Raw genomic sequence first — 57,170 nt, 5'->3', positions numbered from 1 at the left:
GGGCGATGCTCTGGTCGCAGCTTTCGAAAACCTTGCCGATGCGGTGGCTGGAGGTTTTGCTGGTCGGGTGCTTTTCGGCACCGACGCAGATACGCGCCATTGCCTGCACGGCTTCCAGCGGGTAAGGGCCTGCGGCACTTTCAGCCGAGAGCATCACGGCGTCGGTGTAGTCGAGCACGGCGTTGGCCACGTCGGACACTTCGGCGCGGGTCGGCATCGGATTCTGGATCATCGACTCCATCATCTGGGTCGCCACGATCACCGCTTTATTGTGACGACGGGCGTGCAGGATGATTTTTTTCTGGATGCCGATCAGTTCGGCGTCACCGATTTCCACACCCAGGTCGCCACGGGCAACCATCACGGCGTCGGATGCCTTGATCAGGCCATCGAGGGTGTCGTCATCGGCCACGGCTTCGGCGCGTTCGATCTTTGCCACCAGCCAGGCAGTACCGCCGGCTTCGTCGCGCAGTTGACGGGCATACTCCATGTCGGCGGCGTCGCGCGGGAAGGACACGGCGAGGTAGTCGACCTGCATTTCGGCGGCGAGCTTGATGTCGGCCTTGTCTTTTTCAGTCAGGGCTGGCGCGGTCAGGCCACCGCCGCGACGGTTGATGCCTTTGTGATCCGACAGCGGGCCGCCGATGATCACGGTGCAGTTCAGCTCAGTCACGGTGGCGGTGTCGACGCGCATGACCACGCGGCCGTCGTCCAGCAGCAATTCGTCACCCACACCGCAGTCCTTGACCAGATCCGGGTAGTCGATACCCACGACTTGCTGGTTGCCTTCGGTCAGCGGGTGGCTGGTGGAGAACGTGAACTTGTCACCAATCTTCAGTTCGATCCGTTTGTTGGCGAACTTGGCAATACGAATCTTCGGGCCTTGCAGGTCACCCAGCAGGGCAACGAAGCGACCATGCTTGGCGGCGAGGTCACGCACCAGCTTGGCGCGAGCCTTGTGCTCGTCCGGGGTGCCATGGGAGAAGTTCAGACGGGCAACGTCCAGACCAGCCAGAATCAGCTGTTCGAGGACTTCCGGCGAGTTACTGGCCGGGCCAAGGGTGGCGACGATTTTGGTACGACGGACGGACATGCACGGACTCCTGAGTTCTAGCGCTGAGGAAGGCTACTATGCTCTTTGGCTGTAGTCATTGTTCGTGTGCACTACTTATCGTCGATTCGCTTGTTTTCACTCTATTGAGCAGATGAACAACCTTGAAGATTTTCGCGCCGGGGTCGATACACTGCTCAAGACAGGAGAACCCTCATGAGAATTGTGATCATCGCGGCTCTGGCCGTGAGTGTTGTTGGCTGTACCCGCTGGTCGATGGACCATCATTTGAATAATGCCTACCGTGCCTACAATGTAGGCGACTGCGCACGGGTCACCCTTGAACTGTCGCAGGTCGACCGGCAAAGCCGTTCCCGTCGTTACGTGCAGCCGGAAGTCTCGATGTTGCGCGGGCAATGCCTGGAGCGACAGAAACTGTTTGTCGACGCCGTGCAAACCTATCAATTCATCATCAGCCAATACCCGGCCAGTGAATACGCGTTCCGCGCCCGCGCCCGCCTGGATACGCTAGCGCAACTGGGGCATTACCCTGCTGGCAGAGCCGCCCAGGCCAAGCCGACGGCCTTATGAGGTTATTTGTCGATTAAGTGCTGGCCTCTTGCCGCAGTAGGGCTATTCTTTGGGTGTGGATTTGTACAAGTATTCACTCAAGCGAATGCAGAACCCGGATTCGGCGGATGTAAAGTGACAAGGCACTTTTGTTGTCGCACCGAGATCCAAGGACGAGAGGGCTGTTGGCGACAACGGCCTGTTCCGAACCACTGGAACGGCCAGGTTCATGGCCATTGGATGGCGATCTCAGCATGTTTAATCACCGACGGATTGAACGACACCAGTTGTCGTGTTTCTTGCAAGTTTTCAACCGCCTCACGGACAAGCCCATAGGCTATTTGGGGAATGTCTCGGAGGATGGGCTGATGTTGATCAGCGAATTGCCGATGATGGTCGAAGTGGATTTTGAGTTGCGCCTGAAAATCCCGGGGCCCCAGGCAGATGTGCAAGCCATTGATCTCACCGCCAAATGTCTGTGGAGCCACGAAGATATCCACCCCCGCCATTTTGATTCGGGATTCCGTGTGTTGCAGGCCGGCCCTGAGTATCGGCAGTTGATCAAGGCGCTGTCGTACTACTTCAGTTTTGACCCCTTGCAGGCGTCGGCCTAGCAGCAGAGGTGCAATACAATACCTCTCGTCTAGAGGGCGCCGGCTTTTTTCCAGTCCATGTAACGTGTCACCAGGGCGGCGCCCAACTCCGCGGGGTGGACATCCAGCAGCGCCAGGCGCTGGGCTTTCAAACGCTCGTGGAGTTCTTCCCGGGCATTGAGGTAGTCGACGGCGCCACAGTAGGCCAAGGCTTCTGTCAGGGTCTGCACCGGGCCCTGGCGCAGTTGGTCAAGTACTTCTTCCCGCAGACTGGCGACCAGCACCCGGTGCTGACGGTTGATTTGCTTGACGGCGGTCAGTAATGCTTCATCGTCCTCATCGCGCAAATTGGTCACGATGATCACCAGGGCACGCCGCTTCTGGCGTGCCAACAACTGGCTGGCGGCTGTTTGATAGTCCGCGGTGCGGCGCGTGGTATCGAGGTCATACACGGCGTTGAGCAACTGGTTCAGTTGGCCGCTGCCCTTGACCGGCGCCAGGTAGCGCGGCTGCTCACTGGCAAAGGTGCACAGGCCCACCGCGTCGCCCTGGCGCAAGGCCACATAACTGAGCAGCAGGCAGGCGTTGAGGGCGTGATCGAAATGCGATAACTCGCCATCCTGGCTACGCATACGACGACCGCAATCGAGCATTAATACAATCTGTTGATCACGCTCGTCCTGGTATTCCCGGGCAATCGGCGTGCGTTGGCGAGCCGTGGCTTTCCAGTCAATCTGTCGCAAACTGTCGCCCTCGCGAAACTCGCGCAACTGATGAAACTCCAGGCCTTGTCCACGCCGTTGGCGCTGGCGCACGCCAAGCTGGCTGAGCCAGTTGTCCACCGCCAATAATTGCGCCCCATACAGGCGAGCGAAATCCGGGTAGACCCGCGTGACATCGCTGACCGGGATATGACGGCGCGCCGACCACAAGCCCAGGGGGCTGGGCAGGTGGATTTCGCAGCGTTCAAAATTGAAGTGGCCGCGTCGCAGGGGGCGCAGGCGATAACCCAGTTCACTGTGCTCACCGGGTCGCAGCAGGATGGCCTGAGGCAGGTTTTCCACGCTCAGGCCATCCGGCACATGGTCGAACACGTTGAGGGTCAACGCATCTGGGTAGTCATGTTTCAGAATGATCCGCACGTCGCCCCAACGGCCCAGTGCCAGGCTGCCGGGTATGTGCCGTTGAATGTGGGGTGAAGGGCAGCGTTTCAGGCGGCCGGCGTCCAGCAGCGCCAATAATAACAGGGCCAGGAGCAGGCCCCAGGCGAATGAGTGCAAGGCCGCCGGCAGTTGGAACTGCAGGGCGGCACAGGTGCCGAGTACGATGCCCAGGCCTAGCAGCATCGCGAGCCAGGTCAATAGCAGACGAGTGGGTCTCATGGGCGTGTCATTGTCGTGGCGCCGGTACTTGGTCCAGCAGCTGTTTGAGCACCTGATCCACGTCCAGTCCGTCGATGTCCAGCTCAGGGGCGATACGCACTCGATGGCGTAGCACCGCCAGGGCGCCGTCCTTGACGTCGTCCGGGGTCACGAACTCGCTGCCGCGCAGCAACGCGCGTGCGCGCGCACCCTGAACCAGGGCGATGGAGGCCCTGGGGCCGGCCCCGATGCTCAGGCCGGGCCAACTGCGAGTGGTGCGGGCCAGACGCACGGCGTAGTCGAGCACTTGCTCGTCCAGTGCCAGCTCACTGGCGACGTGTTGCAACAGCAGCACGTCTTCGGCCTGCAGCACGGTGCGCAGTGGCTGCACATCGAGCATGTCGGCGCGGGATGAGCGTGTCACCTCACGGACCATGTCGAGTTCTTGCTGTGCCTCGGGGTAATCCATTCGCACCTTGAGCATGAAACGATCGAGTTCGGCCTCCGGCAACGGATAGGTGCCTTCCTGTTCAATAGGATTCTGGGTGGCCAGCACCATGAAAGGCTGCCCGATGGGCAAGGCTTCCCCCTCCAGGGTGACCTGGCGTTCCTGCATGGCCTCCAGCAATGCGGCCTGGGTTTTCGCGGGTGCCCGGTTGATTTCGTCTGCCAGTAGCAGATGGGTGAACAGCGGCCCTTTGCGCAGTTTGAACTGCTCGCTGTGCAAGTCGTACACCGCATGCCCGGTGACGTCGCTGGGCATCAGGTCCGGAGTGAACTGGATGCGTGCGAAATCGCCATCAAAGCAGCGGGCCAGGGCGCGGACCAGCAGGGTCTTGCCCAGGCCGGGCACTCCTTCGAGCAGTACGTGACCGCCGGCAATCAACGCCACCAAAACGTCGTCAATCACCTGGTCCTGACCGATCACCGCTTTGCGCAACTCGGTGCGCAGAGCCTGGGCCAAGTGGCTGGCGCGCTGTCTTGTCGACGCGTCGTCGGCTGTCCGGGATGGGTCAATTGGATGTTCGCTCATAAGGCATTCCTGAGGGTTTGCAGGTAGGCCACCTGACGGCTGAAGTCGACGCTGGAGAGCCGTTTTGCCGGGAGTGGGCCCAAGGCCTGGCTGATGACGGAGGCTGGTTGGTGGGTCAGGCGTTCAAGGGCTTGTGACTGCTCGTCAATACTGAGGTGTTCGAATCCAGGGTGACGGCGTCGGGCGCTGCGCAAAATGTCGCGCTGCAGGGCCAGCAACAAGCTGTTCTGCCCGCTGCGGCGTAGCAGGAAGTCGGCACTGGCTTTCAAATGCTCCTGCAATTGCCGCCGTGCCTTGGGCGCGGGCGCCCGGATTGGCCCCAGGCGCATGCCCGTCTTCCACAGGCCCAGAAGGACCAAGGCCGCGAGCGCGACCAGTGCCTGGGGGAAATAGCGCAGCAACAGGCTGAACAAATCCTCGCTGGCGTTGTGGGATAGCAGGGTGACGCCGGTGCCCTGAGTCAGGTACCAGAGCAGCCAGGCGTTGTCATGCAAGGCAATGGCCGGGTTTTTCCACAGCTCACTATCGGTGATGACGGTGACCTTGCCTTGCCCGAGGTTGAGTTGCATCAGGTGGCTGGCCTTGGCGCTGTTGGCCGAGAACCGGGCAAGGTGCTTGGGGTCGACGAGATGGAAATCGGTGTCGAAACTGAAAAAGGCCGGCGCGGTTTCGTTGTCGATGTAGAGTCGGGTCAGGTCTGGCTTGCTGCGTTCAGGTGGCGGGGCTGGCTGATTGAGGTTTTCGCTGAACCGCTGGCGTAACTGCAGGCGATCCAGCAACAAGTCACCGCTAGCTTGGGTTTCTTCATCCCAGATGGCCTCGGCCACCAGCAACAGGTGGCCGCCGGCCTTGGTCCACGCCAGCAACTGCTCGACCTTGCGTGGGGGCATGTTGCTGCGTTCACTGAGTAACAGCAGGCTGTTGCCCTTGGAAGGAAGGCTGGCCAGGTGTTCAAGGCTGTTGAGGTGTTCGACGCTCTGGCCGTGCTTGCGCAGGAAGTGTTCCGCAGCCAGATAGGGGTTGGCCTGGGCTTGCGGCGATGGTCCGCGATCCACCACTTCGTCATACGGGATTGCCTTGCTCCAGGCGTAAAATCCACCCGCCGCCAGCAGGCAACCCAGCAACAGGCCGAGCCACAGCACGGGCCGATTCATTGTGCAGCCTCGGGGCCGAACAAGGCTCGCCAATGGTTGCACAGCTGTTGCCGGGCCTGGGGTGGCGGCAGGTGATGACCATAAGCGAGGTTTTGCCAATGCCGGGTCAAATCATCGCTGAACGCCAGGAGTTGTGGTTGTTGCAGGCGCCGTATGTGCTCCAGGACCTGGGCTTCGGTATCGGCGTTTTTCAATGGCAGATTGAAGTCATGCAGGAGCCGACTGAGCAAGCCGCGATAGAGCAGGCCGAGGGCTTCCCGGGGATTTATCGACCAGAGCTGTTCGGCGCTGCCGGCAATATCCTCGGGCAGTGTCTCGACCCCAAGATCCAGGCCGAACAGTTGCGCGGGCGTCCGTGGAGTGGCCTTGGGGCGGCGCCCGCGTCGGCTGACAAAAGTGCCTAGCCAATCGCGATAGCGCCAGATCAGCAGGGCGACAGCGCCTGCCAATACACCCCATAACACCACTTCAAGTGCTTGGGCCAAGGGCTTCAGCGTGTTGCTGTCGAGATTGTCCAAGAGCGCTTTCAGCCAGCCGGGCAGGGGCGCTTCGCCATCCTCCTTGGGTTTGTCGCCAGGTTTTTCTTCGCCGAAGCGGTAGCGCGTCACGGTTTCCGGGTGCTTGAACGGTGGCTGCTCCAGCAGTGCCTTGATCGACTGGCGGGCGGCTTGGGTGCTCAAGTTTTTTGTGGCCTCGGGTTGCTCGGCCATGGCCCGTGGCGTCGGCGGAATCAATACCAGGCCGATCGCCAGCAATATGACGGTGGCCGCTGAAACCAGGCGCTGGCGCAGCCGGCGGAACACCAGTTCCAGATCCCAGGCTTCCAGCACGGTGCGCCGGTTCAGGTAGAGACTGAAGCCACACGCCACATAAATCGGTTCCCAGAACACCAGGACCAGGGCGTAGAGGGCGTTGCTCAGGTGTTCCAGTCCTATCCAGTCCTGCTCGTCAGCGAGTGCCAGTTTTTGCCAATCCCAGTCCAACTCAATCTGATGGGGCAAAAACAGGTAGAACAGTACGCTCAAACCGATCCACAGCGCTATTTCCAGATGCACCCCTATGAGTGTCAGCCAACGGGCCGCACCGGCATTGCGTTGTTGCAGTACGCCCAGGCGTTGTTGACGCGCCTGGCCCTCCAGGCCTTCCAGTTGCTCCACGGGCATCAAGAAGCTGCGACTGAGGCTGAAGCGTCGCCAGGTCAGGCTGGCCAGCAGTTGGCCCTTGAGTAGCCGCGGCCATTGACGAACGGCCTGCTGGAGTGTCGGGGTTTCGCCAAACAGCGCCTTGGACAGGATGTACAGCGGCAGTCGATCAAACGCCGGTTTCAGCCACCAGAACAGCAGGACGGCGAGGGAAGGGTAGTCCCACAACACAAGGCAGAGCAGGGCGAAAACCGGCAGGCTCACCAGGGCCCAACTGCCCATCAACAGTATGCGGTGCTCGCGGGCCAGCAACACGCCCAGGTCCATGGCTTCCCAGGATGTGCGAGGACGGATCACTACGCTGGCATCACTCAGGCGCATGCTGACTCCGACCGGCGCAAAGCAGATAGGCGGCCACTAACAGCCAGAGTGCGCTGCCCACCAGGTATTTGACCCATGGCTCCACGGACGTCGTGGAGGACCAATAGGCCTCTATAAAGGCCGCGATCAGCAGAAATACAATCACCCCGCAGATCATCTGTATGCTTTTACGGGCCTCCAGGCGCAGGGCTTCACCTCGAGGCAAAGCCCCCGGCGCAATCAGCGCCCAGCCCAGTTGCAGGCCTGCCGCGCCGGCCAGGGCAATGGCTGTCAGTTCAAAGGCTCCATGGCCGATGACAAATGACCAGAAGGTCTGCCCGTAGCCGATTTCCGTGAGGTGGCCCGCGACAGCCCCGATCATCAGCCCATTGAAAAGCAGGAAGAACATGCTGCCCAGGCCAAACAGCAAGCCACCGGCGAAGGTCTGGAACGCGATACCGATGTTATGCATGACGTAATAACCGAACATCATCCAGTCTTCACTCGAGGCCCGCTCGGCAGCGAGCCCCAGGCGGCTGGCGGCAGGGTCATACATGTTCTGCATGGCGGTGACTTGTTGCGGGTTGATGACGCTGTAGATCAGGTCGGGGAACAGGTAAACCAGCAACGCAATGCCAATCAGGCTGCCGAAAAACAGCAGGCCGGCCACCAGGACGAAGCGCCATTGTTCGCGAACCAGGCGGGGGAAACCGGCCAGCAGGAAACTCAGGATATTGGCACCGAGTTGGCTGCGGTGGCGATACAACTGTTGATGGCCGCGCAGCGCCAATTGTTGTAGCGGGTCTACCAGGTAACTGCTGTAGCCCCGCTGCTGGGCCAGGGCCAGATGCTGGCACAGGCGTCGATAGTCGCGGGGAAAACCTGCCAGGTCCTGTGCGCTGGACTTGCCTTGTTCAAGCTGTTGCAACTGAGCGGCAAAAGCTTGCCATTGTGGCTGGTGGCGGCTTTCGAAAAGACTCTGTTTCATGTCGGCCCCAGCAAACCACGGGCCACGCCGTTGAGCTGTTCGGCTGCACGGGCGGGTGGAACCTGCAGGGGCGTGGCGAGAATGCCGGCCAGTTCATGGACGCGTTCGGCAGACAGCTCGCCCTGGCGCTCGGCGAACCCGAGAATTGCCCGCTGTTCGTTCAGGTCAAGCGCAAAGGGCAGGCGTAAAGCCGCTGCCTGAGGCAGTTGGGGGCGGGTCAGAGGTTGCTGGCGATAGATCACCAACGTCCCCCCGGCGATGTCGCCCAGGCGTTTGAAATGGGGATGCTGCAGGCAACTGATCGCGCCCAGGAAGTAGCCGAACGGCAGCATGTCGACAAATCGCAGCAGGTTGCGGATCAGCGACGCAGACCAGCCAATGGGCGTGCCGTCGTCCTGTATCACCTGCAAGCCCATGATCTGTTTACCTGGCGAGCAACCCTGGTTGAGCACTTCAAACAGCACCATGTACCACCAACTGACGAGGAACAGCAGGAGCGAACCGAGGCCGATACCCAGGTTGCCGAGAAAGGCCAGGGCGAAATACAGGATGCCGAGTATCAGACCGCGCAAGCCGAGGTCGAACCCAAACGCCAGCGCTCGAGGCGCCAGGCCGGCCGGGCGTAGCGGCAGGTCGATCCCTTCCGGCGTCTCGATCTGATAACGGGTGTCCAATGGCGCGGCTGGCATTGCGTTCCCTGGCAGTACTAAGCGGTTGGACATGGCGACCGTGGCAGGTGGCCGGCTGATTCAGAGAGACCGATGCTAGCAGTGTCGTCGGGGAAAGTGACACCTGAAAATACATCAAGGTTTCACTGAATGTTTATCCAGTGCACACGGCGCTGGCCCCGGGCGTGGTTCAACGCCTAGACTTTGCCTGTCTTCAGCACAGGAATAGCCCGTGACCTCGATCTTCTGGTACGACTATGAAACCACCGGCATCAATCCGCGTAACGACCGCCCGCTGCAGGTAGCCGGGATTCGCACCGACCTTGAACTCAACGAGGTCGGACCGCCGGTCAACCTCTACTGCCAACCCAGTGACGATATCCTGCCGCACCCGGCGGCGTGCATGATCACCGGAATCACCCCAGGGCAACTGGCGGATAAAGGCCTGGCAGAGGCTGATTTCATGACGCGGGTGCACGCCGAGCTGGCGACGCCCGGCACCTGTGGCGCGGGTTACAACACCCTGCGCTTCGATGATGAGATGACGCGCTACAGCTTGTACCGTAACTTTTTCGATCCTTATGCACGGGAATGGCAGAGCGGCAACAGTCGTTGGGACTTGATTGACGTGGTGCGTACGGCCTACGCATTGCGGCCGGAGGGGATTGTCTGGCCGCAGCAGGACGGACGCGTGACCCTCAAGCTCGAGCGCCTGACGGCGGCCAACGGTATCGACCATGGCCAGGCTCACGATGCCTTGTCTGATGTGCGCGCCACGATTGCACTGGCTCGCTTGATTCGTGATAAACAGCCCAAACTGTATGACTGGTTGTTTCAACAGCGCAGCAAACAGCGGGTGATGGACCAGATCCGCTTGCTGCAACCGATGGTGCATATCTCCGGGCGCTTTTCCGCCGAGCGCCATTACCTTGGGGTGGTCCTGCCCTTGGCTTGGCACCCGCGCAATCGCAACGCGTTGATTGTCTGTGACTTGGGGCTTGATCCTCAGGGGGTGTTGGACCTCGACGCCACTACCTTGCGCCAGCGCCTGTATACCCGGCGGGATGAGCTGGCTGCAGGCGAATGGCCGGTGCCGCTGAAGTTGCTGCATATCAATCGTTGCCCGGTGGTCGCCCCGTTGAATGTGCTGCGCGCCGAAGACCGACAGCGCTTGAGTCTGGATATGGATGCCTGTCAGGCCAGGGCGCTGCGACTAACTGACGCACAGGCACTTTGGCGCGATAAATTGCCGGAGATTTATGCCGAAGATGATTTTGCTGCGAGCGCCGATCCCGAGCAGCAGCTGTATGACGGTTTTATCGGTGATCGTGACCGGCGTTTATGTGAGCAAGTACGGACTGCGGAACCTGCACAACTGGCGGATCAGCAATGGCCTTTTGATGATGATCGGTTGCCGGAATTATTGTTTCGCTATCGTGCGCGTAACTTTGCTGAAACCTTGAATAGCGAAGAGCTACAGCGCTGGACAGTTTTCTGCCGGAAACGTTTGTCAGAGGTTGAATACGGAGCACCCAATACCCTGGAGAGTTTCTATCACGCCAGGCGTGAGTTGTATGTTAGTGCTACACCGTTTCAGCGTCAGGTGCTGGATGAATGGCAGGCTTACGCGGACTCTTTGCGTCAACGTGTGAACCTGTAATCGAGTTTGGAGAAAAGCCGGACAATAAAAAAAACGCCAGCAAGCTGGCGTTTTTTTGCGTCGAGAATCAGCGAGTCGCCGAGCGGGTCTTAACCCAGCAGGGTCGCCCAGCCTTCAACCACATCGCCGCCCCACTTGGCTTTCCACTCTTTCAGGGTTTTGTGATTGCCACCTTTGGTTTCAATCACTTCGCCGTTATGTGGGTTTTTGTACTGTTTAACCTTGCGCGCGCGCTTGGTACCGGTAGTTTTCACGGCGCCGCGTGGGGCTTTAACTTTCGATTCCGGATCCAGCAGCGCGATGATGTCACGCAGGGATTTGGAGTATTCGCCCATCAGTGCGCGCAATTTGCCTTCGAATTCCAGTTCGGTTTGCAGTTTGTCGTCTTGCGACAGATTCTTCAAACGGGCTTGCAGCTCTTTGATAGCTTCTTCGGTGGCGCGGTATTCGTTGATCAGAGACATGGGGGCTACCTTGTGTAGGGCGCGGGGTGACAGAAACAGTGGGCTAATAATAGTCAGGCGGTTTGCCTAAGTAAACATTTAAGCGCGGTTTTATGTAATTTACATTTTTTGTTTGTGAAGGATACGTGTGAATGAGTTACTTAATGCAGGCCGGTGCTGCTAAAGATACTCTCTTTAAATATCCATTAACTGTGCTGACCGCTACAGCTGTCACGCTGTTCGCAAGGTAAAGCCGTACACGACTAAGGGATACCGGCGGCGGTTCGGCGGAATAAACGTTGAGGAGTACTGCAGTTTTTCTGCGTAATCGCTAGAATGGCGGCCTTTGCGAAGTTCTGGAGTTTCCCCCTAATGCGCACTTTTCGTCTGGTGATTGCTTGCCCGGACCGGGTCGGTATCGTTGCTAAAGTCAGTAACTTCCTGGCCTCCCACAACGGCTGGATCACCGAAGCGAGTCACCACTCGGACAATCTCAGTGGTTGGTTTTTCATGCGTCATGAAATTCGTGCCGACACGCTGCCCTTTGGTCTTGAGGCTTTTCGCGAGGCATTTGCGCCGATCGCCGAAGAGTTTTCGATGACCTGGCGCATCACCGACACCGAGCAGAAGAAACGCGTGGTACTGATGGCCAGCCGCGAGTCCCACTGCCTGGCGGACTTGCTGCACCGCTGGCACAGCGATGAGCTGGACTGCGAAATCGCCTGCGTGATCTCTAATCATGACGACCTGCGCAGCATGGTCGAGTGGCACGGCATTCCGTACTACCACGTTCCGGTCGACTCGCAGAATAAAGAGCCGGCCTTTGCCGAGGTCTCGCGCCTGGTCAAGCAACATGACGCGGATGTGGTAGTGCTGGCGCGCTACATGCAGATCCTGCCGCCAGAACTGTGCCGCGAGTACGCGGGCCAGGTGATCAACATTCACCACAGCTTCCTGCCTTCGTTTGTCGGTGCCAAACCCTATCACCAGGCTTCCCTGCGAGGCGTGAAGCTGATTGGCGCAACGTGCCACTATGTCACCGAAGAATTGGACGCGGGGCCGATCATCGAGCAGGACGTGGTACGTGTCAGCCACAGCGACAGCATTGAAGACATGGTGCGTTTCGGCCGTGATGTAGAAAAGATGGTCTTGGCCCGTGGCTTGCGCTATCACTTGGAAGACCGGGTCCTGGTGCATGGCAACAAGACTGTGGTGTTCTGATTGACCGGTGGTGATTGAAGAACAAAGGGCCTCGGCGTTTAATCGTCGCAGGCCCTTTTTATTGGGGGCTTATGCGAGGATCGAACGATGAGTGATCCCTTGGATAAAGCCACGTCCAGAGCGCCCGCAACGTTGGGGGAGGGGTGTTTGAGCCGGTATGACCCGGATGCCCTCGATGCCGAAAATGGCACGGACTTCCCCGGCGCGGCGCAGTTGTGGGAGCAATTGCAGGACGCGTCGAAGCCCGGTTCGTCAGGGCTGCGAGGCGAGCCCGACCCTGACAAGACGGTGTGACGGCTTCAGATGCGGAAACTGCCCACCAACTGTTTCAAGCGTGAAGCTTGTTGCTCCAGGTCGGAGCAGGCACGCAAGGTGGATTGCAGGTTTTCCACGCCCTCCTGATTGAGGGTGTTGATTTCGGTGATGTCCATGTTGATCGACTCCACGACCGAGGTTTGCTCCTCGGTGGCGGTGGCGACAGATTGGTTCATGCCGTCAATCTCGCTGATGCGCTGGGTGACGCTGGTCAGGCGCTCGCCCGCAAGGTTGGCGATTTCCACACTCTCCAGGCTATGACGTTGACTTTCGCTCATGGTGCTGACCGAGTCCCGAGCGCCGACTTGCAGTTCCTCGATCATCTTTTGCACCTGTTGTGCCGACTCTTGCGTGCGGTGCGCCAGGTTGCGCACCTCGTCGGCCACCACTGCAAACCCGCGTCCGGCTTCCCCGGCACGCGCCGCCTCGATGGCCGCGTTGAGCGCCAGCAGGTTGGTTTGCTGGGAAATACTGGTGATCACTTCGAGAATCTGCCCGATGTTCACAGTCTTGCTGTTGAGCGCCTCGATGTTGCTGCTGGAGGTGCTGATCATCGCTGACAGCTGGTTCATCGCCTGGATATTGCGTTCCACCACGTTCTGGCCATCTTCGGCCAGTTGGCGGGCATCGCTGGCCTGGTGAGACGCCTGGGCGGCATTGCGGGCGATTTCCTGGGCTGCGGCCCCGAGCTGGTTGATCGCGGCGGCGACGCTGTTGGTGCGATTGGCCTGCTCGTCGGAGTTGAGCATCGACGAGTTGGAGGCGCTGACCACGCGCAGCGCCACTTCATTGACTTGCCCGGTGGCCGAGGACACTTCGCGAATCGACGTGTGAATCCGCTCTACAAAGCGATTGAAGGCCAGGCCGAGAATGCCGAATTCGTCGTGATTATTGATGCTCAGGCGGCGTGTCAGGTCGCCTTCGCCATTGGCGATGTCTTCCATGGCTCGCGTCATGACATGCAGCGGTTGCAGCAGCACACGGATCAGCATGCCCAGCAGGGCGATGATGATCGCCACGGCAATCAGCGTGGCGACAATGGCTGAAGTGCGAAACTCGCTGAGCATGCTGAAGGATTTGTCTTTATCCACCGACAGGCCGATATACCAGTTTACCGACGGCAGTCCTTTGATCGGGGCGAAGGTGACGATGCGGGTTTTGCCGTCAACCTCGACTTCGCTGAAGTCAGCGCTGATTTTCGGCGTATCGGTCGGATAGACGTCACTCAGGGATTTCATCACCAGGTCTTTATTCGGGTGTACCAGCACTTTGCCGTCGGCGCTGACCAGGAATGCGTAGCCCATGCCATCGAAATCCAGCGCGCCGATGTTGTCCACCAGGGTTTGCAGGCTCAGGTCGCCACCGACCACGCCAACGCTTTGTCCCGCCTTGATGCTCGGGGTGGCGATGGAAATGATCAATTGGCCGGTGGCCGCATCGATGTAGGGTTCGGTCAGGGTTGAGCCGTTGCTGCTCAAGGCGCCTTTGTACCAGGGCCGGACACGCGGATCGAAGCCTTCGGGCATTTTGGTGTCGGGGCGTATGGTGAAGCCACCGTTGCTGTCGCCCAGATAGGTAGCCATGAACGATGACGTCAGGGATTTCTGTTCCAGCAGGCTGGCCACGGCTGCCGGCTGAGGATTGATCGCGATGTTTTGTGCGGCGTTTTCCACCAGGATAATGCGCCCGCTGAGCCAGGTCTGGATATTGCCGGCGGTTACATCGCCCATTTCATGCAGATAACTTTCGAGGTCGTCGCGAATCGCATTGCGTTGCAGGTAGTCGTTGTACAGGGTGAACAACGCAAAAGCGGCAATCACGATAAGGGCGGCGGCGAGCAGGATTTTGTGGCTGAAGCGCAGATTTTTATTCATGGCTTGTGGGGTCCGCTAAGGTCTTAATGTCCGAGCGCGCGCTCTGGTGCGAACGCGCAAAATGGCAGCGTTAAAAAAAGTGTGATATTTCCATCTGCTCCTGCAGGAATTATCCGGTCTAGCGGTTTTAGACTTTTTCGGTCTCTTGCTTCATTTGTATCGACCGTGTGGCGCTAAAGATTAACCATGGGTGACAAAATGCCTGACTCATCGCAACTCCTGATTGGTGCGGACCTCGACGTCCAGCCGATCGCCCAGGCCATGCGCCTGGCTAACCGTCATGGCTTGATCGCCGGTGCTACAGGAACCGGCAAGACCGTGACCTTGCAGCGTCTTGCCGAAGCATTCAGTGATGCCGGGGTCGCGGTATTCGCCGCGGACATCAAGGGTGACCTGTGTGGCCTGGGTGCCGCGGGCAACCCCCAGGGCAAAGTGGCCGAGCGGATCGCCGGCATGCCGTTCCTGAACTACACGCCCCAGGCGTATCCGGTGACGTTGTGGGATATCCACGGTCAGTCTGGTCATCCTCTTCGTACGACCTTGAGTGAAATGGGGCCGCTTCTGTTGGGTAGCCTGCTGGAACTGACTGACAGTCAGCAGTCGACCTTATATGCCGCCTTTAAAGTGGCGGATCGCGAAGGCCTGCTGCTGCTGGATCTCAAAGACCTCAAGGCGCTGCTCAATCACCTGAAGTTCCACCCGGAGCTGTTGGGCGACGACGCGGCGTTGATGACCACCGGTTCCAGCCAGGCGTTGCTGCGACGCCTGGCAGTGCTCGAACAGCAAGGCGCAGAAGCCTTGTTCGGCGAACCCGCGTTGCAACTGGAAGATATTCTGCAACCGGCCAGCGATGGTCGCGGGCGCATTCATCTGCTGGACGCCAGCCGACTGGTACACGAATCGCCGAAGGTCTATGCGACGTTCTTGCTGTGGTTGCTGGCGGAGCTGTTCGAGCAACTCCCCGAGCGCGGCGATGCTGAAAAGCCGCTGCTGGCGCTGTTTTTCGATGAGGCGCACTTGCTGTTTGCCGACACGCCCAAGGCGTTGCAGGAACGCCTGGAGCAAGTGGTGCGGTTGATTCGCTCCAAAGGGGTGGGGGTGTACTTTGTCACCCAGTCGCCTGGGGACTTGCCGGACAGCGTCCTGGCGCAATTGGGGTTGCGCGTCCAGCACGGTCTGCGGGCGTTCACCACCAAGGAACAGAAATCCCTGCGAGCCGTAGCCGATGGCTTCCGGCCGAACCCGGCGTTTGATGCCCTGGCGGTACTGACCGAGCTGGGGACGGGTGAGGCGCTGGTGGGGACGTTGCAGGAAAAAGGTACACCTGAGGTCGTCCAACGCGTGCTGGTGGCGCCGCCGCAATCGCGGATCGGGCCGTTGACCGAGGCCGAACGTGCCGCGTTGATTGCCAGTTCGTCGCTATTGGGGCGTTATGACAAGCCGGTTGACCGCGAGTCAGCCTATGAAGTGCTGATGGCGCGCAAGGACCTGGGCAAGCAAGCCGACGTCTCGCCTGAGGCGCAAGAGCCGAATTTCGTCGACAAGGCCGGGGCGTTTCTGGGAACCACCGCGGGCAAGGCCTTGAAATCGGCCATGCAACAGGCGGCCAATCAGATGGGCCGGCAGTTGGTGCGCGGGCTGCTGGGGTCTTTGCTTGGTGGCAGCAAGCGTAAATAGTCATCAAGTTTAGGTGATTAACTGTGGGAGCGGGCTTGCTCGCGATAGCGCTGTACCAGTCGATAAATTCGTTGACTGACACTCCGTAATCGCGAGCAAGCCCGCTCCCACATTGGATTGCGTGTAATCTTCAGGCCTTGGGTTTGGCGTGACTGGCCAGGCGTTCCAGCGCTGCCCGCAGCTTGGGATCGGTAATCCCGTCCGCCGTGGCCTGGATGGTCTCGGCGGCATTGACCGACAAATCCATCGTATGCCCCACCGCGCCTTGCTGCACGGTGGGTGGCTGGACCTTGAACTGGATGCGCGTCAGGCTGGCGAATACATCAAACGCCTGCAACTGGCGCTGCAAGCGTTTTTGCTGATAGCGCAGGCGGGTCGCCCAATGCCCGTCGGTGAGAATCAGCAGCAACGTGCCTTCACGCCAGGAGGCCACGTGACAATGTTCGCGGGCCGCAGGCTGCAGCTGGCTTTCCAGCAGGCGCTGCAAATGACCCAGGCGTTGCGCGTGACCAAAGATGGCTTTTAAAGGCTTGGCTTCGCGAAGCAACACGGCGGGAGCGCGGGCCGTCAGTGGGCGAAATGCCATATTCAGACACCTTGAGTAACAGAGCCGCCATGGTAGCAGAAAGCACCTGCGTCACCGTGGTCATTGCTTTGTCGGCGGTTTATCCATGAAATCAATAAGTAACTTCTCGCTCGTATGGGTTGAAGTTCAGCAAAAAGCCCTTATTTTAAACAAGCCCTCCTGGAGAGCCGAGCCTGCATCACTGAACAACGCCACTTTCTTCACCCTCGTTTCCGGGTAGAATGCGCGTTCGCATGCGGCCGTGAGGGCTGCTCGGGCCACTCACGGTGCGCCCTCCATCCCTAAGTGTGGAAGAACCTGCCGATATGTTTGCGCCTTTGTTAAAGAAACTTTTTGGAAGCAAGAATGAGCGCGAAGTCAAACGCATGCTCAAGACAGTGCAGTTGGTCAATGCCTTCGAAGAGCAGATGGTTGCCCTTTCGGACGAGCAATTGCGCGCCAAGACCGAAGAGTTCAAGGCCCGCATAGCCAAAGGTGAAACCCTCGACAAGCTGCTTCCCGAAGCCTTTGCGGTTGCCCGTGAAGCCGGCAAGCGCGTCATGGGCATGCGCCATTTCGACGTTCAGTTGATCGGCGGCATGACCCTGCACGAAGGCATGATTGCCGAAATGCGTACCGGTGAAGGCAAGACCCTGGTGGCCACGTTGGGTGTTTACCTCAACGCGCTGTCCGGCAAGGGCGTGCATGTGGTAACGGTGAACGACTACCTGGCCCGCCGGGACGCCAACTGGATGCGTCCGCTCTATGAGTTCCTCGGCTTGACCGTCGGCGTGGTAACGCCGTTCCAGCCGCCGGAAGAAAAGCGTGCCGCCTACGCCGCTGATATCACCTACGGCACCAACAACGAATTCGGTTTCGACTACCTGCGCGACAACATGGCGTTCAGCATGGAAGAAAAATTCCAGCGTGAACTCAACTTTGCCGTGATCGACGAAGTCGACTCCATCCTCATCGACGAAGCGCGTACCCCGTTGATCATTTCGGGCCAGGCCGAGGACAGCTCGCGCCTCTACACCGAAATCAACAAGCTTATCCCGCGTCTTGAGCAACACATCGAAGAAGTGGAAGGCGTGGTGACCAAAGAAGGTCATTACTCGATTGACGAGAAGACCCGTCAGGTCGAGCTCAACGAAGCCGGCCACCAGTTCGTCGAGGAGATGTTGACTCAGGTCGGCTTGCTGGCTGAAGGCGAGAGCCTGTATTCGGCGCATAACCTGGGCCTGCTGACCCACGTGTATGCCGGCCTGCGCGCTCACAAGCTGTTCAATCGCAATGTCGAGTACATCGTCCAGGACGGCCAGGTTGTACTGGTCGACGAACACACCGGTCGTACCATGCCCGGACGTCGTCTGTCGGAAGGCCTGCACCAGGCCATCGAAGCCAAGGAAATGCTCAACATCCAGGCCGAGAGCCAGACGTTGGCATCAACGACCTTCCAGAACTACTTCCGCCTGTACAACAAGCTGTCCGGCATGACCGGTACCGCTGACACCGAAGCGTTCGAATTCCACCAGATCTACGGTCTGTCGGTGATGGTTATCCCGCCGAACAAACCTCTGGCGCGTAAAGACTATAACGACCTGGTGTTCCTGACGGCCGAAGAGAAATACGCGGCCATTGTCGCCGACATCAAGGAATGCATGGCCCAGGGCCGTCCGGTACTGGTGGGTACCGCGACCATCGAAACCTCCGAGCACATGTCCGGCCTGCTGAATAAGGAAGGCATCGAGCACAAGGTCCTCAACGCCAAGTTCCACGAGAAAGAGGCCGAGATCATTGCCCAGGCCGGCCGCCCCGGTGCGCTGACCATCGCCACCAACATGGCCGGTCGTGGTACCGACATCCTGTTGGGCGGCAACTGGGAAGTGGAAGTGGCCTCCCTGGACAACCCGACTCCCGAGCAGATCGCCCAGATCAAGGCCGACTGGCAGAAGCGTCACCAGCAAGTGCTGGAGTCCGGTGGCTTGCAGGTCATTGCTTCCGAACGTCATGAATCGCGCCGTATCGACAACCAGTTGCGGGGTCGTGCCGGTCGTCAGGGTGACGCCGGTTCCAGCCGTTTCTACCTGTCCCTGGAAGACAGCCTGATGCGCATCTTCGCATCGGATCGCGTGAAGAACTTCATGAAGGCCCTGGGCATGCAGTCCGGTGAAGCGATTGAGCACCGCATGGTGACCAATGCCATCGAAAAGGCGCAACGCAAGGTCGAAGGCCGCAACTTCGATATCCGTAAGCAATTGCTGGAGTTCGATGACGTCAACAACGAACAGCGTAAAGTGATTTATCACATGCGTAACACGTTGCTGGCCGCCGACAACATTGGCGAAACCATTGCCGACTTCCGCCAGGACGTGCTGAACGCCACTGTTTCCGCGCATATCCCCCCGCAATCGCTGCCTGAGCAGTGGGACGTGGCTGGCCTGGAGGCCGCGTTGAAGAGCGACTTCGGTGTCGACTTGCCGGTCCAGCAATGGCTCGACGAAGACGATCATCTGTACGAAGAAACTCTGCGTGAAAAACTGATGGCCGAACTGTTGGCCGCGTACAACGAGAAAGAAGAACAGGCGAGCGCCGAAGCGCTGCGCACCTTCGAGAAACAAATTGTGCTGCGCGTGCTCGACGACCTGTGGAAAGACCACTTGTCGACCATGGATCACCTGCGTCACGGTATCCATTTGCGTGGCTACGCCCAGAAGAACCCGAAGCAGGAGTACAAGCGCGAGTCGTTCACGCTGTTCTCCGAGTTGCTGGATTCGATCAAGCGCGATTCGATTCGTGTGCTGTCCCACGTTCAGGTACGCCGCGAAGACCCGATCGAAGAAGAAGCGCGCCTGCGCCAGGAAGCCGAAGCCCTGGCCGCACGCATGCAGTTCCAGCACGACGAGGCCCCCGGCCTTGACGCGCCTCAGGTGCTGGGTGAGGAGGCCGATATGGCTGATGTCGCCCAGGCACCTGTGCGCAACGAGCAGAAGTTGGGCCGCAACGAGCCATGCTGGTGCGGTTCCGGCAAGAAGTTCAAGCACTGCCACGGCGAAATCAACTAAGATTTTCGCCTGACGCTGCAACACCCCGCGCCGCGACCGGCTTCAGCCGTCGCGGCGTTTTGCCATTATTTCTCCGTCGACGACGACGGCGCAGACATCACTTTTCTTGAGGAGCGCATTCATGGCTGTTGGTCTTGGTCCTTTGCCCACGCTGCACCCGGTGGCCGGTTTTGAACTCGGTATTGCTTCGGCCGGCATCAAGCGCCCGGGGCGCAAGGATGTGGTGGTGATGCGCTGTGCCGAAGGTTCGACTGTCGCCGGAGTGTTTACCCTCAATGCCTTCTGCGCGGCGCCGGTGATTCTCGCCAAGCAACGTGTCGAAGGCGAGGTGCGCTACCTGTTGACTAACACCGGCAATGCCAACGCCGGTACCGGCGAGCCTGGCCTGGCCGCCGCCGCCCGGACTTGTGCCAGGCTCGCGGCACTGGCGGGTGTCGAGGCCAACCAGATCCTGCCGTACTCCACCGGCGTGATCGGCGAACCGCTGCCGGTGGAAAAGATCGAAGGCGCGCTGCAGGCGGCGCTGGATGACCTGTCCGAGGATAACTGGGCGGCCGCGGCCACCGGGATCATGACCACCGACACCCTGCCCAAGGGTGCCAGTCGCCAGTTCGTGCATGACGGCGTCACCGTCACCGTCACCGGCATCAGCAAAGGCGCCGGCATGATCCGCCCGAACATGGCGACCATGCTTGGCTACATCGCCACCGACGCCAAAGTCTCGCGTGACGTGCTGCAAAACCTGATGCTGGACGGCGCCAACAAGTCGTTCAACCGCATCACTATCGACGGCGATACGTCGACCAACGACTGCTGCATGTTGATCGCGACCGGCAAAGCCGATGTGCCGCCCATCACCTCCTCCAACGGGCCGTTGTTTGCCGCGCTGAAGCAGGCGGTGTTCGAAGTGTGCATGGAAGTGGCCCAGGCCATCGTGCGCGACGGCGAAGGCGCGACCAAATTCGTCACCGTTGAAGTCAATGGCGGCGGCAATCATCAGGAATGCCTGGACGTCGGTTACACCGTGGCCCATTCGCCGCTGATCAAGACCGCGTTGTTTGCTTCCGACCCGAACTGGGGGCGCATTCTGGCGGCCGTCGGGCGTGCCGGTGTGCCGAACCTCGACGTCAGCCAGATCGACGTGTTCCTGGGCGACGTGTGTATCGCGAGCAAGGGCGCACGCGCTGAGACCTACACCGAAGCACAAGGCTCGGCAGTGATGCAGCAGGCAGAGATCACTATCCGCATCGAGTTGGGGCGCGGTGAATGCAGCGAGACCATCTGGACCACTGATCTGTCCCACGAGTATGTGAAGATCAACGCCGAATACCGCACCTGATACGGGAGTGGCGGGCGGGGCTGCCTGGCAGCCCTGACATTCAAGGCTGGGTGAGAGGGCGTAGTAGGGTGAAACGAGTTCATGTAGCAGCAGCGGTCATTCGGGGTGTCGACGGCAGGATTCTGCTGGCGCGTCGCGCGGATACCCAGCATCAGGGCGGCCTTTGGGAGTTTCCCGGTGGCAAGGTGGAGGCCGATGAAACGGTTGTCGCGGCGCTGGGTCGAGAGTTGCAGGAAGAGTTGGGTATCCAGGTCACCACGAGCCGGCCGTTGATCAAAATTCAGCATGACTATCCGGACAAGCAGGTGTTGCTGGATGTCTGGGAGGTCAGCGGGTTTACCGGCGAGCCCCACGGCGTGGAAGGGCAGCCCATTGAGTGGGTCGCCCAACGGGACTTGATCAACTACGCGTTTCCGGCGGCGAATGCACCTATCGTCGCGGCCGCCCGTTTGCCCGCCGAGTACCTGATCACGCCGGGCGAGCTGGAAACCCCGACCCTGTTGCGCGGGATACAGCGAGCCATTGCTGGCGGAATCAGGCTGGTGCAACTGCGCGCGCCCAACGGCTACGATCCGAAGTACCGGGATTTGGCGGTGGACGCTGTCGGTCTGTGTGCCGGCAAGGCGCAATTGATGCTCAAGGGGCCATTTGAATGGCTGGGTGATTTTCCTTCCGCGGGCTGGCACATGACGTCGGCGCAACTGCGCAAGTACGCCAGCAAGGGACGCCCGTTGCCCAAGGATCGCTGGCTGGCGGCGTCCTGCCATAACGCTGAGGAACTGGCGCTGGCCGAATTGATGGACGTGGATTTCGTCACGCTGTCACCCGTGCAACCGACCCAGACCCATCCCGATGCCCAGCCGCTGGGTTGGGAGCAGGCGAGGCAGTTGATCAGTGGGTTCAGCAAGCCCGTCTTTCTGTTGGGTGGCGTCGGGCCGGCGGAGCGGGAAAAAGCGTGGGACGCGGGGGCTCAAGGTGTCGCGGGGATTCGGGCGTTCTGGCCTGAGGTTTGAGGTGTCTTATCGGGCCTCATCACGAGCAAGCCCGCTCCCACATTGGACCGAGTTCCAACTTTGGAATGCAGTCGAATGTGGGAGCGGGCTTGCTCGCGATAAGGTCGATAACACACTACAAAACCCAGCAGAATGTCAGTGCGGCTTAGCCGCCGCCTGCCACAAAACCTCTGCAACCCCCTGCCGCCTGGCAATCACCCTCGCTGCCACAAACAGCAGATCCGATAGTCGATTGATATACGCCAAGCCCACCCCCTCCAACGGTTCCAGCGCATTCAACTGCTGGCACCTGCGTTCCGCGCTGCGGGCCAGGCTCCTGCAGATGTGCGCCTGGGCGATCAAGGCCGAACCACCTGGCATGATGAAGTTCTCCAGCGGGCCGACCTCGTCATTCCAGCGATCAATGGCTGCTTCCAGCCGATCAACCTCACCGGCATTCAGCGCCTTGTACACCGGCATCGCCAGCTCGCCACCGAGATCGAACAGACGGTGCTGGCACGGTGTGAGGACCTCGATCAGTTCCTCCAGCCCCGGATGCTCGCCACTCTGTTCTTCAAGGCCTGCCAGCAGCAGTCCCAGTTGACTGTTGAGCGTGTCGACTTCGCCAATCGCCTCTACCCGGGGATGATCCTTGGGCACGCGGCGGCCGTCACCCAGGCCGGTCTCGCCTTTATCGCCAGTTCGGGTGTAAATCTTCGACAGGCGAAAGCCCATGATCAATGCTCCTGCTGAATGAATGCTTGAGGGGGTAACTGGCTGCCCGCCAATGGCAGGCGCAAGGTGAAACACGTGCCTTGACCGAGGGTGGAGTGAACTTCCATCTGGCCTTTGTGATTGTTGGTGATGATGAAATAGGACACCGACAGCCCAAGGCCCGTGCCCTGGCCAATTTCCTTGGTGGTAAAGAAGGGTTCGAAGGTGCGTTTGCGTACGTTCTCGCTCATGCCGATGCCATTGTCTTCGACCTGAATCTCCGCCCACGGCGGGTTGAGGCGGGTCCGCAGGATGATGCGCCCCGGCTCGCCGTCATCTGCACGCTGGTGGATGGCCTGGGCGGCGTTTTTCAACAAGTTGAGCAACACTTGTTCCAACTCGTTGGCGGTGCCGGGCACCGGCCCCAACTGTGGATCGAACTGGCGGATGATCGCCTGCCCCTTGAAGTCAAAGCCAATCGCCAGGTCGAAGTCGTTGCCGGCAATCTCGACCGCCTGATCGATCAGCCCCGGCAAATCGCAGGGCGCCATCTGGCGGTTGCTGCGGCGGCTGAAGCTGAGCATATGCGTGACGATCTTTGCTGCGCGCGCGCCGGCTTGCTGGATCCCGTCAAGCAGTTGCGGGACTTCGCGGCTTTGCAGGTAGCGATTGACCGTGTCCAGCTCCACGCCTGCCTGTTCGGCGTGTTCAAGGTTTTTCGGCAGATCCGCTGACAAGCGCCGGCGAATGTTCTGTACGTTGTGCAGGATTGCTCCCAGCGGGTTATTGATCTCGTGGGCCATGCCGGCGGCAAGACCGCCGACCGAGAGCATTTTTTCCGACTGCACCATCATTTCTTCCAGCGACAGGCGCTGGGTGATGTCATCGATCCGAATCACTACCCCGCGTCCGGCGCCGCCCATCAGCGGATAAAAGGTCAGGGCATAGTGTTTGGGCTCATCGTCCTTGATCCAGGTGACGCGTTCGATGCGTTCCACGGTGTGTTCTTCCACCGCGGCCTTGAGTTGCGGCAGGTACGGCTTGAGCGGTTCGAAGGCAAGGAAGATCGGCTGGTTCAGCGCTTCGTCCAGGCGCGTGCCCGAAAGGGCGCTGGCTTCCTGGTTCCACTGGGTCACGTAGAGTTGTTCGTCCAGGGCGATCAGCGCCGATGGCATGGAGTCGATGATGCTGTTGAGGTAATTCTGAAACCCGGTGAGTTTTTTTTCGATCTTGCTGCGTACCTGGACTTCCAGCTCAAGTTTGCGATTGGTGTGGCGCGTTTCCTCGGCCAGGCCTTGAGCCTGGTCAAAGGCCGCCTGGGAATCATCGCGCGCGCGTTTGAGCTGCTGTTCGCGCGCTTCGATGCGCGACAACATGGTATTGAATGCTTCGGCCAGACTACCGATTTCGTCATGGTTGCCACGGCGCGCACGCAGGGCGTAGTTCTCTTCCCGGGTGACCTGGCGCGACAGTTCTTCCAGCTCATGGATGGGCCGTGTAATCAGCCGTTTGATTTGCCGCGCAATGATCAGCCACAGCAGCACGCTGAAGATCAGGATGCCCAGGCTGGCGGTCAAGGTGCCGGTATAGAACGCGACCGGCAGTTCGCTGCTGGCCACCAGGAGCAAATGCCCCGAGGGCTGGCCGGGTCGAGGCAAGGTAATGACCTGATTACTGCGAAACTCGGTGACCTGCCAGCCTTCGATGTGTCGGTAGTTTTCCGGCAGGTGCAACCGTTCACCCTGTTGCAGTTGAGCCAGCCGATCGCCATTGCTGTCGTACAGCGCCGCGGCGCGCAGCGGTGAATAGCTGGTCAGCTCGTTGAGCAAGGCTTCGGCCTTGGCAGGGGAGTCCAGGGCTTGAGAGGCGAGCGTCGGGTTGGACACCAGTCGACCGATAGCCTGCAAGGCCTGGGGCGCCATGCTTTCCTGGGAGATCCAGTAGGCCGCGCTGATAAAGCTCAGGTTGGCCATCAGTAGCACGGTGGTCAGCAGTGCCAGCAGGGCCGCCAGCAGTTTCTGTCCAACCGGTAGATTTTCGAGACGCTGGCGCAGTGGCATCGGTTTTTTCACAGGCAAGGAACAGGCAGGCAGGGTAGCGCGTGCGTCAGTCGCTGGGCAATCCGTGCGCATTCAGGTGGCTGACCAAGCGTACTTGCAGTTGTTGCAGGTGCGGCAGGTTCAACTGATGGCGTAAGGCCGCGCGACAGGCATAGCCAAGTAGATAACTGATTTCGGTACGCCGTCCATTGGCGACGTCCTGGTACATCGACGAATAATTGGCCGCGGTGGCCTGGATCACTCGTTCCACTTCGGTCTGCAGGTCTTGCGCCGCGGCGGGCTGGCCACAGCATTCCAACAATTGAGTCAACTCGGCGCATAAGGTCGCCACTTCGCACTGATGATCGCGCAGGTCGCCGTTGCGGCAGTGGTGCAGCACGGTCAGGGGATTGATCGCACAATTGAGTGCCAGTTTTCGCCAGAGGCGGGTGAGGATGTCGGTACTCCATTCATGGGGAATGCCGGCGGCGTGCAGCTCGTCCAGCCACAGTGGAGGCGAGGGCTGGTTCGCGTCACCCAGCCAGGTATAACCATGACCGGCAAACACCACGCGCCCATCGCTTTCGCGAAATGCGCCTTCGGTGCTGGAGGCGAAGATACAGCGCGCATGGGGCAATTGTGCGGCGACGGCGTCCTGGCTGCCCAGGCCGTTTTGCAGCAGGATCAGTTCAGCATCCGGTGTCAGGCGCTGAGCCAGTTGTGTGATCGCACCCTCTGCATCGTAGGCTTTGCACGCTACCAGCAGGCGACGAATCGGTTCGCGGCTGTCGGGTGTTTCAGCGATGACGGGATAGGTGTGGGCTTGGCCCTGTTCTACCAGGGTCAGGCCGGGGGCTGCACGGTAGCTTGCCAGGCGTATGTGATCGCGCAGTATCAGCCTGACCGGCAGGCCGGCGCGTGCCAGGCGCGTGGCCCATAGCGTGCCGAGACTGCCGGCGCCGAGGACGTGCCAGAGGGTTGACATGAGTTATTGCTCCACAAGCCGCTGGGCGAGCCGAGCAGCCCTGCGTAAAGAGTCGTTATAATGCCCGGGCATTTTACCCGCAAGCCAGGCGCGCTCCATCTCTATTGAGTCGCGCCCCTTTTTACTGGAGAAATTACATGCCGTCGTTCGACGTGGTATCTGAACTGGACAAGCACGAAGTCACCAACGCCGTCGAGAACGCCGTCAAGGAGCTGGACCGTCGTTATGATTTGAAAGGCAAGGGCAGTTTCGAGTTCAAGGAGAAGGACCTGACGGTCAATCTGACTGCGGAAGCTGATTTCCAGTTGGAAGCGATGATCGAAATTCTCAAGCTGGCCCTGGTCAAGCGCAAGATCGATGTGCAGTGCCTTGAGGTCAAGGACGCCTACGCCTCCGGCAAGCTGATGAAGCAGGAAGCTGTACTTAAAGAAGGCATCGACAAGGAGCTGGCGAAAAAGATCGTCGCTCACGTCAAGGATGCCAAGCTCAAGGTCCAGGCCGCGATTCAGGGCGAGCAGGTGCGTATCACCGGCAAAAAACGTGACGATCTGCAAGAGGCCATCGCGGCTCTGCGCGCCAAAACGTTCGACATGCCGCTGCAGTTCAATAACTTCCGCGACTGATTCGTTTGGAACCTGCGGGCGTTTTCGACGTCCGACGCCGCAGAGTCTGCAGAAACAATTGAGCCCTTCGGGGCTCAATTGCTGTGGCGATCTTTATTGCAGCCGCACATCCGGCAAACAGGAGAATATAGATGGATTTGAACGCTGAAGTGGAACACTTGGTCAAGGCCTCCCAGGCCTGGATCCCGATGCTCATGGAATACGGCAGCCGGGTATTGCTGGCTGTCATCACCCTGGCGATCGGTTGGTGGCTGATCAACAAGCTGACCCATAAAATGGGGCGCTTGCTGGCCATGCGCAATGCGGATCTGGCGTTGCAGGGCTTTGTCACCAAGCTGTCGAACATTGTGCTGAAGATCATGCTGATCATCAGCGTGGCCTCCATGATCGGGGTGGAAACCACCTCGTTTGTCGCCGCGATTGGTGGTGCGACCCTGGCCATTGGCCTTGCGCTGCAAGGCAGCCTGGCGAACTTTGCCGGTGGCGTGCTGATCCTGTTGTTCCGTCCGTTTCGCATCGGTGACTGGATCGAAGCCCAGGGCACGGCGGGTACCGTCGACAGCATCCAGATCTTCCACACGGTGATTCGTACCGGTGATAACAAGACGGTCATTGTGCCCAATGGCATTCTGTCTAACGGCATCATTACCAACACCAACCGCCAGCCAACCCGCAAGGTGATCTTTGACGTGGGCGTGGACTACGAGGCGGATCTGCAAAAGGCCCGTGAAGTCCTGCTTGAATTGGCCAAGGATCCACGCGTTCTGGCTGATCCCGAGCCGGTAGCGGTGATCTCGACCTTGGGTGACAGTTCGATCACAGTGTCCCTGCGGGCGTGGACCAAGACGTCGGATTATTGGGATGTGGTGTTCATGCTTAACGAACTGGCCCGTGACCGATTGAAAACAGTCGGGATTGATATTCCGTTTCCCCAGCGGGTTATTCGTGTCGTACAGGAAACTGCTGCCGAGTAGGAGCGAGTATTTGAATCAAGCCTGGTCGAATGGTCAGGTTTGATTCAGATTGGCAAACTAGATAGCTAGCTTGCTAGTTACAGGGTGCGGCAATCCTGAAATAAAATTGTAATAAAAAAGCCGCCCACTTGTTATCAAGTAGGCGGCTTTTTGTTAGAGCCGAAACTCTAGTTCATCGTTGTAATTAACGCGTTAATTACAGGATGTTCAGCGGGTATTGCGCGATCAGACGCAGTTCGTCGATCGATGGCGAACCGTAGTACACGCCATCGTTGGAGCGGTAGGTGGCTTGACGCAGGCGCAGGCTGAGGTCTTTGGCCGGACCTGCCTGGATCACGTACTTGGCCTCGATGTCGCGTTCCCACTCTTTACCATTCGAGGTGGTGGCGGTATTGGCGCCGCTACCGGTGATGTAACGGGTCATGAAGCTCAGGCCCGGTACGCCGAAGGTGGCCATGTTGATGTCGTAGCGCGCCTGGAAGGATTTCTCGCCTTCGGCGTTGAAGTCCGAACGGGCTACCGAGTTGGCCAGGAACACAGTACCGCCGCCGTCTACGCCGTAGCCGTAGTCGCCGTCACCGGTAACTTTCTGGGCTGCCAGGGTGAAGGTGTGCGCGCCGATGGTGTAGGCGCCCTGCAGGCTGAAGGCACGGTTGTCGAGCTTGGTGGTGCCATCGTTGTAAGCGCGTTGCAGGCCTTGGCCTTCGCTCTTGGTGTCGTAGATGTTGAAGTCTATGGCGAACGACTGGTCGTCGCTCAGGGCTTGGGTCCAGTTGAGGTTGCTGTAGTACTTGCGGAAGTAATCTTCGGTCTTCGCGTAGTACAGGCTACCGGTGAACTCTGGAGTGAACGAGTAGACACCGCCGACGAAGTCAGTCTTGGTCAGGCCCAGGCTGTCGTGGAAGGTCTGGTTTTGCGACCGGCTTGCGGTGAAGTGACCGCCTTCCAGTTTCAGGCCCTTGATCTCGTTGCTGGTGATCGAGATACCTTGTGGCAGCTCAGGCAGCAAGCGGCTGTCATCCGATGCGAATACCGGCGCGGTGGTGTACTGGTCGCCGACTTTCAAGACGGTATCGGAGATACGGAACTTGATGGCGCCGCCGCCTTTGGAGTAGTCATCCTGCGAACGACCGTCCGAGCCCTGCGGGAACAGGCCGGTACCGGCACGACCCTTACCGCTGTCGAGCTTGACGCCCAACAGGCCGATCACGTCCACACCGACACCAATGGTGCCTTGGGTGAAGCCCGACTCGTACAGGGCGTGGAAGCCCAGACCGGACTCTTCGACACGGCTCTGCGTGCCCGCCGGGTTGTTGCGGAAGTCGCGGCTAAAGTACAGGGCGCGGGTGTTGATGCTGAACGTGCTGTCTTCAACAAAGCCCTTGGACTCGTCCTGGGAGGACGCCATTGCGAACTGCGAGGTGCCTGCTGAAACAGCCAGGGCGATCATGCTCCACTTCATCACGCGCATCGTGATTTGCTCCTTTGGTTTAGGAAGAGTACTGCCGTCCCACCTGTATTTTTGTCTGGGCGGCTCTTTCTTTTTGTATCAGCGCAAATTTATAACACGCTGACAGTATTGGCGATACTTGCTCATCTGTCCTTTCAGCTTCTTTACGAAGCTGTCGTAAATTGCTCACTCCGTGTCGCAAATCCACAGTCGGTATGTAACCCGGACTGACAACTTCAACGCTGTGTTTACTAGTCTGAATGTAGGCGAAAAAAACACCCTGTTCAAAGTTTCAATATGTTCCTGATCTGCGTTGACTCACTCGTGTTCTATATAGCGTGAAACACCCGAGTCCCGTCGGATGTCGTTGTCGACGATGTGGGTGGTTATGCAACAAGCGTGCACAAAGCGGTAACTGAATGTCATTTTTTCGTGAAAAGTCTCTTTGGCCTAAAAAAACCGCATAAGCACTGGGTTTTTGCGCCGTTTGGTTTGGCCTTGACAGGGGAAGATCGCCGATTTTTGGCGCGGCGAAAAACCACTTTCGTGGAGAAACGTTACCGATTGACCCCGTGGCGTGAGTAGATGGCGAATGGGAAGTGCATGAATTGGTGCATAAATGACTCATTTTGGTGCGCGGGGCCAAGGCCTCGGAGGCGGATGTGGGAGGCAGGCGGATTGCCCGTGAAGCAGCGCTCATTCGCAGGTATGCTGGGCCTCTGAAAAATTGATTAGCCGAACGGAGTGACTGCGGTGTTCGCCCTGGATCCACGTCTGCAAAATGACACGCTGCCGATTGGGGATTACCCCTTGTGCCGGCTACTGCTGTGTAACGACTCTAACTACCTCTGGCTGATTCTGGTGCCACGCGTCGATGCTGTCAGTGAGGTGTTTCAACTCGATAGCGCCGATCAACAGCGGCTGTGGCAGGAAACCACGACCTTGGCGCAGTTGCTCGATCAGGGCTTTGCCGCTGATAAAATCAACATTGGCGCTTTGGGCAACGTCGTCAGCCAGTTACATGTGCATGTGATTGCGCGCAAGCGCGATGATGCAGCCTGGCCCGCCCCGGTCTGGGGCAAGCATCCTGCAGTGCCTTATGCCCCCGAGCAGGTGACTGCGATTCGTGCACGTCTGCGCGCGCTATTGCCCGCTGATTTCATCTTTACCCAGGATTGAGCCATGGACCTGCAAGATCGCGTGACGGACCTCGAAAGCCGCTTGGCTTTTCAGGACGACACCATAGAGACGTTGAACGACATTCTGGTCACCCAGCAGCGTGCGGTGGAGCGTTTGCAGTTGCAGATGACGGCTCTACTCAAGCGCCAGGAAGAAATGGGTGGGCAGTTCGAGGCGTCCGAAGAAGAAGCTCCGCCGCCTCATTATTGAGGGTTCGGATCAATTTCCAGGCAATAAAAAACCGCGAAGCAGCCTAGGCTGCAACGCGGTTTTTTTACGCCGCAATCAGCGCCGCGGCAAGGCCGCGATCACATCTTCAGCTTGCAGGCCTTTATCACGGTTCATCACCGAGAACTCCACGCGCTGGCCTTCCACCAGAACGCGATGACCTTCGCCACGAATAGCCCGGAAGTGGACGAAGATATCGTCCCCCGAGTCCCGGGAAATAAAGCCGAAGCCTTTAGAGGTGTTGAACCACTTGACGGTCCCGGTATCACGGTTGGTCATGTCGTAGTTTTGCGACGCGGCAGCCGGGGATGAGCGGTAGAAGCTGATGGCCAGATGAAGAATGATGGCCACCAGTGCAATCGCCAGGCTGAGCAGAACGGCCGGATGGCCGCCGACTTCAGGCATCGGCGCGAGCAACGTCAGGGTTTGTACGACAACGGCCAGCACCAGCAGGGCGCTGACCAGGTTCTGCAGTTGATGACGCGCGCCTTTGTTCCAGTAAGGAATGACTGGAGCCAGGGTCAGGTTGATAAGGCCAAAAAAGGCCAGGTAAACAGCATCGGGTTGTTGCAGGTAGGGTAGCGTCTCGGTTCTAAGGCTTGGGATAAAGGACAGCAGCAACGCTGCGGCGCCCGTTAGCAGGTGGACGATTTTCAACATTTTGATTAACTCACGTTTTAGACGGATCACAAGGAAGAGCTGATTGGCACGGTTCGCTTCTGAACAATGGGAGGCGTTGGGCACGTACGCGGGTATCAGCCTATGCCGCTGGCCGCAGAAAATAGCGGTAGCGACACGCTGCCTATTTAACAGCAAAGCCTGTGCCTACTCAAATCAAGCGTTTCAAGGCGTTGCAAGGAACAGGGCATTTGTGCGGCAAACGCTTGTCCTAGACAGTTGTAGGGCTTTTCCTTTGTCTGCGCGTGTCACGCTCGATGCGCGTGTGCTTCGCGCCGCAGGGGCGATTTGTCGCAGGTCAGCGCGGGAAGTCGGGCTGCGTAAGGCAAGTACTCTTGCTAGAGTGGGAAGGCACCTGATCAATGAAATTCCATCAATTGAAGGGGATAAACATGGCAATCGATATTGGTATCAGTGAAGAGGACCGTAAGTCCATTGTTGACGGACTTTCACGACTGCTTTCAGATACCTATGTACTTTATCTAAAGACCCATAACTTTCATTGGAACGTGACGGGGCCGCAGTTTCGTACCTTGCACTTGATGTTTGAAGAGCAATATAACGAGTTGGCGCTGGCGGTGGATTTGATTGCCGAGCGTATCCGCGCCCTGGGCTTTCCCGCGCCCGGGGCGTACTCGATCTATGCGCGTCTTTCTTCGATCAAGGAAGAAGAGGGTGTGCCCGCCGCTGAAGACATGATCAAGCAACTTGTCGAGGGGCAGGAAGCCGTTACCCGCACTGCGCGCGGGATCTTCCCGTTGCTCGATAAAGTCAGTGACGAGCCTACCGCCGACTTGTTGACCCAGCGTATGCAGGTACATGAAAAAACCGCATGGATGCTGCGTTCCCTGCTCGAAACCAAGTAAACCGCAAGGGTCAGTGGCGTCCACCCGGCGTCACTGGCTATCACCCTTCAAGCTGCCCTGCGGGCTTCCTGATTCGCCTGTTGGCTTGTCCTACGCGCATCAACTCCGTGTCTTCTGGCTGAACTTGTCTACTTGCTGTTTTATAGAACCAACGGCAAATAAAAGCAGTTTATCCAACAGCCGTTTGGCAAGGGAGTGTCAAGTGTATGTCGCGTGGAGTGGGTAATAGCGGGATGGAAATGTCCGGCATTCACAATATAAAGGTCGATCCGTTTGTCAAGGGATTCGATATGGCGCTGGCTCGACCGTTATCTCGTTCTGTCAGGCTCAATGGTTTCTCGACCTGCTTGAGGCTCGAAGAAGTGTACTGGAATATTCTCGCGGAAATAGCCAAGGTGAATACGTGTTCAATCAGTGCGCTGTTGTCCTACGTGGATCGGGAAGTACATTTGCGCCATGGCGGGGTAAAAAACTTCAGTGGCTTGGTCAGGGTGGTGTGCGTGGCTCATGTATTGAAAGGGCGGGCTTCGGTATCGCCAGTGACTCAGGCAGGCCTGGGATGAGTGTGGTGTCCGGCACTTGAGCGGTCGAGGGTCGCAACAGGTGCCGGGCCCCAACCCCCGGTCTGGCTGTCTATCTGTAAAACTGCGGGCCGCCACGGCTGCACGGCCCCGATTTACCAGATATAATCCCGCCCTTTGCTGCGCATGTCGGGCTTTTTCAAGGTCCCGGGCCAAGGCGCGGCGCAGCAGTGACGTGATCGCCGAGACATCCCAATGCCCATGTACGACTATCAATGTGCTTCCTGTGGTCATCAGTTGGAAGCCATTCAAAAGATCAGCGACGCGCCGTTGGTCGATTGCCCTGCTTGCCGGGCACCCGAGTTGAAGAAGATGTTGTCGATGCCGGGCTTTCGCTTGAGCGGTTCCGGCTGGTACGAGACCGACTTCAAGACCGGCACGAAGAAGAATCTGGCGGGCGGCGACAAAGCCGACTGAATTGAACACTACGCGTGAGCGCTTGCATTCTCCGCCGCCTGGCTTAAGGTGCGGTGATCGAGCAGGACCTCCACCGAATTTCGAATTACGAGAAGTGAAACCACTACCATGATGCGCAGCCACTATTGCGGCCAACTGAACGAGACCCTGGAAGGTCAGGAAATCACCCTTTGCGGATGGGTTCACCGTCGCCGCGACCACGGCGGGGTGATCTTCCTCGATATCCGTGATCGCGATGGGCTGGCCCAGGTGGTATTCGACCCGGATCGCGCCGAGAGCTTCGCCGCCGCCGATCGCGTGCGCAGCGAATACGTCGTGAAAATCACCGGTAAGGTCCGCCTGCGTCCGGCCGGTGCCGTCAACGCCAATATGGCCTCGGGCGCGATCGAAGTGCTGGGTTACGACCTTGAAGTACTGAACGAGTCGGAAACCCCGCCGTTCCCATTGAACGAATTTTCCGACGTCGGCGAAGAAACGCGCCTGCGTTACCGCTTCCTCGACCTGCGTCGTCCGGAAATGGCCGAGAAGCTGCGTCTGCGTTCGCGCATGACCACCAGCATCCGCCGCTTCCTCGACGAGAATGGTTTCCTCGACGTCGAGACACCGATCCTGACTCGCGCCACGCCGGAAGGCGCTCGCGACTACCTGGTGCCGAGCCGTACCCACGCCGGTAGTTTCTTCGCCTTGCCGCAATCGCCGCAGTTGTTCAAGCAGTTGTTGATGGTGGCCGGTTTCGACCGTTACTACCAGATCGCCAAGTGCTTCCGTGATGAAGACCTGCGTGCCGATCGTCAGCCGGAATTCACCCAGATCGACATCGAGACCAGCTTCCTCGATGAAACCGAGATCATGGGCCTTACCGAGCAGATGATTCGCAACCTGTTCAAGGAAGTGCTGGGCCTGGAGTTCGGTGATTTCCCGCACATGACGTTCGAAGAGGCCATGCGCCGCTACGGTTCCGACAAGCCGGACCTGCGTAACCCGCTGGAACTGGTGGACGTGGCCGATCAGCTGAAAGAAGTCGACTTCAAGGTGTTCAGCGGCCCGGCCAACGACCCGAAATGCCGTATCGCCGCCCTGCGCGTACCGGGTGGCGCCAGCATGCCGCGCAAGCAGATTGACGACTACACCAAGTTCGTCGGCATCTACGGCGCCAAGGGCCTGGCGTACATCAAGGTCAACGAGCGCGCCAATGGTGTTGAAGGTCTGCAATCGCCGATCGTCAAGAACATTCCGCTGGACAACCTGAACGCGATCCTCGATCGCGTTGGCGCGGTCGATGGCGACATCGTGTTCTTCGGCGCCGACAAGGCCAAGATCGTCAGCGAAGCCCTCGGCGCGCTGCGGATCAAGCTGGGTCACGACCTCAACCTGCTGACCTGCGAATGGGCACCGATGTGGGTCGTCGATTTCCCGATGTTCGAAGAGAACGACGACGGCAGCTTCTCTGCCTTGCACCACCCGTTCACCGCGCCGAAGTGCTCGCCGCAGGAACTGGAAGCCAACCCGGCGGGCGCGTTGTCCCGCGCCTACGACATGGTGCTGAACGGCACCGAGTTGGGTGGCGGTTCGATCCGTATTCACCGCAAGGAAATGCAGCAAGCGGTATTCCGTCTGCTGGGCATCAACGAGGCGGAACAGGAAGAGAAATTCGGCTTCCTGCTCGATGCGCTGAAATACGGCGCGCCACCCCACGGTGGTCTGGCCTTCGGCCTTGACCGTCTGGTGATGCTGATGACAGGCGCCCAGTCGATCCGTGAAGTGATTGCCTTCCCGAAAACCCAGAGTGCTGCCGACGTGATGACGCAGGCTCCGGGTGTGGTGGATGCCAAGGCCCTGCGCGAATTGCATATCCGTCTGCGCGAGGCGCCGAAGGCTGAGTAAGGCCGCCGTGTGAAAGCGCGATAAGGTTTTACGCAGTCAAAAAAGGCGCATCTTCGGATGCGCCTTTGCGTTAAAGAGCTAAATCCCGTCTGGGGCGGGATCGATCAAGGTTTCTAGAGAATTTCGGAGTTGTGTTATGGCTGGCCATTCCAAGTGGGCGAACATCAAGCACCGCAAAGAGCGTCAGGATGCCAAGAAAGGCAAGATATTCACCAAGTGGATTCGCGAGCTGACCGTTGCGGCCCGTCAAGGCGGCGCTGACCCGGGTTCCAACCCGCGTCTGCGGCTGGCGCTGGACAAGGCCCTTGGCGCAAACATGAGCCGGGACATTATCGACCGCGCGGTTGCGCGGGGGGCCGGCGCGGCCGACACCGATGATATGGTCGAGCTGAGCTATGAGGGTTACGGTCCGGGCGGCGTGGCGGTGATGGTCGAGTGCATGACCGACAACCGCAACCGTACCGCCGCTGCCGTTCGCCATGCGTTCAGCAAGTGTGGCGGTAATCTGGGGACTGATGGTTCGGTGGCTTATCTGTTCGAGCGCAAGGGGCAGATTTCCTTTGCGCCGGAGGTGGACGAGGATGCGCTGATGGAAGCTGCGATGGAGGCGGACGCCGACGACGTGGTGACCAACGAAGATGGCTCCATTGATGTGTTCACCTCGTTCGCCGGTTTCTATGCGGTGCGCAATGCCCTGGAAGCTGCGGGTTTCAAAGGCACTGACGCGGAAATCGTCATGCTGCCGACCACCAGTGCCGAGCTTGACCTGGAAGGCGCGCAGAAAGTGCTCAAGTTGCTGGATATGCTGGAAGACCTGGATGACGTGCAGAACGTGTATTCCAATGCTGATATCCCGGAAGACGTGGCTGCACAACTAGGCTGAACCCCCATCTCCACTGTAGGAGCGAGCTTGCTCGCGAAGAACTTGAGAGCGACGCTGGGTGTCAGAATTCCTGCGTTATCGAGGGCGATTTTCGCGAGCAAGCTCGCTCCTACAGTGGATTGGTGTCGCTGCTGACGCCTCATTTCTATAAAACCGCAGGCGTTATGACTTTAATCCTAGGTATCGACCCCGGCTCGCGCATCACCGGCTTTGGCGTAGTCCAGCAGACCCCGCGCGGCTGTATCTACGTGGCCTCGGGCTGTATCCGCACCGGTTCCGGCGAGTTGGCCGGGCGCTTGCAGATTGTCTATCGCGGGGTGCGTGAAGTGATTCAGACCTACGGCCCGGTGACCATGGGCATTGAAAAAGTGTTCATGGCTAAAAATGCCGACTCGGCGTTGAAGTTGGGTCAGGCCCGGGGCGCCGCCATCGTTGCTGGCGCAGAGGAGGGCATGGAAATCGCCGAATACACGGCGACCCAGGTCAAGCAAGCCGTGGTCGGCACCGGCGCGGCCAATAAGGAGCAGGTGCAGATGATGGTTATGCACATGCTCAAACTCACCGCCAAACCGCAAATCGATGCCTCCGATGCCCTGGCAATCGCGATTTGCCACGCGCATACCCGTTCCAGCCTCTTGCCGCACGGCTTGGGCACCGCACGCAGTCGTGGCGGTCGGCTGCGTCTCTGATAGCATCAGCGCAATTATTCTGCGCAGGTCGTATGAAAGGCCGCTGTGATCGGCTGTCATCCCGCGTAACTACCGGTCAGGCCTTGATCTGACCCGAGCTTTAAGGATCTGAACGTGATTGGACGCTTGCGCGGCACCTTGGCTGAAAAACAGCCGCCGCACCTGATTCTGGATGTAAATGGGCTGGGGTATGAGCTTGAAGTGCCCATGACCACCCTTTACCGCCTGCCGTCGGTCGGTGAACCGCTGACCTTGCACACCCATCTGGTAGTGCGCGAAGACGCGCAATTGCTCTATGGTTTCATTGGCAAGCGTGACCGGGACTTTTTTCGTGAGCTGATTCGCCTGAATGGCGTCGGACCGAAGCTGGCGCTGGCATTGATGTCGAGCCTGGAAGTCGATGAGCTGGTGCGCGCCGTGTCGGCCCAGGACACCTCCGCGTTGACCAAGGTGCCGGGAGTCGGCAAGAAAACCGCCGAGCGCCTGTTGGTGGAGCTCAAAGACCGTTTCAAGGCCTGGGAAGTCGTGCCGAGCATGTTCGCGCTGGTACCGAATCAACCGGACGGAGCACGCGAGCAAATTGCCAGCGCCGAAACCGACGCCGTCAGCGCATTGATCTCTCTGGGCTACAAGCCGCAGGAAGCAAGCAAGGCGGTGTCCGCCATCAAGGACAAGAACCTGAGCAGCGAAGACATGATCCGCCGCGCCCTGAAGGGAATGATTTAAGTGATTGAAGCCGATCGTCTGATTGCGGCCACTGGCCCGCGCGACCGTGAAGAGGTCCAGGACCGGGCCATTCGCCCCCTCAGCCTGGCCGAATACATCGGCCAGCCGACCGTGCGCGAGCAGATGGAGCTGTTTATCCAGGCGGCGCGCGGACGTAGCGAGTCCCTGGATCACACGCTGATCTTCGGCCCGCCGGGGCTGGGCAAGACCACGCTGGCCAACATCATCGCCCAGGAAATGGGCGTATCGATCAAGAGCACTTCAGGGCCGGTGCTGGAGCGGCCGGGAGACCTGGCTGCGCTGTTGACCAATCTTGAACCCCATGACGTGCTGTTCATCGACGAAATCCACCGCCTTTCACCCATCGTCGAAGAAGTCTTGTACCCGGCCATGGAAGATTTCCAGCTGGACATCATGATCGGCGAAGGGCCGGCTGCGCGCTCGATCAAACTCGATCTGCCGCCGTTCACCCTGGTTGGCGCCACCACCCGTGCCGGAATGCTGACCAATCCGTTGCGAGACCGTTTCGGCATTGTGCAACGTCTAGAGTTCTATAGCACCGCCGACCTGGCGACGATTGTCGGTCGTTCGGCGGGGATTCTCGGTTTGCCGCTGGACCCGGAGGGCGCCTTCGAGATTGCACGGCGAGCCCGGGGCACGCCACGGATCGCCAACCGCTTGCTGCGCCGCGTGCGCGATTTCGCCGAAGTGCGCGCCAAGGGGCATATCACCAAGGCCGTGGCGGACCTGGCGCTGAACCTGCTGGACGTCGACGAGCACGGTTTTGACCACCAGGACCGGCGCCTGCTGTTGACCATGATCGAGAAGTTCGACGGTGGTCCGGTGGGCGTGGACAGCCTGGCCGCGGCGATCAGCGAGGAACGCCATACCATCGAGGATGTGCTGGAACCCTACCTGATCCAGCAGGGCTACATCATGCGTACACCGCGAGGGCGTGTGGTCACCCGTCATGCGTACCTGCACTTCGGGTTAAACATTCCGTCACGATTGGGCGAGATGCCTGTGGTAGACGAATTCCTCGATGCAGTGGACGATTAAAAAGGCGTGGCGAGACGATTTATTCGACGTTTGTGCTGTCCTAGTGGCTGGCGTCGTCATTCTTTCGTTAAAAATGTTTTAGAGAATGAAAAAACAGTTGCCTGGCCGGATTGGCAACCTGAGGAGTAAGCACTAGAGTATGCGCGCGCAAAATGGGGATCAGTCGTTCGTACATCGCTGTCGCGTTTATTACGAAGACACCGATGCTGGCGGCATCGTTTATTACGTCAATTACCTGAAGTTCATGGAGCGGGCTCGAACCGAGCGGCTACGGGAGCTGGGCTTTGCCCAGTCCGCGCTGGCGGGTGAGGACCTGTTATTCGTCGTGCATTCCAGCGAGGCCCGTTATCACGCGCCGGCGCGGTTGGACGATGAATTGCTGGTCAGTGCAGAAGTAATCGAATTGAACCGTGTCAGCCTGCGCTTCAAACAGCAGGTCAGGCGGGCTACGGATGCAACGCTGCTCTGTGAGGGGCAGTTCCTGGTGGCTTGTGTGCGCACCAACAGTTTGAAACCCAGGGCCATTCCCGAAACTCTACGTGCGGCCTTTGCCAACGTGAGCGGCGCGGGTAAACAATCAGAGCAGGAGATTTAGCGTGGAACCTACCGTCGTCGACCATACCTCCATGTGGAGCCTGGTCAGCAATGCCAGTGTCGTGGTTCAACTGGTAATGCTGACCCTGGTAGCCGCATCGGTTACCTCATGGGTCATGATTTTTCAGCGCAGCAACCTGCTGCGCGCCGGTCGACGTGCCTTGGAGAGCTTCGAGGAGCGCTTCTGGTCAGGTATCGATCTGTCCAAGCTGTATCGTCAGGCCGGCAGTAACCCTGACCCGGATTCGGGCGTCGAGCAGATCTTCCGTGCTGGCTTCAAGGAGTTCTCCCGTCTGCGTCAGCAGCCGGGTGTCGATCCTGAAGCGGTCATGGAAGGTGTGGCTCGTGCGATGCGCGTTGCGATTTCCCGTGAAGAAGAAAAGCTGGAGCAGAGCCTGCCCTTTCTTGCCACTGTAGGTTCGGTCAGCCCGTATATCGGCCTGTTCGGCACCGTGTGGGGGATCATGAACTCCTTCCGTGGCCTGGCCCAGGCTCAGCAGGCAACGCTGGCGACCGTGGCTCCGGGCATTGCCGAAGCCTTGATCGCTACCGCCATCGGCTTGTTCGCTGCCATCCCCGCGGTAATCGCCTACAACCGTTTTGCCGCGCGCGGCGAAAACCTGATCGGCCGTTACTACACCTTCGCCGATGAGTTCCAGGCGATCCTGCACCGTAAAGTGCATACCAGCGAAGAATAAGCAGGTAATTCCCGATGGCTTTAATCACTCGAGCTCGAACCAAGCGCAAGCCGGTCGCCGAGATGAACGTCGTGCCCTACATCGACGTGATGCTGGTGCTGCTGGTCATCTTCATGGTGACCGCGCCCATGCTTAACCAAGGCGTGAAGGTTGATTTGCCCAAGGTTTCCAGTGAAGCCTTGCCGCAGGACAACAACACCCAGGTGCTGACCATTTCGATCAAGTCCGACAAGACCTATTACTGGAACCTTGGCAGCGAAGTCGATACGCAGAAGCAACAGGACAAGGCCATGACCTTGCCGCAAATGACCGATGCCGTGACGAAGATCATTCGCGCCGGCAACGAAGGCGGCAAACAGACTCAGGTCTTCATCCGCGGTGACAAGTCTGTCGACTATGGCTCTGTGATGGGCGCCATGGGCGGACTGCAGCAGGCCGGGGTCGGTAATGTTGGCTTGATTACCGAGGCGCCCTGATGCAGCAACAGCGAGAGCCGTCCGCCTCGGAAAGCTACTTCTGGCCTAGTGTCTGGGCAATTGCCCTGCACGTTCTGGTGTTCGGCATGCTGTTCGTCAGCTTTGCCATGACACCGGAGCTGCCGCCCTCCAAGCCGATTGTGCAGGCGACCCTGTATCAGCTGAAATCGAAAAGCCAGGCGACCACCCAGACCAATCAGAAGATTGCGGGTGAGGCCAAGAAGACGGCTGCGCGTCAGACTGAAGTCGAGCAGATGGAACAGAAAAAGGTCGAGCAGGAAGCTGTGAAGGCGGCTGCGGAACAAAAGAAAGAAGAGGCGGCTCAAAAGGCCGAGGAATCGAAAAAGGCTGACGAGGCAAAGAAAGCCGATGAGGCTAAAAAAGCTGATGAAGCCAAGAAATCCGAGAAAGCTGCCGAAGCCAAAAAGGCCGAAGAGAAAAAACTGGCTGATATAGCCAAGAAAAAATCCGAGGAAGAGGCCAAGAAGGCGGCTGAAGAAGAGGCCAAGAAAAAGGCCGCTGAAGAAGCCAAGAAAAAAATCGTCGAAGACGCGAAGAAGAAAGCCGCGCAGGACGCCAAGAAAAAAGCTGAAGCTGACGAGGCGAAGAAGAAAGTCGCCGATGCCGCGAAGAAGAAAGCTGCCGCCGATGCCTCCAAGAAGAAGGCTCAGGAAGCGGCACGTAAATCCGCCGAAGATAAAAAGGCCCAGGCCTTGGCTGATTTGCTATCCGACACGACGGAGCGTCAACAGGCCTTGGCCGATGAGCAGGGCGACGAGGTCGCGGGCAGTTTCGATGATCTGATTCGGGCTCGGGCGGCAGAAGGCTGGACACGTCCACCTTCGGCGCGCAAAGGCATGACAGTAGTGCTGCAGATCGGCATGTTGCCGGACGGCACGGTGACCACGGTCAACGTGTCCAAGTCCAGCGGTGATGGTTCGTTCGACAGTTCCGCGGTTGCAGCGGTCAAGAATATTGGCCGGTTGACCGAGATGCAGGGAATGAAACCGAGTGACTTCGCTCCCTATCGTTCATTCAAGATGACATTCACACCTGAGGATCTAGCCTTGTGAGAAACCTTCTTCGAGGAATGCTTGTCGTTATTTGCTGTATGGCAGGCATAGCGACGGCCGATGAAAAGAACATTCTGGTGACCAGTGGTAGTGATCGGGCGACTCCGATTGCGGTAGTACCGTTTGGTTGGCAGGGCGGCAGCGTGCTGCCGGAGGACATGGCGCAGATCATCGGTAACGACCTGCGCAACTCGGGTTATTACGCGCCAATCCCGAAACAGAACATGATCAGCCAACCGACCCAGGGCAGCGAAGTTATCTACCGTGACTGGAAAGCCCTGGGCGCCCAGTACTTGATGGTAGGCAGCATTGTTCCAGCCGGTGGACGCCTGCAGGTGCAATACGCTCTGTTCAACGTGGCCACCGAACAGCAAGTGCTGACGGGTAGTGTTTCGGGAAGTGTCGACCAACTCCGAGACATGGCGCACTACATTGCCGACCAATCGTTTGAAAAGCTGGTCGGTATCAAGGGCGCGTTCTCTACCCGTCTGCTGTATGTGACCGCCGAGCGTTTTTCGGTCAATAACACGCGCTACACCTTGCAGCGTTCGGACTACGACGGTGCCCGCGCCGTGACCCTGTTGCAATCGCGCGAGCCTATCCTGTCGCCGCGTTTTGCACCGGATGGCAAGCGTATTGCCTATGTGTCGTTTGAACAGAAGCGTCCGCGTATCTTCGTTCAACACATCGATACCGGCCGTCGCGAGCAGATCACCAACTTCGAAGGCCTGAACGGCGCGCCTGCCTGGTCGCCGGATGGCAATCGCCTGGCATTCGTGCTGTCCAAGGACGGTAACCCGGATATCTATGTGATGAACCTCGGTTCGCGCCAGATCACCCGTGTCACTTCCGGCCCCGGCATTAATACCGAACCGTTCTGGGGCAAGGATGGCTCGACCATCTATTTCACCTCCGACCGTGGCGGCAAGCCGCAGATCTATAAGAGCAGTGTCAGCGGTGGTGGTGCAGAGCGTGTGACCTTTATTGGTAACTACAACGCCAATCCGAAGCTTTCGGCCGATGAAAAGACCCTGGTCATGATCCATCGCCAGGAAGGGTTCACTAATTTCAAGGTGGCGGCCCAGGATTTGCAGCGTGGTAGTGTAAAGATCCTTACAGACAGCACTCTTGATGAGTCGCCTACTGTTGCGCCCAACGGCACCATGGTAATCTACGCCACCCGCCAGCAGGGCCGGGGAGTCTTGATGCTCGTGTCCATTAACGGACGCGTAAGGCTCCCGCTTCCTACCGCACAAGGCGAAGTCAGAGAACCGTCCTGGTCCCCTTACCTGAACTGACGCGGCGCTACACGATTTACTTAACACACTGGGGTTCATTAGGAGTTTCACGATGGAAATGCTGAAGTTTGGTAAGTTTGCTGCTCTGGCTCTGGCTCTGTCCGTAGCCGTTGGTTGCTCGTCTAAAGGCGGCGACAATGCCGGTGAAGGCGCAGCTGTTGATCCAAACGCTGGTTACGGCGCTAACACTGGTGCAGTTGACGGCTCCCTGAGCGAAGAAGCGGCTCTGCGCGCTATCACCACTTTTTACTTCGAATACGACAGTTCGGACCTGAAGCCAGAGGCCATGCGCGCTCTGGACGTTCACGCCAAGGACCTGAAAGCAAACGGCGCTCGCGTTGTTCTGGAAGGTAACACCGACGAACGTGGTACTCGTGAGTACAACATGGCACTGGGCGAGCGTCGTGCGAAAGCCGTTCAGCGCTACCTGGTACTGCAAGGCGTTTCCCCAGCTCAGCTGGAACTGGTTTCCTACGGTGAAGAGCGTCCAGTTGCTACCGGCAACGACGAGCAATCCTGGGCTCAAAACCGTCGCGTCGAACTGCGTAAGTAATTCGTCATGCGAACGTGCCGTCGTGTTGTAACCGTATTGGCTCTCAGCCTCATACCGTTTGCGGTGTGGGCTGAGGTACCCGTGGAAGATAGCAACTCTGGCTATAACAATAGTGGGAGCAGCTATCCGCCAGCAGGTTATGGCACGAACGGCGCCTATGCCGGGGGAGGGGTTTCGACCCCTGTCTCGGCACAGGGCGAGCTGTTCAACCAACTGCAGCGCATGCAGGATCAATTGGCGCAGCAGCAAGGTGCGATTGAAGTTCTGCAAAACGAAGTGAATCGCCTGAAGCAAGAAGGCCTGGAGCGTTACCAGGATCTTGATCGGCGTATAGGAACCGGCGTTACACCTGCCGCCACTCCTGAGAATTCCCCTGCCGATGGTGCCGCAAGCGGCGCCGTCGGTGGTGCTGCCGCAGGTGCCAGCCAGGCGCCTGCCGCCAGCAGTGAACCGGCTGATCCGGCCAAGGAAAAGCTGTATTACGACGCAGCCTTCGACTTGATCAAAGCCAAGGATTTTGACAAGGCCAGCAAGGCGTTCACCGCTTTCCTGGGCCGTTACCCGAACAGCCAGTACGCCGGCAACGCCCAGTACTGGTTGGGTGAAGTCAACCTGGCCAAGGGCGATCTGCAAGGCGCGGGCCAGGCGTTTGCCAAGGTCAGCCAGCTTTACCCCAAGCATTCCAAGGTGCCTGACTCGTTGTACAAGCTGGCTGATGTAGAGCGCCGCCTGGGTCATACCGACAAGGTCAAAGGCATTCTGCAGCAAGTGGTGGCCCAATACCCGGGCACATCCGCCGCCCAGTTGGCCCAGCGGGACCTGCAGCGCTTGTAAGCGTGGTTATCGCGTTTGGAAGAAACCCGCGCTTGTCGCGGGTTTTTTCGTTAGAATCCACGCCCTTTTATGAAATACGCTTTTTGGGGTTCACGCTTTGCCGGGATCCCTTGAAGTGCCTGACGGAGGCGGACAGCCTGTTTAGCTGTTACGCCCGTGGCGACTATGCAAGACACATTACGCATCACCGAAGTTTTTTACTCGTTACAGGGTGAAACGCGCACCGCCGGCTTGCCCACGGTATTTGTGCGCCTCACCGGTTGCCCATTGCGTTGCCAGTACTGTGACAGCGCCTACGCCTTCAGTGGTGGCTCTGTGCGCAGCCTTGACGACATTCTGCAGCAGGTTGCCAGTTATCGCCCGCGCTACGTCTGTGTGACAGGCGGCGAGCCCTTGGCCCAGCCGAATGCCATTGCGTTGCTCAAGCAATTGTGTGACGCCGGTTATGAGGTGTCCCTGGAGACCAGCGGCGCCCTGGACATTTCAGCGGTTGATCCGCGGGTCAGTCGGGTGGTCGACCTCAAGACGCCAGGCTCCAAGGAAGTCAATCGCAACCGCTACGAGAACATCGACCTGCTGACGGCCAACGACCAGGTCAAGTTCGTCATCTGCTCGCGTGAGGACTATGACTGGGCCAGCTCCAAGCTGATCCAGTACGGCCTGGACCGGCGCGCAGGTGAAGTATTGTTCTCCCCAAGCCATCATGACTTGAACGCTCGCGACCTTGCTGATTGGGTGGTTGCGGACAACCTGCCGGTGCGCCTGCAATTGCAGCTGCATAAATACCTTTGGAACGACGAGCCGGGACGCTGAAATGACTGAGCAAACGATCGAACAAAAACGCGCCGTGATCCTGTTGTCCGGCGGTCTCGACTCCGCAACCGTCGTCGCGATGGCGCGTGCGGAGGGCTACAGCTGTTACACCATGAGTTTCGATTATGGCCAGCGTTCTCGCGCCGAGCTGGATGCCGCCGCCCGCGTCGCCCGCGACCTGGGTGTGGTCGAGCACAAGGTCATTGGCCTGAACCTCAACGGTATCGGCGGCTCAGCCTTGACCGACAGTACCATCGACGTGCCTGAGTCGCCCACCGAGGGCATTCCGGTTACCTACGTACCGGCCCGCAACACCGTGTTCCTGTCCCTGGCGCTGGGTTGGGCAGAAGTTCTCAACGCCCGTGACATCTTCATCGGCGTCAACGCCGTGGATTACTCGGGTTATCCGGACTGCCGTCCCGAATTTGTCGAGTCCTTCGAGCGCATGGCTAACCTGGCGACTAGAGCCGGCGTGGAAGGAGAGGGTTTTCGCATCCTGGCGCCGCTTCAGAGTCTGAGCAAGGCCGATATCGTCAAGGCGGGTGTCGGGCTGGGTGTCGATTACTCGCTGACCGTGTCCTGCTACCAAGCCGACAAGGATGGCCGTGCTTGCGGGAAATGCGACAGCTGCCGACTGCGTGCGGAAGGCTTCCAGGCGGCCGGAATTGCGGACCCTACGCGTTATTTCTGATTTATTTAAAATAAGGTGTTGAATAATCCTTAGAAATCAGTATTATACGCGCCACCACACAGCGGGTCGTTAGCTCAGTTGGTAGAGCAGTTGGCTTTTAACCAATTGGTCGTAGGTTCGAATCCCACACGACCCACCATTTTTAGCGGTTTAGAAAATCCGGAAGGCCCACGCAAGTGAGGATTTCCGGGTTTTTTTTTGCCTTAAATTCCATGGGGCGAACCCGGCGGGTGGGTGAAGCAATCACCAATGCACAGACCTGCAGCTGTCTGGATCGAACATCGGTTTCGCGTCGACGTGATATCAGTATGAAGCGGCGGAATTGGATGGTAAGGGTCTAAAGCGTTTGTCAATTTGAGAGCCATCAACATTAAATGTTGTTATCGATGCCTTGGAAGGCTGTTGTTGACCTTGTGCATGCGGGTGGTATGGAGTATTCGGTGTAGTGGTCGGTGAGCGAGTCTGGGGCGCTAGCATTTCGGGTTTGCTTGGTGGCTGTAAGATGGATCTGATAGGTGGTGGAGTATTGTCTGGGTTGGTATATGGAAACGTGCAATTTTTTCCACGTGGCCACTTGGGTAAGCTATACCAGCGCTCCCGAAATCAAGCGCGGTTAATCTCCCGGCTAATTAGGCTTGTCTACGTCCCCAGTTTATTTTTCTAGGTGATTATTCGTCGGACCTTTATGGTCTCGTGGAGGGGTGGGATTTAAGTGCAGCATCCTCTGGCTTGAAGTACTAGAGCTTCGGATTGCGATTCAGGCAATTGCGAACAGCAAGCATCGATTTTTTAGGAAAAGCTGAACATGGGAAGCATTGTTATTGTTGATGATCATCCCCTGATCCGTTTGGCGGTCAGGATGATGCTGGAGAAAGAAGGTCATACGATCATGGCCGAGGTAGATAATGGCTCGGATGCATTGGAGATCGTGCGCAAGCGTCTGCCCGATTTGATCATTCTCGATCTCAGTATTCCCAACATGGATGGCTTCGCGGTAATTTCCCACCTCAAATCCATCGGTCTGGCGGTGAAAGTCCTGGTCCTGACTTCAGGAGACTCGCGTAATTTCGCCATGCGTTGCCTGCAGGCAGGAGCGGCCGGATTCATCTGCAAGGACGATAATCTGGATGAACTGGTGGGAGCGGTCAAGGCGGTGCTGTCGGGGTACTCCTATTTTCCTGAGGACACCATTTTCATGCTGCGGGAAAACGTTCAGGCGGCGAATCAGGAAAGCGTCCTGATTGCACTGCTTTCGGATCGTGAAATTACCGTTTTGAAGTTGCTTGCCCAAGGGTTGGGTAATCAGGAGATTGCCGATACTCTGGTAATAAGCCACAAAACCGTGAGTACTTATAAAGTTCGCTTGCAGAGAAAGCTCAACGCACCAAACCTAGTGGCCCTGGTTGAGCTGGCTAAGCGCAACGGCGTTGCGTGATCGTAGTCAAGTTCGACTCTCCTTCTTGATCGACAGCGATCAGATAATTGTGCGTGAGCTTTGCGATAAATCCCTGGGGGTGCGGATAAACTGCTGACATTCGGCGCGGTAACATTTGGATAAGCTGGGGCATCTCCTTTTCCATGGCTCGGTCTGATGTCGATCAACGTCACTACCCCTCCTAAATTCATCTTGTATAGCCAATCCCCTGGAATGTTGTTGCAGTACTGGGCTACGCTGAATGCCCTTGGAATTTACAGCGTAACGCCGTGTTCTTCCTGGGCAGTCCTTATGCAGTATTCACCTTCAGCCGATCGCCATGATTTGTTGTTGTACGACCATTTGGGCGTCGAGGAGTGTCTGAGCGAAGTGTTACTGCGCTTGTCTCAACGAAACTTGGCTCGGCGGATCATTGTGCTGACTGATATCGACTCCATCCCCTGTACCCGATTGTTGATCTGGGGAGTTTCCCAGGGAATTGCGCTGCTTGATGTCATTAATCCGCCGGTGAACAGCAGCACCTTGCTCGGTTCGCTGGAAAAATGGAACGCCGCTTGCACCGGTGAAGCAATGCCATCGGCGATTCGACTCAACTTACCGATGTCCCTGTGATACGAATTGTCTTGGGTTTTTTTTCGGGTTCTCGTGCGGTACAGCCTCGTGCGTTCGCCGAGTTCTGATTCAACTGCACAAAAGGCCGGAACAGACGAAACTGGTCGTCCTGAGAGATTCCGCTACCCTCGACGAGCAGCGTAAGTGCAACACTGAACGGCTCAACCAATTCGCCGCCCACTGTGATTTTTACGAAGCTATCGTGGGTGAGCTTGATAGTGTTGCTGATGACTGGACCCAGATGGACCTGTGAGATGCGGGGTGGGTGTTTTCAGGGAAAGATGTTCACGCGCTAACCCCGCTTGTTGCGCTTAGCGTCAAGGCAATACTGGAAAAAGTGCGTTCCAGACATTGGTCGCGCCAAGCCATAGCCTTGGCCAATGGAACAGCCCATTCTGAGCAATTGTTCCCGTTGTTCCGACGTCTCCACGCCTTCCACTACGAATGAAAGTCCTAGGGAGTCGGTCAGTCTGACCGCGCTTTCGATGATGGCGCGGCGATCAGGGCGTGTCTCAAGTTCGCGTACAAAGGAACTGTCCAGTTTGAGTTGACTGAAAGGAAGGTCGCACAGTCGTTGCAGTGATGAATAACCACTGCCGAAATCGTCCATTGCCAGGCCGCATCCCATCAATCGCAGGCGTATCAGGTTTTCCAGGCTGTTGGCCGTAGCATTGACCAAGCCTGTTTCGGTGATCTCGAAAAGTAAGCCGTGGGCGGGGAGTCTGAGTCTCTTCAAGGCTCTTTCAACCTGATCTACAAAGGTAGTGGAGCCCAGTTGTGTGGCGTGCAAGTTGAACGCTAACTCAACGGGCGGGAGGAACGGCGACAGGGTTCTCTGGAGCATCAGTCCCTTTTCCAGCAGTCGCGCGAGCAGTTTGTCAATGAGGTGATGGGTTTCGAGGGTAGGCAGAAAGTAGGTGGGTGAGAGAACCCCCAGTCGCGGATGGTTCCAGCGAGCCAAGACTTCCGCGCCGTTAAGCTCGCCGCCGTTCAGCATTATTTTGGGTTGATAGTAAGGTTCGAATTCATCGTCATCGAATGCCCGCTGAATATCCGCAATGGAAGGTGGAGTATTCAATTCAGGCGGCACGAACTTGTCACTGCCAACACGAAAAGTATCAAGGACAATTTTTATCTGCTCGCTATCGTTAATTTGTTCCAGAGTCCCGAGCACTTGCATGTCAAGGCAAGTGATCATCGAGTGCGCTGCGCTGCGCAATGAGGCGTCCATTTGACCAGAGATCAAAATGGCTTGAGCCAGGTGAGCTTTGCTGACCTCGCGCAGGAAGGTCAAGCCATCCCTGCCTGCCGTGCGTAGATTACAGATCGCGATATCGACCCCGCCGCGGCGATGAAGTATTTCGAGTGCTTCTTGGCCTGTTGAGGCTTGATGTACGGGGCCATGTTCGAGCGGTTGTAGAAGCGCGACGATACGCTGTCTTTCACAGGGCTGTGCGTCGAGTATAAGAAAGCTGAGGGGTTGCATGATGGATCAACCGGAAAATAAGCGATGGACGTACCTTGAAGGAAAAGTTCCTTAGTGACGATCAGTGCTTTCTATGAGGTCGCTAGGATTTATCCGATAGGCGCTTAGAATTTATCGCCAAGCCCGCTAATCTCCTTATGCTGGGCTACTTCAGGCTATAGACGACTGCCTGATGGGGAGAACACAGCACGCAGCTTGGCGGCGGACAGCCGTGCGGCTAGCCCGGTTACCTAGTCGTCACAGGTTTAGCTGATAATTTGAATTGGTCCGCCTATGAAATCCACTCGTTCCAATCTGAGCAAACTGTCCAGGTCATCGCTGCGTTTTAACTATATTTTGCTGTCTTTATTTCTTTTGACGGTTTTCTTTTTTGGTGCCAGTTATTGGGCCATCTACAAGGTGCTGGCAACGCAACGAATCAAGGCTAACTACCATTATTTCAGACTGATCGGTGCGATTCACGAGCACGAGCTTTTTCTGCTGCAGGTCGTCCGATCGACCTCCATGCCTTATCAGCCGGGTGTTGAGGCCATGCCGTCAACCATCACTAAAGAAGAATCCAATCAGATGACGCTCTACGACGTGGCAGGGTGGGGAGGGGCGTCAGCGTTTTCTTTGGTGCTACCCGACTCCATGTCTAAAGATGCCGATCACCTGCCCGCGACTGGGCAGTTGACATTGGGCATGATGCTGTCGAACTTTCATCATGGTTTCTGGGCCGACTCAATTTATTCTGCGCCAGAGATGTTCTTGCTGGATCTGGACAGTCAGTTTGGAATTGCTATCCCTGCCATCGAGCGACGGGCTGGACGCGGCGAAACGGCCCGTAACGGTCTTCTACAGGTTGTTGAAAAGGTCAGTCATGTCGTGCATGACAATCCGCCGGATCCCAACGCCCATCGCGTCTATTGGCGTCCAAGTGAAGCGTTTCTGGGAAGGCATAGCCAAGAAATGCTCGCTTATGTTTCAGATAGGGTGCCCGATCAATCCATGAGCACGACCAGCAGGCTTCCCCGAGTCGTTGCTGCCACACTTTTTGAGTTGAATAGCATCTACGATCACAGTCCGTCGCGGCAGATCCCGGTTTTCGATTCGCTGGATCTGATTTCTCCGAATGGGGTGGTCTTGCTGGGCTCTGGTAGTTTCAAATCTGACCATGAAGACGGTATCTATCTTACTTTGAAGGGCGTGTTGATCAAGCGCAGTTCCGGATTCGAGAACAGCTGGCATGTCATTTATCACGTGGGTTATCGGCAACTTTTTCAGGAAGCCAAGTGGCAGCTGTTCAACGTGGCGCTATTGCTCATTACCTGCTTGGGTTTGGGCTGGTTGTTGTTGCGGTGGCAGCGGAAAAATATCTCCCGACCCGCCGATCAATATTATGGTTCTCTGGTCAGTCGTGATGAGTTCAGTCAGGGCATTATCCAGGCAACTCCTGTGGCCCTGTGTGTGATCAAGGAAAGTGGTCGGCAACTGGTCATGCAAAATTCATTAGCTTTGGAATGGCTCGGCGAGCAGGACGATCTGGCGCAACTGACGCGCGACTGGCACATGTTCGAGGAGGGTAATCCGGTGTATGGGGAAACCTGCGCCGTTATTGGTTCGCTCTGTTTGCATGCGCGGTTTGCGCCGACGACCTATCAAGGCGCACCCGCATCGCTGTGTGCGTTCATTGATATAACAGCCCATAAAGAGGCCGAATTCGAGCTGCAGGTATCCCGAAACAGAGCGAACGCTGCTAATGATAAAAAAAGCCGCTTTCTAGCCATCATGAGCCATGAGATCAGAACGCCCTTGTATGGTGTCGTGGGGACCCTGGAGTTGCTGGAGTTGACGAACCTTAGTCAACAACAGCATAGCTACCTACGTACGATCAAGGGCTCCTCCAACATTCTGCTGCAACTGATCAGCGATATCCTTGATATCTCGAAGATAGAAGCCGGAGAAATGTCGCTGGATACTGGGCACTTTGCTCCGCTGGATGTGGTGGAGGAGGCGGTGCGCAACTATTCAGCAGTCGCCCATGGCAAGGGATTGCTCCTGTACAGCTGCGTCGATACGGATACGCCAGGGGGTGTCCTGGGCGATGGCATGCGGGTTCGCCAGATCATTAATAACCTGCTGAGCAACGCCATCAAGTTCACCAAGGCAGGCAGGGTAACGCTTTACTTGAACGTGCTTGGGCGCGAAGAAGGGCGCGTACGCCTGCAGTGGCAGATCGTAGATACGGGCGTCGGCGTTTCCAGAGAGCAGCAAGTCAATTTGTTCGAGCCGTTCTTTCAGGCCAATAACCAACAGCATGGTTCGAACGGTGCCGGACTCGGCTTGTCCATTTGTTCCCAGCTCAGCCAAATGATGCAGGGGACTCTGGAAGTGGTGAGTGCTCCGGGGTTGGGCAGCAGTTTCACTTTTGAAGTGGAGCTGCAGGAAGTGGAAAGCAGTGTGCGGCTTCCAGAGGTGGTCCAGGCCGGGAACGTAAAAATCCATGTCCGTTCTCCGGCTGCCGAACTCACCAACGATATTTGCCAATGGCTTGAGATGTCGATGGGCAACGTCGTCGCGTGGGACGAACGGGCACAAGAACCGTCGGACCGGGCAGCGCTGCTGCTGGAGTTATTGCCAGACTCGTTGCCTGCGGTGGTTTGGCGGGGCCCTCGAATCGTGGCCGGATACGATGCCAGTGTTCAACCACTGCTGAGCGAGCACCGGTGGCGGGTCAATGTGCATAGCCGCCTGGGTGTGACCCGTGCCGTGATGCTGGCGTTGGGTTGGCCGGTGGCATTGACCGCCGCCTCGGGTTCGGAGCGTCCCGAGGCGGCGCTCGGGTTGAGGGTATTGTTAGCGGAGGATCACCCGGTCAATCAGGTACTGCTCACCGAGCAACTGGAACAGCTCGGCTGTTCGGTTACGCTGGTCGGCAACGGGTTGGAGGCTTTGGAATGCCTGAAACATACCGAGTTCGATGTGGTGCTGACGGATGTGAACATGCCGGTAATGGACGGCTACGAATTTGCCGAGCGATTGAGACTGAACAACAGTCTACTGCCGATCATCGCTGTGTCTGCAAATGCATTACAGGAAGAGGGTGATCGCTGCATCGCGGCAGGAATGAATGCCTGGCTGACGAAACCCATCGTTCTGCACACTCTTCACAACTGCTTGAGGAAAGTGACAGGCGAAAAAGCGGTCAAGATAATCAGCACTCGGTTTCGGAGCAACCCCCTTCCACAAGGCTATGCGGAAGAATTTTCCAGGTTGCCGGAGCGGGTTCGTACACTGTTTTTCAGTTCCATGGCAGAAGACCTCGATGCTATTCACGCGGCCATGGAGTGTAAAGATATCGACGAAATCCGCCGTTTGCTGCATCGCATTCGCGGAGCGCTGTCTGTAGCTGGAATACCCAGCCTGATAGCAGCCAGTCGTGAGGTAGAAGTTGCTTTGGCACAAGAAGGGGTAACTGTTTCATCTGTATCTGGTTTGAAACCTTTACTCGAGCGCTTCCAAGCACTTCTGAACCAGCTTGTGGATAGCAATAGTTTTCGCGCCCCCTGAACACCCAATGCATCATGCAGATGCGCCAGCGCGCGCTGTTACATAAAGGGCAGCCGTTTGACGCGCAACACAAAACGTTGGGACGCATACCTTTCGTTTAACCTGGGTCGGTTTGAATATATAAGTGTACAAGGTTGTTTTGCGATACCTGGAACTTTAAATGCTGGAAATTTATAATATGGACACTGAAAAAAATTATGCTGAAGCCTGTAAGAAAACAGATTTTCAAATCTTTATTAGTCGCCCCATTTTTGTTCAACTTATTGCCCATGGCCCGCGCTGAAGGCTCCCTAGGCAAGCCGGTTATTACAGACTCTGCCTGGATGGTGCTGGCTAGCCCCTTTATCTGGGCTCCATCAATGAAAGGCCAAGCCTCGTTAGGAGGAGTGAATACAAAAGTCGATGTGCCGTTCTCAGAGATTTTAAATAACCTGAGCTCTGTCTTCATGGGCAATTTGGAGGTCACCAATCGCACTCTCGGCTTCTATGTGGATGGCGTCTATGCCAGTACGAGCCAGTCTGAGAGAGTGTTTGGCCAGAAAGTAGGACTGTCCATTACCCAGAGTACCCTTGCCGCTGGTATGTATTACCGTGTTTATGAGCAGACGCTGGGAGGCACTACGATTTTCGGTGAGCCTCGCAACTGGCACATCGAACCCACGATGGGGGCTCGCTGGACAAAGCTTTCGACAACATTGGATGTCAACTCCGTTGGCCTCAGAGTCAAGAAAAATACACAATGGACTGATCCATTCATAGGTGTGCGGATGCAATCCGACCTGACAGATCGTTGGACCCTTTCCGGCGAGGCGGACGTGGGTGGGTTCGATACGGCTTCTAAAAAAACGTTCAATGCCCAAGGTTATCTGGGTTATCGGATATACTTATTTGAACACCCGGCTATTTTACGCGCCGGTTACCGAGTGTTGTCCCAGGACTATCGAACCACCAGCTTCACTGGTAATAAGTTGAAGTACGATGTTACCCAACGAGGCCCTGTGCTGGGTCTTTCCATGCGTTTCTAATAGTTATTCTAAGGATCACCACAATGAAGATACGTAAACCAAAGCTGAGATCTCTCACGAACATTTTTGCGTTGACGATGACGGGGTTCATGTTGTCTCTGCCTGTCGCGCACGCTTGCACCCGATTAGTCTATCTTGGTGACAATCAAGATGTTATTACTGCGCGATCAATGGACTGGAAAATCGATGTGGCGACGAACCTGTGGGTTTTCCCTCGTGGTATGGAGCGCAGCGGAGAAGTAGGACCGAATTCGATCAAGTGGGTATCGAAGTATGGCAGTGTCATAGCCTCGGGTTATGACATAGCGACGACTGACGGTGTCAACGAAGCGGGGTTGGCGGCCAACCTCCTGTGGTTGGTTGAGTCAGAATATCCAGCGCCCAATAGTAATAAGCCTGGCTTAACTATTGCCGCGTGGGCTCAATATGTTCTGGATAATTACGGTACCGTGGCCGAAGCCGTTGATGCGTTGAAGAATGAGCCTTTTACCCTGATCACCTCTATGGTGCCTGGGGATAGTCGTTTAGCAACCCTCCACCTGTCTATATCCGATGCCTCAGGGGACAGTGCGATTATCGAATACATCAAAGGCAAACAAGTCATTCACCATGATAGGAGTTTTCAGGTGATGACCAACTCTCCGACATTCAACGAACAGTTGGCGCTAAATGCATACTGGAAAGCGATTGGTGGGATGGTCATGTTACCTGGGACTAACCGCGCCGCTGATCGTTTTGCCAGAGCATCATTTTATGTCAACGCGATTCCGAAGTCCGAGAACCCCAAAGTGGCCTTGGCCAGTGTCTTCAGCGTTATCAGAAACGTTTCCGTACCTTATGGTATCTCGACACCAGGCGAGCCAAATATCTCATCCACCCGTTGGCGGTCAGTTGTCGACCACAAACGGAAACTGTATTTTTTCGAGTCTGCGCTGACACCGAATACATTCTGGGTTGATTTGAAAAAAATAGATTTTTCCAGCAGTGTCGGCAATATTAAAAAGTTGGACTTGGGAGTGGATCAATCTAATACGTTTTCTGGAGAGGTATCGAGCGAGTTCAAGGTGATGCCAGCTTTCAAATTCGAAGGGCTGCATTAAGCAGTTTATCGTATGTTGCCTGAGCCCTCATACGCTGGTTCGCACCGACGAAGGCTTCTAAGTCGTAACCTTTGTCGGTCAGGCCGGCCGCGGATGTGAAGTCCTCAATCGGTGCAATGGCTCGTTCATATTCCGAAGCTTACCCTGCCAGTTAACAGCAAGCGCAGCGAGTTATCGAGGGTTTAAGCGGCCGCTCCGCTTTTAAGAATCGCTAGAGGGCGGAGTCGCGGGCGGTCTCGAATACACGACAGGTTGTTTGGCTCGACCTGTCCGTAACGGCCGTCGATCACTAAAATTGTTTGTTTGCGGCACACTGCACCACTCACGATCTTTGAGTCGTAGCGAAAATTGCTCTCGATTTTAATCTGGGAGAGTCAATTAAGTTCGTCTGTGGGATGTGTACGTGTGCGGCGTAGGATTTATCTGATGTGTCGGTGAGAATGGTCTGCTTTTTCGAGCTGCGGATATAGGGTTTAATCTCTTTCATGGAAACAAGAGCTTACGCTAACGCACTTTATTTCTTGAGTGGAAGTACCAGTGCACGGATAAAGTCAGCCAGATGATATTGGTCTTGGGGTTTAACGATGTACCTGTCTTTGCGATCAGTGAGAGGCGAACCATAAATCTCACCCTCTAAGGAGTGGGCTTTATGTTTGTCGTCGCCTCTCTGGTGAGCAGTTCCGCAATGGCAAGGCTTCATCGTCATTTACCGGCTGTGCGTGTGGTAACCGCTCAAGCTGCATGACGTAGCCACGAAGTCTCTGAACTCACACAATCAACAGATTTACAGCGAGCGCGGGCGGCCCTGACGATTTGATCGTGCAGGCTTGCCCATCGGCGCTACGCTGTATATTTGTACCCCCGAGTAGGGCGTTTTTGTCGTGAGCAGGTCGGTTTGCAATGGATGCAGCTTTTGAGTGCCAACGCCGTCAGCACAATCATCTTTGGTTGCGAGCGCGTGTAAAGGCCGAGCAAAACTTAACTGATATGGCGCCTTGAGTAACCTCCGTAGAGGGGGGGCGTCCTGCGAGGGGAAAATGATTCCAAGCAAGAAAACAACGCAAACGCTCTCCAACTCCTCCGGTTTTGATAGCCGCAGCCTTTTTCAGCACGGAGAGTCTTTCTTTCGACGTACGGCGTTACTGTGCATCAGCTTGCAGCTGTTTGTTATGGCCAGCGCGGTGGCGACGCCGCTGTTGACTTCAGAGGGTGCAAGGGTCGGGACTGTGTCCGAGACGCAGCTTTACACCTTAAAAGCGGGCGAGTCGGTGTCGTCGATTGCCAAAAAATACGGCTTGACGCTGGCTGAACTGAAAAAACTCAACGCACTCCCTACCTTTAATAAGCCGTTCTCTGAGTTAACGGCCGGCGATAAACTGCTGGTGCCAGCGAAGGTCGCGGTTAAATCAAAAACCGACCCTGAAAAGGCTGAGGGAGCCCATGTCGGCGCCGTCAAGCAGTTGGGCGGGATTGCTGCCTCGGACAACGCGGGCCGTGACGCAGCATCGATGGCCAAAGGGGCTGCGGTGGGTGCTGTGAATCAGGAGACGCAGGCCTGGTTGAACCAATTTGGCACCGCTCGCGCGCAAATCAATGTGGATGACAAGGGTAATCTGAACGGCAGTGCCGTGGATATCCTGGTGCCCCTTGTGGATACCAAACCCACGCTGTTGTTCTCCCAAGTGGGCGGGCGCAACCAGGACAGCCGCAATACGCTGAACCTTGGCGCGGGCGTGCGTCATTACATGACGGAACAGTGGCTGCTGGGTGTGAACGCTTTTTACGACGTGGACATGACGAACCATAACCGTCGCTTGGGCGTCGGTGCAGAAGCTTTTCATGACAACCTGAAACTGGGCGCCAATTCGTACACGCGGCTGTCCGACTGGCGTCAATCGCGAGACTTTGCCAATTACAATGAGCGTCCGGCCAATGGCTTTGATATTCGAGCCCAGGCTTATCTGCCGTCTTACCCTCAGTTGGGGGGCAAGTTGATGTACGAGAAGTACTACGGTAAAAACGTGGCGCTATTTGGCAAAAATGATCGCCAGAAGGCTCCTCGGGCAATGACAGCCGGTTTAGAGCATACGCCGTTCCCTCTGATGAGCTGGGGTATTGATCATAAGTCTGGGGGCCACAAGCACAATGATACCCAGATTAAACTGGGTTTTACTTATCGTATCGGCGAATCACTGTCCAAACAGGTTAACCCATCAGCCGTGTCGGAAATGCGCTCGGTGGCGGGCAGTCGCCTGGATTTGGTGGAGCGTAATAACAACATCGTTCTGGATTACCAAAAGCAAGTATTGTTGAGCATGAGCTTGCCGACCAAAGCCGGTGTGGGGAGCAGTGCCGATACGCTGGTCGCCAGTTTGACCAGTAAGTACCCGTTGGCCGCCATCGAGTGGGATACTTCGGCCTTGGTAGCCGCTGGCGGTTCGGCGACACCTGATCCGAGCAACAAGCTGGCCCTCAACTTCACCTACCCGCCTGCGGTCAACACTTACCAGGTCAGTGCGCTCGCCAGGGATGTGCATGGCAATAGCACGGCCCGTATCAACACCTCGATCGTCACCAGTGTCAGTGGTGTGAGTGTGGCGCACGTGGTCGACAAGAACGGTGCTGCGGCCAATGGCACTGACACCAATCAAGTCACCATCACGATGCAGGATGGTAGCGGTGCGCCGCTGCAAGGCGAGGTCGTCACCTTCAGTGCACCGGCAGGAACGGTGCTGACCGCCGTCGGCTCGCGCGCTAATGCACGCAGTGCGGGCGACGTCACACTCGACGAAACAACCAACGCGCAGGGCAAAGTCTCGGTTCAGTTGACGCATGTCCATGCGGGGGATATTGCCCTGCACGTCAGCTACGGCGCCGGCGCGGG

52 protein-coding genes, 1 tRNA gene and 1 pseudogene (1 of these 54 running past the window's edge) are annotated in these 57,170 nt (G+C 57.6%); 37 read left to right on the top strand and 17 right to left on the bottom strand.

The window, feature by feature from the left end:
- Positions 1-1,093, bottom strand: partial view of a pyruvate kinase gene (pyk, locus tag AC6CIA_RS17495; protein ID WP_339530663.1) — the 5' portion only. It extends 359 nt beyond the left edge of the window; 1,093 of the gene's 1,452 nt are visible here — the first part of the coding sequence; its start codon is at positions 1,091-1,093; its stop codon lies off the left edge, out of view.
- 174 nt (positions 1,094-1,267) lie between these two features.
- Here pyk and AC6CIA_RS17490 point away from each other — a divergent pair, with 174 nt between their 5' ends.
- On the top strand, positions 1,268-1,642 hold the full coding sequence (locus AC6CIA_RS17490) for a tetratricopeptide repeat protein (RefSeq protein WP_498313742.1): 375 nt from the start codon (positions 1,268-1,270) through the stop codon (positions 1,640-1,642).
- Between the two features lie 233 nt (positions 1,643-1,875).
- Positions 1,876-2,235, top strand: coding sequence for a PilZ domain-containing protein (locus tag AC6CIA_RS17485; protein WP_498313741.1), 360 nt, complete (start codon positions 1,876-1,878; stop codon positions 2,233-2,235).
- Between the two features lie 29 nt (positions 2,236-2,264).
- On the opposite strand, the gene AC6CIA_RS17480 is transcribed toward AC6CIA_RS17485, so the two are convergent.
- From AC6CIA_RS17480 to AC6CIA_RS17455, 6 genes are read right to left on the bottom strand one after another with little or no spacing between them, the layout of a single operon-like run.
- On the bottom strand, positions 2,265-3,596 hold the full coding sequence (locus AC6CIA_RS17480) for a DUF58 domain-containing protein (RefSeq protein ID WP_498313739.1): 1,332 nt from the start codon (positions 3,594-3,596) through the stop codon (positions 2,265-2,267).
- 7 nt (positions 3,597-3,603) lie between these two features.
- Positions 3,604-4,608: an AAA family ATPase gene (locus AC6CIA_RS17475; protein WP_498313737.1), complete on the bottom strand. Its 1,005-nt coding sequence runs from the start codon at positions 4,606-4,608 to the stop codon at positions 3,604-3,606.
- Positions 4,605-5,762 carry a DUF4350 domain-containing protein gene (locus AC6CIA_RS17470; RefSeq protein ID WP_498313735.1) on the bottom strand — a complete coding sequence of 386 codons (1,158 nt, stop codon included), beginning with the start codon at positions 5,760-5,762 and terminating at the stop codon, positions 4,605-4,607. Before AC6CIA_RS17470 ends, AC6CIA_RS17475 begins: the two co-directional genes overlap by 4 nt.
- The gene (locus tag AC6CIA_RS17465) at positions 5,759-7,285 is read right to left on the bottom strand and encodes a DUF4129 domain-containing protein (protein ID WP_498313734.1); all 1,527 of its coding nucleotides are present in this window, start codon (positions 7,283-7,285) and stop codon (positions 5,759-5,761) included. The genes AC6CIA_RS17470 and AC6CIA_RS17465 overlap by 4 nt, the downstream gene beginning before the upstream one ends.
- Positions 7,272-8,252, bottom strand: a complete 981-nt coding sequence (locus AC6CIA_RS17460) for a stage II sporulation protein M (protein WP_498313732.1) — start codon at positions 8,250-8,252, stop codon at positions 7,272-7,274. The genes AC6CIA_RS17465 and AC6CIA_RS17460 overlap by 14 nt, the downstream gene beginning before the upstream one ends.
- Complete coding sequence (locus AC6CIA_RS17455) at positions 8,249-8,941, bottom strand: RDD family protein (protein WP_498313730.1); 693 nt, start codon at positions 8,939-8,941, stop codon at positions 8,249-8,251. The genes AC6CIA_RS17460 and AC6CIA_RS17455 overlap by 4 nt, the downstream gene beginning before the upstream one ends.
- A gap of 211 nt (positions 8,942-9,152) precedes the next feature.
- On the opposite strand from AC6CIA_RS17455, the gene sbcB reads away from it, so the two are divergent.
- Entirely contained in the window at positions 9,153-10,580 is a 1,428-nt protein-coding gene (gene sbcB / locus AC6CIA_RS17450) for an exodeoxyribonuclease I (protein WP_498313729.1), read from the top strand.
- A gap of 89 nt (positions 10,581-10,669) precedes the next feature.
- Here the strand turns inward: sbcB and mvaT are convergent, their stop codons facing one another.
- On the bottom strand, positions 10,670-11,044 hold the full coding sequence (gene mvaT / locus AC6CIA_RS17445) for a histone-like nucleoid-structuring protein MvaT (RefSeq protein ID WP_016970296.1): 375 nt from the start codon (positions 11,042-11,044) through the stop codon (positions 10,670-10,672).
- 351 nt (positions 11,045-11,395) lie between these two features.
- Here mvaT and purU point away from each other — a divergent pair, with 351 nt between their 5' ends.
- On the top strand, positions 11,396-12,244 hold the full coding sequence (gene purU / locus AC6CIA_RS17440; protein WP_339530680.1) for a formyltetrahydrofolate deformylase: 849 nt from the start codon (positions 11,396-11,398) through the stop codon (positions 12,242-12,244).
- A gap of 87 nt (positions 12,245-12,331) precedes the next feature.
- Positions 12,332-12,538: a hypothetical protein gene (locus AC6CIA_RS17435; protein WP_498313727.1), complete on the top strand. Its 207-nt coding sequence runs from the start codon at positions 12,332-12,334 to the stop codon at positions 12,536-12,538.
- 5 nt (positions 12,539-12,543) lie between these two features.
- Here AC6CIA_RS17435 and AC6CIA_RS17430 read toward each other — a convergent pair whose 3' ends face one another.
- The gene (locus tag AC6CIA_RS17430) at positions 12,544-13,308 is read right to left on the bottom strand and encodes a methyl-accepting chemotaxis protein (RefSeq protein WP_422630782.1); all 765 of its coding nucleotides are present in this window, start codon (positions 13,306-13,308) and stop codon (positions 12,544-12,546) included.
- A gap of 93 nt (positions 13,309-13,401) precedes the next feature.
- Positions 13,402-14,433: pseudogene (locus AC6CIA_RS17425) on the bottom strand (cache domain-containing protein); the annotation flags it as partial.
- Between the two features lie 198 nt (positions 14,434-14,631).
- Here AC6CIA_RS17425 and AC6CIA_RS17420 point away from each other — a divergent pair.
- Positions 14,632-16,110, top strand: coding sequence for a helicase HerA-like domain-containing protein (locus AC6CIA_RS17420; protein WP_339530889.1), 1,479 nt, complete (start codon positions 14,632-14,634; stop codon positions 16,108-16,110).
- A gap of 130 nt (positions 16,111-16,240) precedes the next feature.
- On the opposite strand, the gene AC6CIA_RS17415 is transcribed toward AC6CIA_RS17420, so the two are convergent.
- Positions 16,241-16,696 (bottom strand): DUF721 domain-containing protein, encoded by a 456-nt coding sequence (locus tag AC6CIA_RS17415; RefSeq protein ID WP_498313725.1) that lies wholly within the window; start codon positions 16,694-16,696, stop codon positions 16,241-16,243.
- Between the two features lie 305 nt (positions 16,697-17,001).
- On the opposite strand from AC6CIA_RS17415, the gene secA reads away from it, so the two are divergent.
- The 3 genes from secA to AC6CIA_RS17400 all read left to right on the top strand — a co-directional run bounded on the left by secA (position 17,002) and on the right by AC6CIA_RS17400 (position 22,092).
- Positions 17,002-19,740 (top strand): preprotein translocase subunit SecA, encoded by a 2,739-nt coding sequence (gene secA, locus AC6CIA_RS17410; RefSeq protein ID WP_498313723.1) that lies wholly within the window; start codon positions 17,002-17,004, stop codon positions 19,738-19,740.
- Between the two features lie 121 nt (positions 19,741-19,861).
- The gene (gene argJ / locus AC6CIA_RS17405; protein WP_498313721.1) at positions 19,862-21,079 is read left to right on the top strand and encodes a bifunctional glutamate N-acetyltransferase/amino-acid acetyltransferase ArgJ; all 1,218 of its coding nucleotides are present in this window, start codon (positions 19,862-19,864) and stop codon (positions 21,077-21,079) included.
- 68 nt (positions 21,080-21,147) lie between these two features.
- Positions 21,148-22,092, top strand: a complete 945-nt coding sequence (locus tag AC6CIA_RS17400; RefSeq protein WP_498313719.1) for a Nudix family hydrolase — start codon at positions 21,148-21,150, stop codon at positions 22,090-22,092.
- A 135-nt stretch (positions 22,093-22,227) separates the two neighbouring features.
- Here AC6CIA_RS17400 and AC6CIA_RS17395 read toward each other — a convergent pair whose 3' ends face one another.
- From AC6CIA_RS17395 to AC6CIA_RS17385, 3 genes are read right to left on the bottom strand one after another with little or no spacing between them, the layout of a single operon-like run.
- Positions 22,228-22,806 (bottom strand): cob(I)yrinic acid a,c-diamide adenosyltransferase, encoded by a 579-nt coding sequence (locus AC6CIA_RS17395; RefSeq protein ID WP_339530691.1) that lies wholly within the window; start codon positions 22,804-22,806, stop codon positions 22,228-22,230.
- Positions 22,807-22,808: 2 nt separating this feature from the next.
- Positions 22,809-24,845: a sensor histidine kinase gene (locus AC6CIA_RS17390; RefSeq protein WP_498313717.1), complete on the bottom strand. Its 2,037-nt coding sequence runs from the start codon at positions 24,843-24,845 to the stop codon at positions 22,809-22,811.
- Between the two features lie 46 nt (positions 24,846-24,891).
- Entirely contained in the window at positions 24,892-25,809 is a 918-nt protein-coding gene (locus AC6CIA_RS17385) for a putative 2-dehydropantoate 2-reductase (protein ID WP_498313715.1), read from the bottom strand.
- Positions 25,810-25,946: 137 nt separating this feature from the next.
- Here AC6CIA_RS17385 and AC6CIA_RS17380 point away from each other — a divergent pair, with 137 nt between their 5' ends.
- Together AC6CIA_RS17380 and AC6CIA_RS17375 are read left to right on the top strand one after the other, a co-directional pair.
- Positions 25,947-26,432 carry a YajQ family cyclic di-GMP-binding protein gene (locus AC6CIA_RS17380; RefSeq protein ID WP_018926510.1) on the top strand — a complete coding sequence of 162 codons (486 nt, stop codon included), beginning with the start codon at positions 25,947-25,949 and terminating at the stop codon, positions 26,430-26,432.
- 131 nt (positions 26,433-26,563) lie between these two features.
- Positions 26,564-27,406 carry a mechanosensitive ion channel family protein gene (locus tag AC6CIA_RS17375; RefSeq protein WP_498313713.1) on the top strand — a complete coding sequence of 281 codons (843 nt, stop codon included), beginning with the start codon at positions 26,564-26,566 and terminating at the stop codon, positions 27,404-27,406.
- Between the two features lie 196 nt (positions 27,407-27,602).
- On the opposite strand, the gene AC6CIA_RS17370 is transcribed toward AC6CIA_RS17375, so the two are convergent.
- Complete coding sequence (locus tag AC6CIA_RS17370; protein ID WP_498313711.1) at positions 27,603-28,877, bottom strand: OprD family porin; 1,275 nt, start codon at positions 28,875-28,877, stop codon at positions 27,603-27,605.
- A 732-nt stretch (positions 28,878-29,609) separates the two neighbouring features.
- Between AC6CIA_RS17370 and AC6CIA_RS17365 the strand changes: the two genes are divergently transcribed.
- Positions 29,610-30,035: an HIT domain-containing protein gene (locus AC6CIA_RS17365; RefSeq protein WP_498313710.1), complete on the top strand. Its 426-nt coding sequence runs from the start codon at positions 29,610-29,612 to the stop codon at positions 30,033-30,035.
- 3 nt (positions 30,036-30,038) lie between these two features.
- Positions 30,039-30,245 (top strand): SlyX family protein, encoded by a 207-nt coding sequence (locus AC6CIA_RS17360; RefSeq protein WP_339530702.1) that lies wholly within the window; start codon positions 30,039-30,041, stop codon positions 30,243-30,245.
- A 75-nt stretch (positions 30,246-30,320) separates the two neighbouring features.
- Here AC6CIA_RS17360 and AC6CIA_RS17355 read toward each other — a convergent pair whose 3' ends face one another.
- Entirely contained in the window at positions 30,321-30,923 is a 603-nt protein-coding gene (locus AC6CIA_RS17355; RefSeq protein ID WP_498313708.1) for a cold-shock protein, read from the bottom strand.
- Between the two features lie 410 nt (positions 30,924-31,333).
- On the opposite strand from AC6CIA_RS17355, the gene AC6CIA_RS17350 reads away from it, so the two are divergent.
- The 20 genes from AC6CIA_RS17350 (at position 31,334) to AC6CIA_RS17255 (ending at position 47,123) form a co-directional block, all read left to right on the top strand.
- Complete coding sequence (locus AC6CIA_RS17350; protein ID WP_084380400.1) at positions 31,334-31,807, top strand: Dps family protein; 474 nt, start codon at positions 31,334-31,336, stop codon at positions 31,805-31,807.
- A 206-nt stretch (positions 31,808-32,013) separates the two neighbouring features.
- Positions 32,014-32,370, top strand: coding sequence for a ribbon-helix-helix domain-containing protein (locus tag AC6CIA_RS17345; RefSeq protein ID WP_498313706.1), 357 nt, complete (start codon positions 32,014-32,016; stop codon positions 32,368-32,370).
- Positions 32,371-32,583: 213 nt separating this feature from the next.
- Entirely contained in the window at positions 32,584-32,805 is a 222-nt protein-coding gene (locus AC6CIA_RS17340) for an FmdB family zinc ribbon protein (RefSeq protein WP_084380396.1), read from the top strand.
- Between the two features lie 108 nt (positions 32,806-32,913).
- Positions 32,914-34,689 (top strand): aspartate--tRNA ligase, encoded by a 1,776-nt coding sequence (gene aspS, locus AC6CIA_RS17335; RefSeq protein WP_339530708.1) that lies wholly within the window; start codon positions 32,914-32,916, stop codon positions 34,687-34,689.
- A 136-nt stretch (positions 34,690-34,825) separates the two neighbouring features.
- Positions 34,826-35,572, top strand: a complete 747-nt coding sequence (locus AC6CIA_RS17330; RefSeq protein ID WP_339530710.1) for a YebC/PmpR family DNA-binding transcriptional regulator — start codon at positions 34,826-34,828, stop codon at positions 35,570-35,572.
- Between the two features lie 164 nt (positions 35,573-35,736).
- On the top strand, positions 35,737-36,261 hold the full coding sequence (gene ruvC, locus AC6CIA_RS17325; protein ID WP_498313704.1) for a crossover junction endodeoxyribonuclease RuvC: 525 nt from the start codon (positions 35,737-35,739) through the stop codon (positions 36,259-36,261).
- A 114-nt stretch (positions 36,262-36,375) separates the two neighbouring features.
- The gene (ruvA, locus tag AC6CIA_RS17320) at positions 36,376-36,987 is read left to right on the top strand and encodes a Holliday junction branch migration protein RuvA (RefSeq protein ID WP_498313702.1); all 612 of its coding nucleotides are present in this window, start codon (positions 36,376-36,378) and stop codon (positions 36,985-36,987) included.
- A complete protein-coding gene (ruvB, locus tag AC6CIA_RS17315; RefSeq protein WP_084380388.1) occupies positions 36,988-38,046 on the top strand; it encodes a Holliday junction branch migration DNA helicase RuvB in 1,059 nt (352 codons plus the stop codon). It begins immediately after the preceding gene.
- A gap of 139 nt (positions 38,047-38,185) precedes the next feature.
- A complete protein-coding gene (gene ybgC, locus AC6CIA_RS17310; protein WP_084380386.1) occupies positions 38,186-38,641 on the top strand; it encodes a tol-pal system-associated acyl-CoA thioesterase in 456 nt (151 codons plus the stop codon).
- A gap of 1 nt (position 38,642) precedes the next feature.
- Complete coding sequence (tolQ, locus tag AC6CIA_RS17305) at positions 38,643-39,338, top strand: protein TolQ (RefSeq protein ID WP_084380384.1); 696 nt, start codon at positions 38,643-38,645, stop codon at positions 39,336-39,338.
- Positions 39,339-39,361: 23 nt separating this feature from the next.
- On the top strand, positions 39,362-39,814 hold the full coding sequence (tolR, locus tag AC6CIA_RS17300) for a protein TolR (RefSeq protein ID WP_165447497.1): 453 nt from the start codon (positions 39,362-39,364) through the stop codon (positions 39,812-39,814).
- Positions 39,814-40,887 carry a cell envelope integrity protein TolA gene (gene tolA / locus AC6CIA_RS17295; protein WP_498313700.1) on the top strand — a complete coding sequence of 358 codons (1,074 nt, stop codon included), beginning with the start codon at positions 39,814-39,816 and terminating at the stop codon, positions 40,885-40,887. The genes tolR and tolA overlap by 1 nt, the downstream gene beginning before the upstream one ends.
- A 17-nt stretch (positions 40,888-40,904) precedes the next feature.
- Entirely contained in the window at positions 40,905-42,185 is a 1,281-nt protein-coding gene (tolB, locus tag AC6CIA_RS17290; RefSeq protein ID WP_498313698.1) for a Tol-Pal system beta propeller repeat protein TolB, read from the top strand.
- 52 nt (positions 42,186-42,237) lie between these two features.
- The gene (pal, locus tag AC6CIA_RS17285) at positions 42,238-42,738 is read left to right on the top strand and encodes a peptidoglycan-associated lipoprotein Pal (RefSeq protein WP_028621922.1); all 501 of its coding nucleotides are present in this window, start codon (positions 42,238-42,240) and stop codon (positions 42,736-42,738) included.
- A gap of 6 nt (positions 42,739-42,744) precedes the next feature.
- Positions 42,745-43,572, top strand: a complete 828-nt coding sequence (ybgF, locus tag AC6CIA_RS17280; protein ID WP_498313696.1) for a tol-pal system protein YbgF — start codon at positions 42,745-42,747, stop codon at positions 43,570-43,572.
- 165 nt (positions 43,573-43,737) lie between these two features.
- A complete protein-coding gene (gene queE, locus AC6CIA_RS17275) occupies positions 43,738-44,385 on the top strand; it encodes a 7-carboxy-7-deazaguanine synthase QueE (protein WP_498313694.1) in 648 nt (215 codons plus the stop codon).
- 16 nt (positions 44,386-44,401) lie between these two features.
- Positions 44,402-45,076: a 7-cyano-7-deazaguanine synthase QueC gene (gene queC / locus AC6CIA_RS17270; RefSeq protein ID WP_498313939.1), complete on the top strand. Its 675-nt coding sequence runs from the start codon at positions 44,402-44,404 to the stop codon at positions 45,074-45,076.
- Between the two features lie 63 nt (positions 45,077-45,139).
- Positions 45,140-45,215 (top strand) — tRNA-Lys (locus AC6CIA_RS17265).
- Positions 45,216-45,881: 666 nt separating this feature from the next.
- Positions 45,882-46,511 carry a response regulator gene (locus AC6CIA_RS17260; RefSeq protein WP_498313692.1) on the top strand — a complete coding sequence of 210 codons (630 nt, stop codon included), beginning with the start codon at positions 45,882-45,884 and terminating at the stop codon, positions 46,509-46,511.
- Between the two features lie 156 nt (positions 46,512-46,667).
- Positions 46,668-47,123, top strand: a complete 456-nt coding sequence (locus AC6CIA_RS17255; protein ID WP_498313690.1) for a hypothetical protein — start codon at positions 46,668-46,670, stop codon at positions 47,121-47,123.
- Positions 47,124-47,415: 292 nt separating this feature from the next.
- Here the strand turns inward: AC6CIA_RS17255 and AC6CIA_RS17250 are convergent, their stop codons facing one another.
- Positions 47,416-48,609, bottom strand: a complete 1,194-nt coding sequence (locus AC6CIA_RS17250) for an EAL domain-containing response regulator (RefSeq protein WP_498313688.1) — start codon at positions 48,607-48,609, stop codon at positions 47,416-47,418.
- A gap of 273 nt (positions 48,610-48,882) precedes the next feature.
- On the opposite strand from AC6CIA_RS17250, the gene AC6CIA_RS17245 reads away from it, so the two are divergent.
- From AC6CIA_RS17245 to AC6CIA_RS17230, 4 genes are all read left to right on the top strand, one after another.
- Entirely contained in the window at positions 48,883-52,161 is a 3,279-nt protein-coding gene (locus AC6CIA_RS17245) for a hybrid sensor histidine kinase/response regulator (RefSeq protein WP_498313686.1), read from the top strand.
- A gap of 197 nt (positions 52,162-52,358) precedes the next feature.
- The gene (locus AC6CIA_RS17240; RefSeq protein ID WP_498313684.1) at positions 52,359-53,186 is read left to right on the top strand and encodes a hypothetical protein; all 828 of its coding nucleotides are present in this window, start codon (positions 52,359-52,361) and stop codon (positions 53,184-53,186) included.
- Positions 53,187-53,263: 77 nt separating this feature from the next.
- The gene (locus tag AC6CIA_RS17235; RefSeq protein WP_498313937.1) at positions 53,264-54,286 is read left to right on the top strand and encodes a linear amide C-N hydrolase; all 1,023 of its coding nucleotides are present in this window, start codon (positions 53,264-53,266) and stop codon (positions 54,284-54,286) included.
- Between the two features lie 1,037 nt (positions 54,287-55,323).
- The coding region (locus AC6CIA_RS17230; protein WP_498313682.1) for an inverse autotransporter beta domain-containing protein at positions 55,324-57,170 on the top strand (1,847 nt) is incomplete at its 3' end.

It is taken from the genome of Pseudomonas sp. GQ91, from assembly GCF_059758795.1.
Note: the sequence above shows the minus strand (reverse complement) of the source record. Positions and strands in the feature narration are given on the sequence as shown.

Coding starts and splice junctions, on each gene's coding strand:
- AC6CIA_RS17490 (WP_498313742.1), top strand. CDS start 1,268: ATGAGAATTGTGATCATCGCGGCTCTGGCCGTGAGTGTTGTTGGCTGT.
- AC6CIA_RS17485 (WP_498313741.1), top strand. CDS start 1,876: ATGTTTAATCACCGACGGATTGAACGACACCAGTTGTCGTGTTTCTTG.
- AC6CIA_RS17480 (WP_498313739.1), bottom strand. CDS start 3,596: ATGAGACCCACTCGTCTGCTATTGACCTGGCTCGCGATGCTGCTAGGC.
- AC6CIA_RS17475 (WP_498313737.1), bottom strand. CDS start 4,608: ATGAGCGAACATCCAATTGACCCATCCCGGACAGCCGACGACGCGTCG.
- AC6CIA_RS17470 (WP_498313735.1), bottom strand. CDS start 5,762: ATGAATCGGCCCGTGCTGTGGCTCGGCCTGTTGCTGGGTTGCCTGCTG.
- AC6CIA_RS17465 (WP_498313734.1), bottom strand. CDS start 7,285: ATGCGCCTGAGTGATGCCAGCGTAGTGATCCGTCCTCGCACATCCTGG.
- AC6CIA_RS17460 (WP_498313732.1), bottom strand. CDS start 8,252: ATGAAACAGAGTCTTTTCGAAAGCCGCCACCAGCCACAATGGCAAGCT.
- AC6CIA_RS17455 (WP_498313730.1), bottom strand. CDS start 8,941: ATGCCAGCCGCGCCATTGGACACCCGTTATCAGATCGAGACGCCGGAA.
- mvaT (WP_016970296.1), bottom strand. CDS start 11,044: ATGTCTCTGATCAACGAATACCGCGCCACCGAAGAAGCTATCAAAGAG.
- purU (WP_339530680.1), top strand. CDS start 11,396: ATGCGCACTTTTCGTCTGGTGATTGCTTGCCCGGACCGGGTCGGTATC.
- AC6CIA_RS17435 (WP_498313727.1), top strand. CDS start 12,332: ATGAGTGATCCCTTGGATAAAGCCACGTCCAGAGCGCCCGCAACGTTG.
- AC6CIA_RS17430 (WP_422630782.1), bottom strand. CDS start 13,308: ATGCTCAACTCCGACGAGCAGGCCAATCGCACCAACAGCGTCGCCGCC.
- AC6CIA_RS17420 (WP_339530889.1), top strand. CDS start 14,632: ATGCCTGACTCATCGCAACTCCTGATTGGTGCGGACCTCGACGTCCAG.
- AC6CIA_RS17415 (WP_498313725.1), bottom strand. CDS start 16,696: ATGGCATTTCGCCCACTGACGGCCCGCGCTCCCGCCGTGTTGCTTCGC.
- secA (WP_498313723.1), top strand. CDS start 17,002: ATGTTTGCGCCTTTGTTAAAGAAACTTTTTGGAAGCAAGAATGAGCGC.
- argJ (WP_498313721.1), top strand. CDS start 19,862: ATGGCTGTTGGTCTTGGTCCTTTGCCCACGCTGCACCCGGTGGCCGGT.
- AC6CIA_RS17395 (WP_339530691.1), bottom strand. CDS start 22,806: ATGGGCTTTCGCCTGTCGAAGATTTACACCCGAACTGGCGATAAAGGC.
- AC6CIA_RS17390 (WP_498313717.1), bottom strand. CDS start 24,845: ATGCCACTGCGCCAGCGTCTCGAAAATCTACCGGTTGGACAGAAACTG.
- AC6CIA_RS17385 (WP_498313715.1), bottom strand. CDS start 25,809: ATGTCAACCCTCTGGCACGTCCTCGGCGCCGGCAGTCTCGGCACGCTA.
- AC6CIA_RS17380 (WP_018926510.1), top strand. CDS start 25,947: ATGCCGTCGTTCGACGTGGTATCTGAACTGGACAAGCACGAAGTCACC.
- AC6CIA_RS17375 (WP_498313713.1), top strand. CDS start 26,564: ATGGATTTGAACGCTGAAGTGGAACACTTGGTCAAGGCCTCCCAGGCC.
- AC6CIA_RS17370 (WP_498313711.1), bottom strand. CDS start 28,877: ATGCGCGTGATGAAGTGGAGCATGATCGCCCTGGCTGTTTCAGCAGGC.
- AC6CIA_RS17360 (WP_339530702.1), top strand. CDS start 30,039: ATGGACCTGCAAGATCGCGTGACGGACCTCGAAAGCCGCTTGGCTTTT.
- AC6CIA_RS17355 (WP_498313708.1), bottom strand. CDS start 30,923: ATGTTGAAAATCGTCCACCTGCTAACGGGCGCCGCAGCGTTGCTGCTG.
- AC6CIA_RS17350 (WP_084380400.1), top strand. CDS start 31,334: ATGGCAATCGATATTGGTATCAGTGAAGAGGACCGTAAGTCCATTGTT.
- AC6CIA_RS17345 (WP_498313706.1), top strand. CDS start 32,014: ATGTCGCGTGGAGTGGGTAATAGCGGGATGGAAATGTCCGGCATTCAC.
- AC6CIA_RS17340 (WP_084380396.1), top strand. CDS start 32,584: ATGCCCATGTACGACTATCAATGTGCTTCCTGTGGTCATCAGTTGGAA.
- aspS (WP_339530708.1), top strand. CDS start 32,914: ATGATGCGCAGCCACTATTGCGGCCAACTGAACGAGACCCTGGAAGGT.
- AC6CIA_RS17330 (WP_339530710.1), top strand. CDS start 34,826: ATGGCTGGCCATTCCAAGTGGGCGAACATCAAGCACCGCAAAGAGCGT.
- ruvC (WP_498313704.1), top strand. CDS start 35,737: ATGACTTTAATCCTAGGTATCGACCCCGGCTCGCGCATCACCGGCTTT.
- ybgC (WP_084380386.1), top strand. CDS start 38,186: ATGCGCGCGCAAAATGGGGATCAGTCGTTCGTACATCGCTGTCGCGTT.
- tolA (WP_498313700.1), top strand. CDS start 39,814: ATGCAGCAACAGCGAGAGCCGTCCGCCTCGGAAAGCTACTTCTGGCCT.
- tolB (WP_498313698.1), top strand. CDS start 40,905: ATGCTTGTCGTTATTTGCTGTATGGCAGGCATAGCGACGGCCGATGAA.
- pal (WP_028621922.1), top strand. CDS start 42,238: ATGGAAATGCTGAAGTTTGGTAAGTTTGCTGCTCTGGCTCTGGCTCTG.
- ybgF (WP_498313696.1), top strand. CDS start 42,745: ATGCGAACGTGCCGTCGTGTTGTAACCGTATTGGCTCTCAGCCTCATA.
- queE (WP_498313694.1), top strand. CDS start 43,738: ATGCAAGACACATTACGCATCACCGAAGTTTTTTACTCGTTACAGGGT.
- AC6CIA_RS17260 (WP_498313692.1), top strand. CDS start 45,882: ATGGGAAGCATTGTTATTGTTGATGATCATCCCCTGATCCGTTTGGCG.
- AC6CIA_RS17255 (WP_498313690.1), top strand. CDS start 46,668: ATGTCGATCAACGTCACTACCCCTCCTAAATTCATCTTGTATAGCCAA.
- AC6CIA_RS17250 (WP_498313688.1), bottom strand. CDS start 48,609: ATGCAACCCCTCAGCTTTCTTATACTCGACGCACAGCCCTGTGAAAGA.
- AC6CIA_RS17245 (WP_498313686.1), top strand. CDS start 48,883: ATGAAATCCACTCGTTCCAATCTGAGCAAACTGTCCAGGTCATCGCTG.
- AC6CIA_RS17240 (WP_498313684.1), top strand. CDS start 52,359: ATGCTGAAGCCTGTAAGAAAACAGATTTTCAAATCTTTATTAGTCGCC.
- AC6CIA_RS17235 (WP_498313937.1), top strand. CDS start 53,264: ATGACGGGGTTCATGTTGTCTCTGCCTGTCGCGCACGCTTGCACCCGA.